Below are 57,358 nucleotides of genomic sequence, written 5' to 3'. Positions count from 1 at the left end.
AGCGCATACATTTCCGTATTTAGAAGTGAACAATGCCTCAGCCACCGTTGAGCACGAAGCGACCACCTCGAAAATCGGTGAAGACCAGTTGTTTTACTGCAATCAGCGCGGCATCCCAACCGAGCAGGCCGTGGCCCTCATCATCAACGGTTACGCCAAAGAAGTGCTGAACCAACTGCCCATGGAGTTCGCCGTTGAAGCACAGAAACTACTGGCAATCAGCTTAGAGGGAAGCGTTGGGTAATGGACTGTCAAGATTCTGATTATATTGAGCCTCTGCGGAAACGTGGGGGCTTTTTTTGCTATATTTGACTACCCTGGCCGTATCTAATGACTGACGAAGAACGTAAAGACTTACTGGAATTAAAGGCATTTTTGAAAAAATCAATTCCGCACACTGAGCAACAACTAATTGATTAGCCGTCCGATGGCTCCAATGAGAATTACCTGTTCCTGGTCGGGAAAGCCATCATGTACCGCGAAACATGGAAACAAATCAACCAACAACTCGAAACAGACGAGAACTCATGAACGACCCCAAAGACGTAGTTGCATTCTACCTGCAACGCATTAAGAATGCCAGCCACCCCGTTGAAAAGCGCCTTATAAAAGGTGATTTATTTTTATATTATCACCGGTTGACGGATGCTGAATGTGAAGCCGTTCGACTACAAATGCAGCCTTTGCTGGACGAGAAGCGTATAGAAATGGAGGAAAAAGACCCGATGCTGAAACGGGCGGGCGAACTGCTCCGTCGGCTGGAAGCAAAGTCATCGGTGATATCTTTATAAGCAGGGAAAATTGAGAACCATAGAAACGATGAAACGAGACTGGGAAGAATTAACAGCCACATCGTATTACGAAACGCTGGAAGCTATTCGGGAAGCCGTTGACCAAAACGACCTGGCGAATGCCCGTGCGGGTATTCACACCCTATTAGATACCATGTCGCAGCAGCTCAGGAGTGCGTCGTTCAGTCAATTGGTTCGTCTAATGAAACACATAATAAAATGGCAACTCCAACCCGAACGGCGGTCGGTGAGTTGGGTAACGTCGATTGCCGACGCACGCGAAGAAATCGAAGCCATTCAGTCTACTAAACCAAGCTTAAATCGGAGTTATTTTGAGTCAATCTGGGACAAAGCTTTTGAAAAAGCCACCCGACAGGCTGAGAATGAAACTGGTATCTCTGCTACAATCGCTGCACTAAGTTGGGAAACCGTTTTTGACGATGAATACCGGGTTCCGGCGGTGGGGTAAGTTTATACTCATGAAACGTTTTGAATACCGAATTTTAGACGGCGCTGCCGGAGGTTTCTGGGGTGGCAAAATCGACGCGCAGGAATTAACTGACAAACTGAATGAACTTGGGCGCGAGGGCTGGGAAATTGCATCAACCGTTGACCTGAATCGCTACGAAGGCGGTACGAAAGGATTATTAGTTCTGATGAAGCGGGAGGTAGGTTAAGCCATCTGTAATTTCTAAACCGCCCTTGCAATCCAGCGCGAATCTTCGTAAATTAGCCAGATTCTAAACGGCGATAATGAACTTCAAATTAACCTCAGAATTTCAGCCCACCGGCGACCAGCCGAAGGCCATCGAGCAATTAGTTAAGGGCGTAAATGAAGGCGAACCGGCACAGGTATTGCTGGGCGTGACGGGCAGCGGCAAGACATTTACAGTAGCCAACCTCATTGCCCAAACCAACCGCCCAACGCTTGTGCTGAGCCACAACAAAACGCTGGCAGCCCAGCTATACGGCGAATTCAAGCAGTTTTTCCCCGAAAACGCGGTCGAATATTTCATTAGCTATTACGACTACTACCAGCCCGAAGCCTTCATCGCGACCACGAACACCTACATCGAAAAAGACCTCGCTATCAATGAGGAAATCGACAAACTACGGCTATCGGCAACGTCGGCCCTGATGAGCGGTCGGCGCGACGTGATTGTGGTGGCCTCAGTGTCGTGCATTTACGGCATGGGTAACCCCGAAGAGTTTAAACGGAATGTGGTCAGGATTGGGGTGGGCGAAAAAATGAGTCGAAACCAGTTTCTGCACCAGTTAGTCGGGATTCTGTATAGCCGGACAGAGGGCGAATTTCAACGGGGTAACTTCCGCGTCAAAGGCGATACGGTGGACCTCTACGTCGCCTACGCCGACTTTGCCTATCGGGTTATTTTCTTCGGCGACGAAATTGAAACCATTCGGCGCATCGACCCATCGACCGGCCGGAAAATGTCGGACGAGCAAATCGTGACTATCTTCCCGGCTAATCTGTTCGTGACGGGCCGCGACACGCTCAACAGTGCCATCTATCAAATTCAGGACGACATGGTGGCGCAGGTTCGCTATTTTGAGTCGGAACTTCGGGAGATTGAAGCGACCCGTATTCGCGAGCGAACCGAATTCGACCTCGAAATGATGCGCGAACTGGGCTACTGTTCGGGTATCGAGAACTATTCGCGCTATTTCGACAAGCGTCTGCCGGGTCAGCGGCCCTTCTGTCTGCTCGATTATTTCCCCGATGACTATTTGATGGTGATTGACGAAAGCCACGCCACCATTCCTCAAATTCGGGCGATGTGGGGCGGTGACCGCTCACGCAAAACCGCACTGGTAGACTATGGTTTCCGGCTACCGTCGGCCATGGACAATCGACCCCTCACGTTCCAGGAATTTGAAGATATGGCGAGTCAGACGATTTATGTATCGGCTACCCCATCGGACTACGAACTGCGTAAGAGCGAGGGTGTTGTGGTGGAACAACTGATCCGGCCAACGGGTTTGCTCGACCCCGAAATTGACGTTCGGCCAAGCCTGAACCAGATTGATGACCTGCTGGAGTCGATTGATAGCCGCATCAAAAACCACGAGCGGGTACTGGTAACGACCCTGACCAAACGCATGGCCGAAGAACTGACCAAATACCTCGACCGGGTAGGCATTAAAACCCGCTACATTCACTCCGAAGTAAAAACTCTCGATCGGGTTGAAATTCTGCGCGATTTACGGCTTGGCAACTTCGATGTGCTCGTGGGCGTCAACCTGTTGCGGGAAGGGCTTGACCTGCCCGAAGTGTCGCTGGTAGCGATTATGGATGCCGATAAAGAAGGATTCCTGCGGGACATTCGCTCGCTGATTCAGACCATTGGCCGGGCCGCCCGGAACGTGAACGGCAAGGTGATTATGTATGCCGATAGAATCACGGGGTCCATGCAGAAAGCCATCGACGAGACCAACCGTCGCCGGGCGGTTCAGTTGGAATACAACACCGATAACGGCATTACACCGACAACGGTATTGAAATCCCGCGAAGCCATCATGGGTCAAACCAAAGTTGCCGACTCGAAGGTGAAGCATTTTTATGTGGAGCCGGAAGAAATCCGCATTGCTGCCGACCCCGTGGTGCGCTACATGGGCAAAGGCGACCTGGAGAAAATGATCAACGAAACCCAATCGAAAATGGAACGCGCGGCCAAAGACCTCGACTTTCTGGAAGCGGCCCGCCTGCGCGATGAGTTGTTTCAACTGCGGGATAAGCTGAAGAAGGAAGCAGTGTAGGCGTTAAAGAAGCGAAACCGCATAAATATTTGTGTAGTTTTGCTTGTTTTTACTACAGAAATAGTATAAATTTGTAATGGTCAGGGAGAGATCCCAGGCCCCTCCTTGAGGTGATGCGGTTTGGCCGTGTCACCTCATTGTATTTTATCCTCAATTGTCCCGTCCCGAATATCAGTTGGTGTAAATCGGTGTATTTTCTCTTTCAAAAGTAGCCATACATCAATCACATTCTCCGCCCGGTGAATCTGTAGTTTTAGCCCTCTGATTAATTCACCTTTTGTGATGGTGCTCATTACATGGATCAAAATGTGGTTGGCCTGTTTTTTTAGCATTTCGGACTTCACGTTCAATCGCTGATGCAGTGGGTGTGTAGTTGTGCTTGAACTCGACCACAATATCCTGCTCGATAAAATAAGCATCTGGATTTTTAGTGTGTGGTGTGTTGTCAATCGGTAGAAGACGTACCTTAAAACCCTGCTTAGCCAGAACAATTGCCGTTTCTATATTCTTGGCGGCTTCATGAGATGCATGGGTGATATGCATTTCAACATAACCGCCAGAGGGTTCTGTTTCATGCTTGCGAAAGTCTGGGTAGATAAGCGGGCATTCAATACTGGGTAAGTCTTTCAACGTGTAGCAAATTTCGACCAGCAAGTTACAAAACGTAGCCGTTATGCATTCACACCTTCATCGAAAAACAGGGGCATTATAACCAGCGATAGAAGCATTTTCATGACTTATTTCTCAAAAATCTGGAAGAATTTGGACAGTGTACTATACGTCCTGATCGACTTTGTCGTGCTGTTGCGGGCATCGTCGAGCACGACTTTTCCGCTTTCGTCGGTTACGTACTCGTACAGCGTTCCCTCATGGGCGTGAACCCGGTATTTTCGGAGGAAAATCCAGCACCCAATCCCAATCAGGAACAGCATCCCCGGTAACAGCAAAATATACACGTTGTCGTTAAGTTGGCGCTGGTAGCTGCTCGTTAGGTAAACCGTATTGGCGGCAGGACTATACAGAATTGGCGTGGGTTGACCTTCGTTTACGGCGGCAAACTCCTCAACGGAGATGCCGCCCGTTTGCCTACGCACTACGGGCTTGCCCAACTGGTCAGTGAACCAGAAATCGAGGCTATTGGCCGTCTTTTTCAGCACTCGTGCTGAGATGGTAATGCCCTGTTGCTGAATGGCTTTCAGGTCGCGGTAGTCGGTATACCACCAATAACAAACGCTGACACCCGTGAAGAAACAGAGGGAGAACAGGCGAAACCCCAGCGTATTGTATTTTCGCAGAACGAAGTAATAATAAGCCAGCAGAAAAGTGCCGACACAAAGCGACTGAAGGGCTGTCATGGTGATTGAGAGAGGAAAAGTTCGGATGCAGGCTGGCCATCAGGGTAGTGGATTTCCCGTAAAATCATGGCTGACAAGTTGCCGGAATTGCTCAATACCGTCGGTTGTTTTTAGCCGGTTGTTGGCCGCAAAAAGCCACTGAACGTTCGGGCAGCCGCGTAATGTTTTCAAATCTGAAATCTGATTACCAGACACATCGAGCCGATTAAGTTTGGTCGACTGTAGGTCGCTCAAATTCGATAGACCGCAGTTTTTCAGGTACAGATCGCCCAGGCCGGGTAGTCGTGAAAACAGCGTCAGATGCGGAATAGGATGCCCCGATAGGTTGAGAGCCGTTACGTGTCCCTTCTGCACACAAATCCGAAAGCCTTTTGCCATATTGGCCGCCGTGGATTCGGCCGCCGTGGATTCGGCGACATGCCAGTGCTCGGTAAAAATTGCGTTCTTCAACTCCAGCCCACTCTCATCCGCGATTTGCGCGACAATGGCTTTTTCGGTGGTGTCAAGCGTTGTAAAGTCGTAATCATACTGCCCCGGTATGGTTTTCGGGCCGAATTCCATCAAAAAAACTGCCGCGTAAATTCCTAAACCGAATGTACAGAACCCTAAGGATACAATAGCGGTGAGTTTATGTTCGCTAAAGCCCTTGAAGGCCCACCAGGTAGCCAGCAGGTATAACAGGCCGCAACCTAAAAACAAAACGATACCGCCCCAATCCGGTATTTTTTTCAGGATTGAATTTGGGTCGGTCAGGCCAAAGGTGAAGCAGTAGCCTAAAACGCCGGTAATAACAAAGGCAAGGAGTAAACTTCGAATAGCCATCTGGGTAAGCATTCGTTTAGGTGAGTCGCCGGGTGTTTAGTTCGACCAGTCTGGAAACTGGGCTTTGAGTTGATCGTCTAATTCGTCGGCCCAGTTCTCCAGGTCGCGGATGCAGGTTGTCAGTTCCTGATAGTCCATGCCCCGAATATCGCGCTCATAGGTAGCATATACTGTTTGAGTATTGGGCGCAATACATAATTTCACGCCCAGCCGCAAGTCGTTGAGTTCGAGCAGGTGACGATAAAAGTGCAGCAGGTTGTTGGCCGGTACGGTAAGCAGTGGTGAGAAAACCCGCAGGTAATCGCGCCGGCCTCCGCTGGGAAAGCTGATCGTCTGAACGAATACCTCAATCGTGGCCGACCCGTTCTTCCAGAGCCAGTTATTAGTTTTGGCCTTGTAGGTGGATTCTTTGGTCAGACCGATGGACTCGACGTAGCATTGAATCAGGGTAGCAACCCGATGAAGTTCCGCATCGTAGGCGGCTTGTACATCGTCGGGTCTGGCGGGGGCAGGGTTTTTGATGGGTTCCATGGCGGTTTCTCTGCGTTTGACTAAGTGGTTTGAACAGGTCAAAACTACTATGGCTACCAGGCATCTATAGACGAACTCTATGCCGGGTGGATTTGGCTTTATAAGTGGTGGGAGTCAGCCTAAAAGTGGTCTGTTGGCACGTTCCCGACTTCGCAGGTAGGCCGCAATTGACCTGGCTTCGCTGGCTTCAGCGGAACTGGTTGCACTTCGTTGACCCAGTTCAATGAGTTCGTCGACTGTATTGCCCGGCGAATTGAGATTAGCGCCAGACTCTACCAGTAATTTAATCAGGTCAAACTCACCCCCAAAGAAGCCTGCGGCATACATTAAGGCTGTATATCCCTGCTCATCCGTCGTATTCACATCGAAGCCCTGCTCAAGGATAAACTTCGCGGAGGCTATATCCAGCCTGCCCATGGCCCTAAACCAGGCTTTTTCCCAGTCGCCGTTTACATCCAGTAGCTGGGGGGGCAGGATTTTCCAAAGTTGCTTATTGACCTCGTTCACCCTTCCTGAATAGGGTTCTGTGCTGGGCGTGACCTGTAGCTGATTGATACTCAGGTCATACAGGTAGGTTAGCCCGTTAGCCTTGTCAGTCCAGAAGAAAGCAGAATTCGGATTAGCCTGTGCGAAATGCGCCAGAAAAACCTCTTCTGTAGGCGCATCCGGGTTGTTTATCAACAGCTCATATCTTTGGAAACTTCCCCAGATTTCTCCTAAAACTCGTGGTGTAAAAACCATACACTTACGCCCCGTAATGCCGCTCAAGGTTCGTGGAACCAGCGAATTCGTCCTTCACCGACAGGTTGTACAGTTTCTTAAAGCGGGCACGGGCGCTCAATACGTCTGGCCGGATCGCGTCGAGGTTTTTTTTCATGGCAAACTTCCCATTCACCTGATCCGCCCATAGTCCGTCGCCGAGGCCCAGGCTATTATTGATGATCAACGTCAGCAGCCCATTGTCGCCCGTAGCCCGGTCCGACAAATCAGCAATTTCCCAGGCAATGGACAAATATATCAGGGCTTTTTTACGATCCTGTTTTAGGTTGAATGAGGGATTGTCCTGGGCATAAACGATGGCTAATTTAACATACGTTATCGGGTCCATATAGGTATTGGCTGCGGTTTCGAGCGCATCTATCGACGCTTTGGCAGCCACTACGTTACCATCGGGCAGCGGTGTTTTCAGGAAGGCATAGTAGGCCGACAGCCCTCGTTTTACGTTCTTCTCCGATGAACTGGCCGCTATTTTCTTCAGGGCTGCAAGGTCTGCGGTTTTAAGCTGTTCACGGGTTGTCAGGTAGTTTTTGAGGTCCAGCGCCGAGTTGGGCGCTGCGAGTGGGGTTGCAAACAGGCTGAACACACTGCTCAGGCCAAGTAGGATTGTTTTCATGAAACGAGAAATTAAAGGTGAATAAATGGACGTAAACGGCTGATGGATTCACTGTGAAAATCGGTGCGCCACAACGCTTGAACACCTTACGCCCGGTTTTCATGGTTGGCAAGCAGGTATTGTCTGATGATCCAGTCTTCGGCAGTTTCCCGATAAACCTGTCCTAAACCCGTCACATAGGCTTTTTCAAAATCAGGTTCGTCTTTCAGAAAAACATCATACCCTGTGCCCTGAAAGAAGCCACATACAAACGGCGATTTCTCCAGAATCGCCTGCCGTTCGGTCTCCGAAAGCTGCTTAATCTGCTTCGCTAACCGGCGGTTTTCAACGTGTTTTCGGAAACACATACGGGGATTGGCTGAGTTGGTTAATTGACAACCCGTTTACCAGCTACTACCAGCCCCACCGCCCCCCGAACTGCCGCCCCCCCAGCTACTGCTGGACGAACTGCTCGACGAGCTTCCCCATGAACTGCTGCCCGATGAAGAATAGGTGGTGGCCGATTGAGTGGCGGTGGAATGGGAAGTTGACGCCTTACGTTGGCGAAGTATGGCAATGGTGTACTGTGTTTCGCTTTGGCGGCCACAGGCCTGGCACGCATACTCATGGCTGCCCCGGCCTTCTCGCTCCGTAGTGGCCTCTTTTATGATTCGGTTATTGGTTAAGGACATCGCTTTTGAGTTGCACTTAGTGCAGTACTGATACACGGTATTACTCAGGTTTTCGTAGCCAATAGCCTGGACGATGTTGTACGTTTCATTGCGCCAAACGTCGTAGTCAACACTAGCTAACCGTTGTTCAATCCTCTGATAATCAGTCAAAAAATCATCTTTACCAGTGCCATCCACTTTGGTAAGCTCAATTCCTTCTGCCGATTTCCGGCTATGGTTTCGGAGCGCGTTTACTGCCTGGTCGTCCTGGGATTTAAGCCACCCAAACGGAATCGGGAATAACAGGACGTTACCCCAGCCGTTGAGCCCGGCGGCTTTCTGGCGAACATACCGCTGTGGTTCCGTCATCGTGCCATAGAGTTTCATAAATGTATTTTTTCGGCGTCGCCGGGCGTCCCACACAACGGTACCTGTATAGGCATACATGACAAGCAGAATTTGCCATCCATGCAGCGACAGTGGTTGCCGAAGCTGGATAACCACAAGGCCCACACATACCGGCATGACGATATACAGCAGAAAAGCCCAGGCCCACCGCCCTTTCGATTGCGAAACTGTTTTCTCAATTTGGCCGGCAATCGGGTTCGATTTTTTAACGAAGAATGTAATTACCCGAAGCACGAACAAACAGGGAATTAATAAGAGAAACAAGACAAAAATGCCATAGTTGTCTAACGGCTGGTTTGCAGTATATTTCGATTCATCGTAGACTTCCTTTGCCGCTTCGGGCTTACTAATCAGACGGGCTATCTCCTCAACGCCGTCAATCATGGCCCCGTCGAAGTTGCCGGTTTTAGCCAGCGGAACCATTTTCTGGGTCTGAATCCGACTGCAAATGGCATCGGGCAGAATGCCTTCGAGGCCATAGCCGGTTTCCATCTCAATGCGATGCTGGTCTTTCACCAACAAAATGAGCAGGCCATTATTTTTCTGGCGGTAACCCAGGCCCCATTTTCTAAACAGAGCCGTGGCAAACTCTTTGGGCACACGTTCGCCAATCGAATTCAGGCAAACGACCGCCACCTGCGCCGTAGTGGAATCTTCCAGCCTGCCCAGCAGCGAGTCAATCTGGCTCACGGCTGCGCTCGACAGAATATGGTCGGGATTGCTGACGTAGTGCGAACTTCGGCTTTGCTTGGGATTAGGGACGGTTTCGGGCGTGTAGGGCTGACCAATAACCGGCGTAATCCAGCCGCTAACGAGCAGGACCAGGACAAGTAGTCGGGTAACGTTCTGACGCATAACCAATCCGTTTTTAGCTGTGGCACGACAGCCCGATGAATGATTTTATTTTTTGGTTCTGCTCTGCCTATAAGCAGCTACCGTAAACGTGGCCGGGTCGGCTCCTGCAATGGTATCATACCCCAAATAGACACGCTGTTTATCTTTGGCATACTCCCCCTCAATGCCCGAAAAGGTGGCCACATCAACCTTCGCTATCGGGGTCCAGAAAATGTCTCTGCCCAGCACTAAGCCCCAGGCACCCTGTTTATCGGCAAAATGAAAGTCCGATACTTTCCGAAAAGTTGCCCCATCGACGCCTTCCATTGGCTTATCCTGGAAATAGACCCATCGGCGGTCGTGGGTCAGATAGTTTCCATTGAACATGGGCACGACAACAAACGTAGCGGGGTCGGCCCCGTCGATGGGCATAACGTCTTTGTAAACCCGATGGCTATCGCGGGCGTAGGCTATGCCCTCAGCCGATACACTCGTAGGGGTCTCGTTCGGGTTTGGAACAAAGGTGAAATTTGGCCCGTCGCTGCTGATTGGCTGATCCCGTGAGTAGCCACTGTTTTTGTCTTTGGAATAACTTCCCGCCAGATATAGAAACGTAGCGGGGTCAGCGTTTGGGATGGCTGTCGTCAGATAGAAAACGTGGCTTTTGTCCTTACCATAATTGTCGTTGATTGCCGTAAACGACTCAGCATCAGCCGCCCCAATGATGGCGCGGGTAGCGGGAAAACCACTATAGAAGACCACGTCACCATGTTCGATTCGGTACCCCTTTCGCGAACTTGCTCCACAACCCGTTACCAGCAGACCGATAAGGGTTAAGCCAATTGAAGCAAACAAAGACCCTGCTTTTCTACCTGTGCGATTCATAAACGGGCGTCGTGAGGGCTTAAAAAAGGATCAGACTAAACAGAATAAGCAACGTAATGATAACCAGGGCAATCCAGTCAAATCTTCGCTCCAGGAACCGTTGTACACCTTCTTTGCTGGCCTTCATCAGGCTCTTTTTGGCAAATTCTCCGCTCCTGCTCATAGCTGCAACTGTTTTGATGAATGAAACTCCAGTAAAGCTATTGTGAACAGTCCTATTGATTTGGGTAGTTTGATAAACGGGGAGTTTGGCCTTAAAAGTGGTAGAACGGACTTGACATGTGGGTAACGCTGAACAGTGTAACATGTCTCCGGGATAGGGCGTAGGCTACACCTTCGTTACTGAGTTTGGGCCACGTATCGATTTAGTCTTCCTACCATGTCGGCTCTTTGGTATTTTTCGGCTAAACTAAGCGCATTGATTCGGCCATCATGAGGAGTTTGATGCACTGTTTTTAGATCAGGTTTTTGGGTTAATAAAAAATCAAAAATCTGATCATTGCTGTTTTTAATGGCCATTTCCAGTCCTGTATACTCGCCGTCGGTAACGGACAGTCGAAATGGAAAACGAAACAAAGTTTCGAGTAGGCGCAGGTTATTATTCTGAGCCGCTACGGTAATTAATCGATTATCAGATGTGTCTATTGCAAAGCCTTTTTTCAGTAATAATTCTATTGATTCCCGCTCGTTTTTTTCCACAAATGTATAGATGGTTTGGCGGCTTTGTTCTGGATCGTTCCGAAGGCCATTTTTGATAAGGTAATCCAGTAAATCAATATTTTTGTATTGCATCAGGTGCTGCGTGATATAACTTACTGTAAAATCAAACTTAGGCCGGTAGTTTCCCACGACAAACTTCACTAATTCTGTTCGATTATACGCTGTCAGCCGCTCAACGGCCCGCGTAGGATTCAGGCCATTGGTAAGCAGTAATTGTAGCATCGCCTGACTTTTAATATTCAGTCGATCTGAATAATAAGCAATACCCTCATTATCGTCAGCCAATGTACGCACGATAGCCAGTTTATCCTGAGCGACTAAACTATCAAGAAGGGAGTTTTCTTCACCGGGCAATTTTTCAAATAAAAGGTCGCTATTTCCATCATATACGTCGTTAAACTCATCTACGGTAGAGGCAGTCATTGCTTTTTTTAATGTTGCTTCTAATTCTTCTTTTTTAGTCTCATCCATGTAATCACTTCCCGCACTGATTAAGGGCAGTATAGCAAAAATACCGGTAATTAACAGGTAAATACTGGTCGTGATTAACTGCGGTTTTTCAAAAGCAAATGGTGTCGAAGAAGGGGTACTAAAAATAAGCTTATTGATACCGGTTAGTGTAAGCATCAGAACGACGACAAGTAAATTGATAATCAATGTAGTGCTATAAAATAGAGTTGAGTTTACCGTATTTCCCAAAGTCACTTTGCCCGATGACCCATTGATGAATGTAGCCATCATAACAAAAATCAGTAAGGCAGCCGCAACAGCCAATATCCAGATTGGGAAATTAAGGTGCAGGACCTTGTTGATTACGCTGAAAAGAACAGCCACTACGACCATAAAAAATACATTGCATGGTACGTAGATGATCAGAAAGAAAATTAAACTCACACTATCCTGCAAGGTACCTGATGAATTGTTCATGTGTGCTTAGTGCTGTAGTACGTTTTTAACCCACTCATACCGATCTGTATACCCGTCTATTGTGTCGGGTAGCCGCCAGCTTACCACGATACCACCCATAGCCGGTTTAAAAATCTGGCAGTCTTTTAAATCAAAAAAGCGCAGATGGCTCTTCCACAGATTCGTATGCGATGTGGCTGACTTGGCAGCGTTGAATTTCTGTTCCAGCCTGGCAACGTCAATGTTTTCATTGAAATAAAATGACCCATCGACTGTAACTGTGGTCGTTTTGCCGCTAAGCGATAAAGTATGGCGGATAGCTAAAATATACGAAATAGTTTCCTGATTAACGACCAGTGTGCTTTTGTAAGGATAGTAGTGGCTTTCTCCATTAACAGGAGCAATAAACAGCTTATCTGCAGGTTGATAATTGACCTGCTTAAATCCATGTTCAGCAAACCAAAGGCTAAGTTTTTCCTCTCTTGCCTTGCGCGATTGTATGATCACTATAAATACGCCAATAATACCCAGGGCAAGGGCTGGCAAGACAAACGTTTCCCGTGGTGGAATATAGCTGATACCAATGCAGATAACGACAACGAGCAGTAGCATCTGGGCGTGCTTCGGGCTGTTTCTGAAGGTGAGATAATAAAATCCGGCGAGTAGAAAACAAGAGGGAATATAAATCATGAAATGCTGTTTTTCAGTCGATCAATATGGAGCAGTTAAGCAAAAATCGTTGACAAAGCAGAGTCTGATTTTGACTGATTACTTGTGCTTGCAACCGACCCTGCAACTGATTCTTCTACCTGAAACTCCGTATAAAACAAATGAAGCCTGGCCCACTAAGTTGCTTAAGTTGACAAACGGGGTGTTTAGACCAAAAAGCGGTCGAACTGACCTGGAATGTGGTTGAGGCCAAAAATTACAAATTCTTCATACCTTGCAGCCTGTCAGCCTAAAATCACTAAGCACTCATGAAACGCACCCTCATCATTATCGGCATCATTGCCGCTGTAGCCCTTGCCGCCTTCTTCGCCTTCTTTAGCTGGACCAAGTCTGGCAGCCCCGAAGCCACGGCTGAGGTTGACCAGAACGGCCTGAAAATCAAAGTCGATTATTGTCAGCCGTATAAGAAAGGACGTAAAATTTTTGGCGGGTTAGTACCCTATGGGCAGGTCTGGCGCACGGGAGCCAATGAAGCCACAGTCATCGACTTCGACCAGAACATCATCGTAGCTGGCCAACCCTTAGACGAAGGCAAGTATTCACTCTGGACGATACCGTCGCAGGGTGGCTGGATTGCTATTTTTAACGGCGAAACCGGTCAATGGGGAACCAACTACGACCAAACTAAAGATGTGTTGCGGGTGCCCATTGCGTCGCGCAAACATAGCCCGATGGCCGAGCAGTTTTATATTAGTTTCAGGCCAGCCACTAACGGTATAGAGATGATGCTGGTGTGGGATGAAACCGAAGCTATCGTGCCCATTCAAAAGCGGCAGTAATGAATCAGTGAAAACTCTCTGCCATAAATTTTAGCGCATCGGGCAGGCTGGCGCGCCAATACGCCCACGTATGGGCGCCATCGCGGACGCGGTACTCGTGCGGAATTTTTCGGTCGAGCAGCGTCAAATGAAGCATGGAATTGCCCACCGTCAGCGCATCGTCGTCGCCACAGTCGAGGTACCAGCGTACCTTCGTCAGATCGCTCTCCGGGGCTGATCGGGCCAGAATAATTGGGCTGTTGCGTTTCCAGGTGATGGTAAGCCGTTCTTCGCCTTTGGCCGGGCCGCTAAATACGGGTGCGTAGGCCGTATTGTACCGCTCATCGGGCATGTTCATGAAGGTTTCGTCGGTTCGGACAGCCGCACTCAGGGCCGCGCAGGCACCGAATAGGTCGGGGTGGTGCATGGCCAGTACCAATGACCCAAAGCCTCCCATCGACAAGCCCGAAACAGCCCGAAATTCGCGCTGAGGCCGGGTGCGAAACGTGGAGTCGATGTAGGGGATAAATTCCTGCACGAACATGTCTTCATAGCGTACTTTACGCTGATAATCATTGACGTAAAAGGAACGACCTCCGTCGGGCATCACAATAATCATGGGTGGTAATTCGCCCGATTTAATGCCCGTATCAGCAAGGCGGTCGGCCTCGCCAAACTGCACCCAGCTCGTTTCGTCATCGCCGTAGCCATGCAGCAGATACACCACCGGATAGCGCCGGTTCGAGATGTAATAATCGGGTGGCAGGTAAATGGAAAACTTAATGCCCCGGTTCAGCACCGAACTATTCATCAGCATACTTTCCAGCAGGCGAGCCTGGGGAGCCGATACAACCGGCACAGGGCCGTTATTTTGAGGTGTCGTTAGCTGAGAACGCCGACGCGATTGCGCCGGAGCCGTAAGCGCCAGGGCAACGAATCCGATACAAATCAATAAACTACGTACAGACATTAGGGTATAAGCAGGTGAAAGGTGATTAAATTAGGGCGAAATATGCAGCTTACGATGAATCGGGATAAGCCCTGATTGTTAGGTTGCAAAACAACATAATCTCCGATTCTTCGCCTGTTTCCTTAACTAAACGAATTTGCAATGCACAAACGCTTTATTCTGATCCTGTTTTTAACAGTTTTTAGTAGACAGACTGCTCAGGCCCAAACCTTGCCCTATTGGGAAGACCCGCAGCAAATTAGCCAGAATACCGAGAAGCCCCACGCTACGCTGATACCCTTTGCTGCTGAACAGCAGGCGCTGAACACGACCGACTGGCGCACATCACCCTACGTTAAACTGCTGAACGGCTCGTGGAAATTTCGCTGGCTGAAGCACCCCAGCCAGATACCCGGCGATTTTTTCCAGCCCACGCTCAACGACCAATCCTGGGATGACCTGCCCGTGCCCTCCAACTGGCAGGTTGTTGGGGCACGTGAAGGCCGCGCCTACGACCGGCCTATTTTCACCAACATCAAACACCCGTTTCCGGCAACGCCCCCGCGCATCACCGCCGACACCAACGCCGTAGGGCTGTATCGGCTGCGCTTTACGGTCCCAGCCGGTTTTCAGGACCGCAATATTTTCCTGCATTTCGCGGGTGTGCAATCGACCTGCCGGGTATTCCTGAACGGCCAACTGATTGGCTATCATGAAGATGGCATGACACCAGCCGAATTTTTGATCACCGATAAACTTAAACCGAACGATAATCTGCTGGCCGTAGAAGTCATTAACTGGTCGGATGGGAGTTACCTCGAAGACCAGGACTTCTGGCGAATTTCGGGTATTTTTCGGGATGTATTTCTCATAGCTACCCCGAAAACCTACCTCCGCGATTTGGCCGTTGTTACTGACTTAGACGACCAATACCGCGATGCTACCCTGAAACTGACGGCCAACGTCCGCAATTTGGCGCCATCGGCCACGCAAGTTCCTTACCGACTTCGGGCTACGCTCTATGACCCTAAAAAAACCGTTATTTTCTCCGAAACCATCAACTCCGCAAACGCCACCGATACGGGCCAGGAGGTACTGTTTCGGCTGAACAAAGAAGTGAAAGCGCCCGCCCTGTGGAGCGCCGAATCGCCCGCACTGTATATCCTTACGGTTCAACTTATTGGAACCGATGGGCAGCCAACCGAAGCTGTCAGCCAGCGCGTGGGCTTCCGGGAAATGACGCGCACCGACGGGCAACTCCTGCTGAACGGCAAACCCGTGACCTACAAAGGGGTTAACCGCCACGAATTTGACCCCAACACGGGGCGGGTTATCAGCCGCGAGTCCATGATTCAGGACATCAAGCTGATGAAGCAGTACAACATCAACGCCGTCCGAACGTCGCACTACCCCAACGTAACCGACTGGTATGACCTTTGCGATGAATATGGCCTTTATGTGGTTGACGAAGCCAATATCGAAAGTCATTATTTATGGTCTCAGGGCCAGACCCCAGCCGCCAAACCCGAATGGCGCGATGCCTTTGTAGCGCGGGGCCGGGCTATGGTCGAACGCGATAAAAATCACCCGTCTATCGTTATCTGGTCGTTGGGTAACGAAACCGACATGGGTCAGAATTTCCGGGACATGGCCGACATCATCCGGCTTATTGACCCCACACGGCCCATTCATTATGAAGGACGGAACAACTACCAGACTGACTTCCAATCGGCTAACCAACCCCTGAGTAGTTTCGATATTATTTCGACCATGTACCCTTCGGTAGCGGGCATGGTGGCCCTGATGGAAAAAGACCCCAGCCGACCCGTCATCGTCTGCGAATATGCCCATTCGATGGGCAATGGCGTTGGCAACCTGAAAGATTACTGGGCTGCTATCGACAAATACCCACGCATGCAGGGCGGTTTCATCTGGGACTGGGTGGACCAGGGCTTGCGGCTTAAAAACAAAGCTGGAAAAGAATTTACCGACCATATCAACTACATCGACGGGGCCAACGCAGGCGACGGCCTGGTTAACCCCGACCGCACGCCCCAGCCCGAAATTAACGAGGTAAAGTTGGTGTATCAATACGTGAAACTGGCCACTCCCACCCCACTGACGGCTGGGCAACCTATTAAAGTTAACCTCCGCAATACCTACGATTTTCAATCCCTTGAACCCTTTCGGCTGGAGTGGCAGCTCCTCCGAAAGGGCGAAGTCGTGCAGCGGGGTGGTGAAAACAATTTAGTGGCAAAACCCGGACAGACGCAGGTGCTTACGCTGCCCGTCCGACTGAACGACGCTATTGATACCCGCCAAATCGACGGGAATGCGCGCCCTTCGACATCCGCCCTGGCGGAACGAAACGCGCTATCGGGCGAGTATTTCCTGAACGTGAGCATTCGGCTTAAACAGGAAACGAGTTGGGCACCCGCCGGGCATGAGGTTGCGTCGGGGCAGTTTCCTGTCAAAACCGATTCGACCACGCAGGTGGTACTGGGCATGAACCGCATTCCGGCGGTAAAAGTGACCGGTACAACCATTCGCGGACGGGACTTTGCCGTTGTGTTCGATAAAGCCACCGGCACGCTGATCCAATGGACGTTCAGAGGGAAAAATCTGCTGAAAGAGCGCCTGCAGCCGAGTTTCTGGCGGGTGCCGACCGATAACGACGAGGGTGGTGGAAATCAGTCGTTTGCGGCTCGCTGGCGACAAGCCGGATTGGACACCCTGAAGCCCCGCCCGGTTGCCTTCAAAATAGAGCCGAGGCCCCAGATGGTGCGGGTTAGCTGCACCAACGAACTGGTTGGCAATGGCGGCAGCATTCTCCAGCAAACCGATTATGTGGTGTACGGAACCGGCGATGTGCTAATCACGACGACCTACACACCCACGGGCACACTGCCCCCGCTGGCCCGCGTGGGAATGCAGTTTCAGTTACCTGCCACAACCACAAACCTAAGCTGGTATGGTCGTGGCCCCTTCGAGAGTTATGCCGACCGGAAAGACGCGGCTTTTGTTGGTTTGTACGAACGTAAACTTACCGACCAGTTTTTTCCGTACATCATGGCGCAGGAAAACGGCAACAAAACCGATGTTCGCTGGGCCAGACTAACCGACGAGTCGGGGATGGGGCTTCTGATTATGAGTGATATGAGTACGGGTGCCCTGATCAACATCAACGCCCGCGACTATACTGACGCGGCTCTGCTGAAAGCCAAACACCCCGACACGCAGGAATTAGAGCGTGGCAACGTAACGGTTGTCAACGTCGATATGGCGCAAATGGGACTCGGTGGCGACGATAGCTGGACACCCCGCGTTCATGCGGAATATCAGCTCCCGGCCTCCAAACCATACACGTATTCGTTCCGAATGCGCCCGGTCGATGGCCGTACCAGCGTGGCCGAAGTGGCCGCATTGTCGTTTCCCCACTGATTTTCAGCGAAAACGCATAACAAAACCTCAGTCTTCCTTACTCTTAGGCTCTTTGTTCCATGAATTAGAGGAGCGGAATGAAGTAATGAAATGGCTGGAAGAGTATTTGAAGCAACAACGCATACTTGATAGTCTCCGCGACGAGGTCCCAGAAGACGAGTGAAAACCGGAGGCTTCGGTCCCATAAATTCTTACATGTATGACAACCAATAAACTGAATTTAGATGAAGAATTAGCCGATATTCAGCGACAATCGAACGAGAATTTAAAATTAATTAAAGGGCGTAGCTTTGAGGTTGATTTGTCAGAATGGCTAACCATCGCCCGATATGCCAAAAAATATACTATAGATTCGCATGTGATTACAAACTGGATTAGGCGTTGCATTATTCCTAACGACTGTGTTATGGAATTTCCAGAATTAAATCATATTCGTTTGATTAAAGACCAGCTATATAAATGAATAATAGGTGTCACTGCTGTTGTGATACTCTTGAACGCCCGGTTTCAATGAAGCCGGGCGTTTTGTTAGTTCAGTAAAAAAGTCGTAAAAATCTTTATTACCTCAGCTCTCCCTCGAAAAAGCCGCGTTTATGAAAAAAGAAAGGGATTTTATCAAATTTAGCGGTCACCATAACGGAAGCCGATGCAAAATCCCCTATTTTCGGCCCTATACTAATCCATTCTTTAAATACACCCAGGTTATATGGCCAAACTGATTATCGTGGACGACGAAAAACCGATTCGGGCCGCTCTACGCGATATTTTAGAATATGAAGGCTACGAAGTTGACGAAGCAAAAGACGGCGAAGAAGGGCTGGACATGATTATGCGGACAAGCTACGATGTGGCTTTATGCGACATCAGGATGCCTAAAATGAATGGCCTGGAGTTGTTACAGAAAGTTAGCGAAGCTGAAAAAAGTACACAGGTCGTGATGATTTCGGCTTACGGAAACGTCGAAAATGCAGTTGAAGCAACCAAGCGTGGCGCCTTCGATTTCATTACCAAACCACCCGACCTGAACCGGCTCCTGATTACCGTTCGCAATGCCATTGAACGGGCCAAGCTGGTTGCCGAAACCAAAACCCTCAAAAAACGTATCTACAAACTGAACGAGATTGTCGGAGAATCGGAGCCGATTAAGAAAGTTAAAGATACAATTAACCGCGTAGCCGCTACTGAAGCACGGGTCCTGGTAACAGGCGCCAATGGGTCGGGCAAAGAGATGGTAGCTAAGCAGATTCATGAGAAAGGCAGCCGTGCCAACCAGTTGCTGGTGGAGGTTAACTGTGCGGCCATTCCAAGCGAACTTATTGAAAGTGAATTGTTTGGCCACGAAAAGGGAGCCTTCACCGGAGCGGCAGCCCGGCGCATAGGTAAGTTCGAGCAGGCCGACGGGGGCACGTTGTTTCTCGACGAAATTGGCGACATGAGCTTGTCGGCTCAGGCAAAAGTGCTGCGGGCCTTGCAGGAAAATAAAATTACCCGCGTGGGGGGCGACAAAGAAATCAAGGTCAACGTGCGCGTGATTGCGGCTACCAACAAAGACCTGAAACAGGAGATCATAAACGGCAACTTCCGCGAAGACTTATTCCACCGCCTGAGTGTTATCGTGATTAACGTGCCGCCGTTGACAGAACGCCGGGTCGATATTCCGCTGCTGACCGACAAGTTTCTGCACGATATTGCCACTGAATACGGCGCTCCCGTAAAGGAACTTGCGCCCGAAGCATTAGCCCATCTGCAATCGCTGCCCTGGTCGGGTAACGTGCGCGAACTACGAAACGTCATCGAACGGTTAGTGATAATGTGTGGCGACGAGATTTCGCTGGAGGACGTGAAGTTGTATGCGTAACTTAATGATTGACTGAGTGACTGATGGAATGATTGAATAGCTGACGCATACACCCTATTCAATCATTCCATCAGTCACTCAGTCAACCATTAAATTGCATCCCCGAACGTCGGAATTGTCGAACCGGCCAATGACGCGGAAGTCGCCCGAAGTACCTTCGTACTGGCCCAAATCCTGGGTTTCGATGAACGCACAGGAGTCTAAATTACCCAAATCCACCACGTTGATGCCGCCTGTACGGCGCTCGTCCGGGCGGTTTGGGTCATTCGGGTAGAGTAAAAACGGGTCGTTGATGTCGCGCAGATACACCCGCAGGGTTGAACTGGGCCGAAACACACCCCCACCCGGCGAATAAGCCTGCGAGAGCAATTCGGTCATGCCATACTCTGAATGCACCGACTGAACGCCAAGTTGCTTGGTCAGCAATTTATGCACCTCTTCGCGCAGCAACTCTTTCCGGCGGCCTTTCATACCGCCTGTTTCCATCACCACGAAGTTCGACCCGGCCTGCCGCGCATAGTGCCGTAGAAACGACAAATCCTGCCCCGATTCGACCCAGTCGAGTAGTCCAAACGTAACGCCAATGAGCAGGATTTGCTTCCCGTCGGCCTGTTGCGTAAGTTGCCGGAGCCGTTCGGTTAATTCGGTATGGTTATGCAGAAAAAATCCTCCCGTGGATTCGGCCGCCGTGGATTCGGCCGATTGATTTAAGCCGGTTTGCGCTATAAATCGCTGAACCATATACACCAGCGAGGAGTTATTTCGTTCAAGATAAGACGGCAGTAAGGCCAGTATATGGACGTTGCTGAGTGGGCCGTAGGCTCGTTCGAAAATCCCGGTACTGATGGTCTCATAAAGAGCCGGGTCGGGTACAACATGGCGGCTCGTCTGAGGACCGGTCGTGCCACTGCTGGCAAACGTGAGTACCTGATTTGGAGCAAGCTGACCAGGGCTTTCAACACCCGTCAGTAGTGTGTGATGTTTGAAGAACCCGATGGGCATGAACGGTATCTGTCGCAGGTCAGCGAGTTGTTCAGGCCGGCTATGAAGGTGACTCAGATAGGCCGCGTAGACCGGATTATAAACGGCCTGATACCGAAAAACGGCTAAGGCTACCGACTCAAATAGTTCCCGGTTTGGTCGTTGGGAGGCCAGCGTTAGAATTTTCTGCCGCAGTAGTTGCCGATGAGGAATTACGGCGGGCGAAAGTGTTAATGAAAAAGACAACGTAACGAAAGCGTTTATTGAATAACGAGTACAACAGTATGCAACGGCAACAAATTCAATCGTATTTTTTTGTATTTGGGGTAGCCCTTACCCTATCGGCCTGTTTCACCGAACCAGACTACCCCGATACACCGTCCATTGAGTTTAATGGTCTGTTTCGCTATACGATTGAAGCTACTAAGGGCGTAGGTAAAGGTAAGCGCGACTCGGTCGTGCTGACCGTTAAATTTAAGGATGGTGATGGTAATCTTGGGAACAATATTCCCATTTCTAAAGCCGATTCAGCGCGATATGCGTCGAATGGGGGGTGGGGTAACTATGAGATCAGGACCTTTCGGCTCATCAATAAGCAATACGTTGAGTTACCTGCCCAGGTCAATAAGTTTCTGCTTTTCCCGGATTTGACCGAAAACAAACCCAAAGGCGCTATTGAAGGTTCCCTTGATTTCTTTCAGACCTTTCCCTATGGCAGTGCGTATCAGTTTTATCCCACTAAATTTCAGATACGTATTCGGGATCGCGCCTTGAACACAAGCAATGTCGTCGAAAGCGATACCATCAATTTACCGTTTCCAAAAGAACGTTGAGAAATTATCGTGGTGTCGGCGGGGCCGCCCGTGCAGTTCTCAAACCCGACGCCACTGTAAAAAATACCCTCAACCTCCTGAAGCGGGCTTTGCTCACTTATAGACAAAGCCCCCTTCAGGAGGTTGAGGGTATTTTTGGTTGATTCTAAAAAGCATACGTCAGCCACCGTTCAGCACAATCCGAAAGGTTGTTCCTTTTCCAACTTCGGAACTTTTGACGTAGAGCTTCCCATTATGGTACTCTTCAACAATGCGCTTGGCCAGCGTTAAGCCTAAGCCCCAGCCGCGTTTTTTGGTGCTGAACCCCGGCGAAAATACCTTCTGCATGTTGGCTTTAGAAATGCCTTTACCCGTATCGGTAATGTCGATAGCAACGCCCTGATGCGGCAACGGCATGAGATTGAGCCGTAGTTCGCCCACGCCTTTCATGGCATCGACAGCGTTCTTACAGATGTTTTCAATGACCCACTCAAACAGCAGTTTATTAATCTTAACCTGTTGATTTGATGGCAGTTGGCTATCAACACTCATCGTCACCTTTGTTGAAATCCGCCGGGCGAGATAGTCCGTAAACTGCCGGACAACATCGTTTAAATTCTCCTCTTTCAGGGTTGGCACCGAGCCAATACTCGAAAAACGGGCCGTAATGGTCTCCAGCCGCTGCACATCTTTCTCGATTTCGTCGGTTATGGATTCGTCATATTGGGCCGGGTCGGAGCGCATGTATTCGACCCACGCCATCAGCGACGACATCGGCGTACCTAACTGATGGGCGGTTTCTTTGGCTAAGCCCACCCACACACGGTTCTGCTCGGCCCGGCGCGAGGAACTAAACGCCAGATAGGCCAGTACGCCCAATGCCGTTAAAATAGCCAGCAGGACATAGGGAAAATAGGTTAACTGGCGCAGTAGATTCGAGTTTGTATAATAGACAAGGCCCTGCTCGCCCTTGCCTAAATCAACCACAAGTGGCGGATGTTTTTTACGCATTTCTACGATTTTATGCCGCAGAAACTGTTGCTTTTCAACATCTGTATAGTCTACTGGCACATCGATGTTTCGTACACCCGCCAGTTCGTTATTGGGATCGACATAGATAGCCGGTATGCTTTTATTAGCCTCCAGAATCTCATCTGTAACGAATGTTAAATCCCCGGAATCCGCACCAGTACCGAATAAATAGCCGATACTTTTTGCGTACAGCTCCACGTAATGCTCCTCCCGGGCTTCGAGTTTGGTAATCAGGCGGTTTGTGTAGAGCAACGACCCCGTCCCTACTAACAGTAGATTCAGGGCCACAATAATCTTCAGAACGTTGTTCTGACTATAAATATCAAATGATTTCAGCATCGTGTCGTACCACTTTAGAAAGCCAGTCTTTGCCAGACCACTCCTTGCTTATAAAGCGGATTTCGTGGTGTTACCAATTCGATTGGTTGTTTCAACTAAATGAATAACGCATTTCGACCGATAAAACGCCTGTCTGGTGGCCCGAAAACTACGTTTCACTGAACAAAAAAGAACGCTTGTCATGCATCGGTTGTTTCTTTGTAAATAGGATTGAGTAAAGAACTAAGGTAGCTATTTAGACAATTTCTAAATAGCGAAATCAGCAGCACAGGCGTATCCATGTCCGGTAATAATGCCGTAATTTTGTAAAGGCCAGGAGTCAATCCAGGCAATTTAGGATAATGTTAGACACCTTCAAAGCAATTAGTTTATCCCACAAAACAGCGCCACTTCGGGTGCGGGAGTTAATTGCACTTAACGAAGACGAAGCCAAGCAGTTGATGTTGCGGCTTCGGGATTTTTTCGGGCTAACCGATTTGCTCGTTATCTCAACCTGCAATCGCACCGAAGTCTATTACGCTTTTGACCAAGACCTTAACAGCGAGATTGCCCGGCTGCTGCTCATTGAAAAAGGCCAGACTGATACAGAGAACTATTTGCCTTATTTCCAGTTTTTCGATACCCACGACACAGCGGTCCGGCACCTGTTCGAAGTGAGTATTGGTCTGCACTCGCAGGTGGTGGGTGATATGCAGATTCCGAATCAGGTGAAGCAGTCGTACCAGTGGTCGGCGGATTTAGACATGGCCGGGCCATTTTTACACCGGCTGATGCACACCATTTTTTTCACCAACAAACGGGTCGCTCAGGAAACGCCCTTCCGCGATGGAGCCGCTTCGGTTTCCTACGCGGCTGTCGAACTAATCGACGAGTTGGTTGGCGAGCGTCAGAATCCAAACGTGCTGGTTATTGGGTTAGGCGAGATTGGCACCGACGTTTGCAAAAATCTTGAAGCCAGAAAATTAACGAATATCACCCTCTGCAACCGAACGCAATCGAAAGCCGATACCCTGGCCAGTCAATACGGTTTCCGGGTGGCCGACATGGCAAACCTGACCAACGAAATCCGCCGGGCCGACGTTGTTATCTCATCGGTGTTGCGGGATGAGCCGCTTATCACGCCCGAACTGTTGCAGGATGTTACCGTGCTGACGTTCAAATATTTTATCGATTTATCGGTGCCGCGTTCTGTCGATGCCGCCGTTGAGCAAATTCCGGGTATTTTGGTGTACAACATCGATCATATCCGTAGCCGCGCCGACGAGGCTCTGAATCAGCGGCTGTCGGCCATTCCCCAGGTCGAAGCGATTATCACGCAGGCGGTAGCCGAGTTTGGCGACTGGTCGAAGGAGATGGTCGTGTCGCCAACGATTAATAAACTGAAAAATGCGCTGGAGCAGATTCGGCGCGATGAGATTGCCCGCCATATGAAACACCTCACTCCCGATGAGTCGGACAAAGTGGACAAAATCACGCGGGGTATCATGCAGAAAATCATTAAACTTCCTGTTCTGCAACTCAAAGCCGCCTGCAAACGGGGCGAAGCCGAAACGCTTATCGACGTGCTTAATGACTTGTTCGATTTAGAAAAGCAATCGGTTGAGGAGCAAAAACATTCGTATTGATTTCGACTATTTTTCTTTTACAAGAACTCCCTGATCATCAATGGCTGGGGAGTTTTTTATGTTTGTAAGGTGACTGGAACGCCAGCCACCTTACAATTAACCAACTGCCTTATGAATACCCTGATGCGCCTGTTTTTCCTTGCCGTGCTGGTGGCAGGCCTAATTTCCATTTGGGAACTAATTCGCGGCAGCGACGCCATGAGCCCGTTTCGCCGGAACGACACCACACAGAGTATTGTCCTAAAGGAAATTACAACACTTGGCAAACTGGAATTGGTGAAATACACCTTCAAGGATATTGTCGAGCATGAGCAGGTAAACACCTTCCTGCCCAACGCCAATGCCATTTTGATTGTGGAAGGTGAAGCTACCGGTTGCATCGACCTCACCCAAATCAAACAAGCCGATATTAGATCCACCGGCGATTCCATTACCGTACAGCTCCCAAAACCTGAACTCTGCACCTGGAAAATCAATCATGACAGGTCGCGAGTGTACGATACCCGGTTTTCATTTCTGAACGAAGCACAATTAGTGAGCGACGCCTACCGAAAGGCTGAAAACCAGGTGCGGCAATCGGCGTTGAACGGCGGTATTCTGAGCCAAACCCGCAAAAACGCCAGTCAGATGCTGCGCCCGTTGCTGGAGCGAATTTCGGGAAAGAAAATCGGGTTGGTGTTTCAGGATTGATAGAACGCAGATTTTTATGATGGTTATGATTCTAAATGATCATAACCATCATAAAAATCTGCGTTCTATCAATCCTACGCGAAATAATACATAATCCAGACCATCGCACTGGTCAATAAACCAGCATAAAAAATGTCGGACTGATAGAAAGGAATGGCTTCTTTTTCGCGTTTCCAATACCACCCGAATAGGCCAATCGTAAGCAGCGAGGCCGGAAACGAAGCTATCTGGGGCGTGAGAATATGCAAGAGAACCAGCCCGATAAGGGGCAATTGAATGGCTGAAAAACGAAGGAGCGCATCACCGCTTCCATTAATAGAAACCGTTAAGTCGTGGGTGTTTACCGGCCCATTTCGTTGATTGAAATACCGGCTAAGCACCACAATCAGGCCCGACCCAATCAGGAAAATCAGGAATACCCGGTAAAGGAAATTCAGTGTTGATCCGAACGTATCGCGTATCCAGGTCGAGTTAGCGAGCACGTTGTCGTACATAAAATCACAGCCAAAGCCAATCAGGGGCGAACTTATCAGCACAATAACGGCGGCCGTCGGGTTGGTTTTTTGCCAGAGTACGCCCCAGAAAAACACGACCACCAAACCCGGTTTCAGGTAGGAGGTCTGATTGGCTAAAATCAGAAAGAAGTTTTCGGACGATTTTGGGTCGAAGGTGGTGTAGGCTAACCCGGTGGCGATGGCGCACATGACAAAAACCCCCATCTGCCCGAACCGCACCGTTTGCTTATCCGATGCATCAGGTTTCAGGTATTTGCGAAAAACGTCATACGCCAGCATGGTCGAAACAGAGTTCATCATCGAATAAATGGCCGAAAAAATCGCGCACATCAGACCCGCCAGAATCAGGCCGACAAACCCATAGCCCACTGGCACAACGGTTTTCAGCAACGTCAGAAACGTATCGTCGGGTTTGACAACGCCCTCACCAAAACGGCTTCTAAACAGATAAAACGCGGCAGAACCGGCTCCAATGGAGAAAAACGGGATAATCAATTTCAAAAAACCAGCCGCCAGCGACCCTATTTTGGCGTCGCGCTCAGTTTGGGCCGCCAGCACCCGCTGCACCTGGTATTGGTTGGTGGTCCAGTAAAAAAAGTTAAGAATCGTCAGGCCTGTAAAAATACCCAGCCAGGGGAGTTTGGGGTGATTAGCGGGCAAATACAGGTGCATCTTATTGGCGTCGGCATGGTCTAATTTGAGTAGCCCCGAAAGCCCGCCAATTTCGGGTTGCATGTAGGTGAGCGTACCCATCAGCAATACCGAAATAATCATGACGACAGTCAGGATATTATCAGCAATCACCACCGATTCCATACCGCCAAACACCGTGAACACGATGGTAACTGTAGCAATAACCAGAATACCCTGTAAATAGGTGGGTTGCCAGTTTGTGCCTTCAAAGAGAATCCCCAGTGTCCGGCTGCCGATATAGAAACCGCCGATGAGCTGAATCATAATGAAGGCAATCATCAGCACAGTATAAACCAGCCGGGTGTTGGCATTATAACGGTTTTCGAGGAACTGCGACAGGGTAAAAAACTGCCGTTTTCGATAGATGGGAATGAAAATATAGACCAGCACCAGTATGGCCGGAACTGCCCAAACCTCGTAATGGCTTTGGGCAAAGCCGATGGAATAGCCAATACCCATCATGCCGATGATTTGCTGGGCATGAATATTGGTACCGAAAATAGACCCCGCGACCGAATACCATTTCAGGGAGTGCCCCGCCATAAAATACTCTTCCGAGCTTTTCTTTTTAAAGCTGGAATACAGACTGGCTATCACTAAAAACAGCAGCAGCAGAACAACCACGACCAGGTCAACGGTACTTAGGGATTGGAGCATCAGGAAGGAACAGCTTTTGGGCTTCTGTCAGGAAATGGATTGCCGCCGATTCGTAACTCACCGGTGGTCAACGGAGTAACCGGCGTTGTGGCGGGTGTACGGCCCTGCTCGACGGATAATTTTATGTTCGGCAAATGGGGCAATACATGCTTGCCAAACAATTCGCATTCCTCGATAAGCGGATAACCCGACAAAATAAAGGCCCGAATTCCCATGTCCATGTACCGGTTCAGCTTTTCAATAATCTGTGAGGGCGTACCCACCAACGCGCCCCCGCAACCCGACCGGGCGCGGCCAATGCCCGTCCAAAGCATCGGTTCGATGAAATCGTCGGGGTCGGCGTTTTTGCGAAGTTCGTCCTGCCGCAGCACCCCCGCCGACTGTGAATCCTGCGTCCGGCTTTTCAATTGGGCACCCACCTCGGCATCGAATTTCGACATGAGTGTTTTGGTGTAGGCTTTCGCTTCTTCTTCGGTTTCGCGCACGATGACATGAATACGCAGGCCAAAGTCGATGGTGCGGCCGTGCTGCGCGGCCCGGTGGCTCAGGTCCTGCATGGTGGCGAAAATGGCCTCTTCGGGTTCGGGCCACATCAGAAATACGTCGCAGTATTTGGCGCAGACTTCTTTGGAACCGGGCGAAATACCACCAAAATATAAGAGCGGTCCGCCGTTCTGCTGGTACGGTTTCACGGGGTCGGCGTTCATACTGATTTTGCCGTATACGTCGCCCTCAAACTCGATGCGGTCCTGAGTCCAGGCCTGTTTCAGAATCTCGATGACTTCCTCACAGCGTTTGTAGCGGAATTCGTGGTCTTCTTTCAGCCCCGGCAGGTCGGAGTTGATGATGTTGATGGTAAGCCGACCTTCCAGCAAATGGTCGAGGGTGGCAAGATGCCGGGCCAGCATCGGCGGGTGAATTTCGCCGGTACGAATAGCCGCCAGCATGGAAATGTTCTTCACCTGCGGAGCCATCGCTGCCGCAAACGGAATCACTTCCTGCCCAACTAAGTAAGATGTTGGCAGGAGAATATTCTCGAAGCCGAGCCGGTCGGCAGTTTTCATAATGTCGGCACAGTGCACGTAGTTGCTGCGCCGGTCGGGGTCAAGGGTTCCCAGAAACATCGTGTCTCCTCCGCACAAATCGTCGAACCAGGCGACTTCGCAAACACGTTTTTGGGTTCGGATAGGGATAGACTGAATGGGGTCGGTGAGCATAAAAACAAAGTTTGCCGTTTACAGAAGACTGTAAACCATTTTAATCTAATTTGTACCATTGGGTGTTTTTCAGGGATGCCCGCCGAAGTTGAACGTGGGCTGCTGTCTGCGGGCCATAATGTGTTGAAAGGTAATCGAGCACGACTTTTTCTGATTCGCCCAAATCCCAGAGTTTATGGTATTTCTGCATCCAGCGAATGCGCTCCTGCCAGCCTTCCCGTGTGAAGCGGTGCTGCAAAATGAGTTTCGAGGAATGACAGGCCAGGCAGTGCGATTTCACCATCATCAGGTTCGTGTCGTTTATCAGCCCAGTCTCCGAGTCAATTTTTATGGTATCCGCAACAATCACCGGCTGAGTTGAAACCGTTAGTGACCCAACGACTGAAGTCATTCGGAAACTGGTTATGCTGACGAACAGGAGTCCGATAAGAAAAATAACTTTACTTATTCTCATGGCTTCGATTTAGATAGACCTATAAGCCGGGCCGACGTTTCGGTTTCAAAAACCTTATAGGTCTGACAGACTACACCATTGCTTTCACAGCAATTCGGTGGCAGGCATTGTTCAGATAGCCACCGGGGTTCCACTGCGGAATAACCATCGGCTGGGCCGTGCCGCTACTATCGGTAGCCCGCACCCATACTTCATAATAACCCGGCTGCGGAAACAGAACATCCGCCGACCAGTGCTGCCAGGCCAATCGGTTTTTGGGCTTTTCTAATTTGCTCTTTTGCCACGTAGCGCCGTAATCAATGGAGGTTTGCACCTCGGCAACGGCCCGGTCGCCCGCCCACGCATGGCCCCGCAACGCGAGACTTTTCTTAACGTCGAACATCGCCCCCGACTTTGGATACGTAATCAGCGACTTCACCGGCATCGACTCGATAATGCGAAAATTTTCGGGCGTTTCAGCAAGTTTTTCGCCGGGTTCTACAGGCCGAATCGGCATCTTATAGCTATGCCCTTCCATTTTGGCGCCGTCGTGAATCTTGTTCCGCACGGCTACGGTATGCAGCCACTTGCCCGACACCGACGCAGGCCAGCCGCCAATAACCAGCCGAAGCGGATAGCCGTGAATCAGCGGGATGTCTTTTCCGTTGACAGCCCAGGCAAGCAGGGTTTCGTCTTCGAGGGCCTTTTTCATCGGCACCCCACGCGAGATGGCTACTTTGGTTGTGTCCTGACTCAGGTGCGGGTCTTTACCGTAATAGCCAATATATACCGCATCGTCTTTCAGACCCACATCAGCCAGAATATCCTTCAGTCGAACGCCCGTCCATTCGGCGCAGCTAACCGCGCCCTGATCCCACGGATTGCCTGTTGTCTGCGGCTCAAACCCCGACCGGCCATTACCCCCGCATTCCAGCACCAACTGGTACGTATGATTAGCGAAGCGTTTTTTGAGGTCAGCAAGGCTATACGTTTTCGGCGCTTTCACCGACTCGCCATTGATGGTAAGGGTCCATTTGGCCAGGTCGATGGGTTCGGCGGGTACCAGCCCGTTGTTGCGGATAAACATCTTCTCAACGGGCGTGACAGCGTCGTCTAACAGGTGAATCGGCGATTCGACATTCCAGGGTTTGTCGCCGAGTATTTTCATATCGGGGCTTTTGCCCTTGAGCGGGTCGTAATCGGCCGCCAGGCCCAGCGGTACGTAATGCCGGGGTATGTTGCGGGCGAAAACAACGTCTGCCCCAACGAAGGCGGTCAGCGTAGCCAACGCACTTTTCTGAAGAAACCCCCGCCGGTCGTGCATGATATTATTCATTCTACTTTATATCGCTCAGGAATCGAGTGCAAGTTTCTACCATTTTCGTCCATTTTCACCCTTTATTGACATCTACTCTTGATTGCGTTTGCAATTATATCGTTTCTTTGCAGCAATTCCTACAATATTGGTAGACTATAAGTACTGGTAGTCTATCTAATACCGGGAGTACAAACCAATCGTAAACAAACAGTTGCATTCCATGAACAAACGCTCGTTACTATCCGAATTATCCTCTTATTCGTTGGAATTATTTTACTTTTAGAATCGGATGCCCGCTGTAATGATACATTATTTTAGAACGTAAACTTTGACCATCATTTTATGAAAACGATTTTACACCCATTTTTTTTACTCCTATTATTCATCAGCAGTTTTAATGCCCAGGCGCAAACGGTCCTGTCCGGCACCGTAACCGATGAAGCAACCAAAAATCCGATTCCGGGGGTGAACCTGATTATCAGAGGCACAGCGGTTGGCACAGTTTCCAACCGCGATGGAAAATACACCCTCCAAACTTCAGTTAAACCCCCATTCACCGTCGTAGCCTCCTTTGTTGGCTATAGTCGGCAGGAAATAACCATCACGGGCGAATCGGGCGGGGCGGTAAATTTCTCGCTGAAAGAAGCATCGGTGATGGCTGACGAAGTGGTTGTGTCGGCCAGTCGGGTGGCAGAAAGTATTACCAAAGCGGCTGTAACCGTTGAAAAACTGGGCCTGCGGCAGTTGCAGCAAACGGCGGCTGCTACGCCTTTCGATGCGCTCCAGAACCTCAAAGGCGTCGATTTACTTACCCAAAGCCTAACGTTTAAATCGGTCAATGTGCGGGGCTTTGGGGCCAACAACAACAATCGATTCCTGCAACTAACCGATGGCATGGACAACCGTTCGCCGGGGCTTGGGTTTGGTTTTGGCAACGTGGTGGGCGTGTCGGACCTGGATATTGAAAGCATCGAACTGCTGCCGGGGGCCTCATCGGCACTCTACGGTCCCGATGCGCTTCAGGGCTTACAACTCACTACGTCCAAAAACCCGTTTCAGTATCAGGGTCTAAGTGTTCAGTTGAAAGCGGGCGTCAATAATGTGGGAAAAACGGGTTTTGGCCTGAAAGGGTACAGCGACGTGGCTATCCGCTACGCTAAACAATTGGGCAATCGGTTTGCGTTTAAAGTAAATTTCCAGACCCTGAACGGCACCGATTTCATCGCCGATAATTACGACGACCGCTCCCACCGCGACCGGGCGGCCTTCACCGTCAACCAGAACGACCGCACCGTGGCGTTGGGTTACGTGCCCAATAATAACCCGGCAACGAACCTGCAGTATGATGGCGTCAACATTTACGGCGATGATTTCAACAATGGTGGAGCGTTCGATTATACAGCCACGAACACGACTAATGCGGCATTAGTGGGCAAGCGGGTTACCCGCACGGGCTACAAAGAAATTGACCTGCTGGCCAACGATGGAAAGGCATTCAGTACCCGCGCCAACGTATCGCTGTTTTATAAACTAACCGACAAGGTTCAGGCATCAATTGGCTGGTATTATGGCAACGGCAATTTCATTCGCACGGCGGGTTTTCGGGAGTATTTTCCCGATTACAAACGCAACCAGTTTCGGGTAGAAGTGCGGGGTGATGAATTTTTTGTTCGGGCCTACTCAACCTCGCAGACGGCTGAAGGCTACAACCTGGGCAACCTGGCCCGTCGGCTGCTGCAAATTGCCAAACCCACCGGAACCTGGGCTTCCGACTTCGCCAAAGCCTATACGGGCGATAATATTCTGGCGTCTAAACAGGCCGCCGACGCGGGTATTTTTACCCCCGGTAGCAGTGATTTCAACCGGTATCGCGACGAGTTGATAAACACACCCAATAATATCGCCATTCCCAGCGCGGCTACGGTAGCCAATGCGGCCGGGCAAAACGGCGTGCGGCTGTTAGATAATTCGTCGATGTATCATGCTGAGGGGATGTATAATTTCAAGCGGTTTCTGCCGGGTTTCCTCGACGTGATTACCGGGGCCAGTTTCCGGCGCTACAGTATGCTGACGAAAGGCACTATTTTCCCAACCAAGCGCGACGGCAGCGAGTTTATGTTTAACGAATACGGCTGGTATTTACAGGGTATTGCTACGTTGAAAATCAGCGATTTGATGACATTTAAACCGACTGTAGCGGTTCGGTACGACAAGAATCAGTTTTTCAAAGGTGGATTCACGCCCCGTGTGTCGGGTGTGCTGAGCGTGGGTGACCACAACTTCCGGGCTTCGTGGCAATCGGCTTTCCGAAACCCATCGCCCAACCAGTTGCTTTCCGATGGAAAAACGGGTGAAGTTGGCGGTTCGCAGGTAGCTGTAGAAGCCGCTGATTTGTTCAACAATCCGGCTTATACACCCGCTTCGGTAAGTGCTTTCCAGAAATCGGGCAACGCATCGGATTTGGTTAAATACACGCCAGACCCGGCAGCATTCGGCACCGAGAAAATCAGCACCTGGGAAATCGGCTACAAGACGCTGGTAGCGAACCGCCTGTTTGTCGATGCGTTTTACTTTCACAGCAAATACACCGATTTTATTGCGGCTCAAAATTATTTGCAGCCGACTACGGGCAACGCAAACGACCTGAAAAACACCAGCACGACGCGCACGTACCAAATCAATTTCAACAACACCAATGAGATTTTTGTAAACGGCTGGGGGGTAGGACTTGAGTATGGGTTGGGCAAGGGCTTTACCCTGAGCGGCAATTTTGCCCATCAGGTGGGCCTGATAACGCGCCGGGACAATTTTGGAGTTGTTCAGAAAGATGCCTTCGGGCAGGAAATTATCAAGCGCAAAATGAGCGACCCCGAAGTAGCCTTTGCCGGACGTAACTTTTTCATCTCGCCCGAAAACCGCTACAACATCAGCCTCGCTAATCCCCGCATTGGCGGCACGAACATTGGCTTCAACGTGACCTACCGCTGGACGGATAAAATGTGGGTCGAGCAGGGCACAACGGCGGGCGACATTCTGCTGCCCTCCTGGAATACGGTCGATGCCCAGGTATCGCTGAAATTACCCGCCCTGAAATCGATGGTCAAACTGGGTGGGGCAAACATTTTCAACCAGTATTACGCGCAGGGTTATGGCCTGGCCCGCATTGGTGGCCTGTACTATGTCAGCCTGACGTTTGATGATTTGTTGCGGTAATAGGAGATGAGCAAAGGGCGGGACTTTGTGCCTGCCCTTTTTGTTACATTTGACGAAACAACTCCGTGAAGCCATGTTAATGACTATCGAAGCTACCTACGAAAACGGCCACATCATCTGGCAGGAACAACCGCCTGTTCAAACCAAGCGAAAGGTGCTGGTCACGTTTTTGGAGGAAACAAAGGAACAATCAACAAGTCACCCCGGCAATGTGATTCGGTTCGGTTCACTGAAGGGCCAAATTGACATCGGCAGCGACTTCAACGACCCTTTAGACGATTTAAAAGAATACATGTAAACTTTTCCATGAATATATTAGTAGACACGGAAGTACTTATCTGGATACAAACCCAAAAAGTTAAAATCCCTCCGTTTGCGGAGCAGTACCTGCTTAATCCTCAGGTATCGAAATAGATAAGTGAGTTAAGTTTTTTTGAAATTGCTATCAAACGTAAAGTGGGGAAGCTGGCAGAGTTTAAACCCACCTTATCAGCTTATATCCATCAGGTACAGGAGGACGGATTTCATCTATTACCAATTTCCAATCAACATATTATTGCCTACGACCGGCTTCCACTTTACGAAGACCATCGGGACTCACGGTCCGACGCTTCGGTTTGACCGGTTGATTCTGGCGACGGCTTTGCATGAAAACTGGCCGGTCATGTCAGCCGATGGCAAGTTTTCGCTCTACAAAGACTTAGTCAACATCATCTGGTAGATTGAATGAATTACAAAGACGCTGTTATTTACCAGATTTACCCGCGTTCCTTTGCCGACAGCAATGGCGATGGCATTGGTGATTTGCCCGGCATTATTTCCAGATTAGATTATCTGGCTGAACTTGGCGTCGATATTCTATGGCTCAGTCCAATCTTCCAGTCGCCGAACGCAGATAATGGCTACGATATTTCAGACTACGAAGCCATTATGCCTGAGTTTGGCACAATGGCGGATTTTGATGCGTTGCTGGCGGGCGTTCATCAGCGGGGAATGCGGCTCATTCTGGACTTGGTGGTCAACCACAGTTCCGACGAGCACCACTGGTTTGCCGAAAGCCGCAAAAGCAACGACAACCCCTATCGCGATTACTACATCTGGAAACCGGCTAACCCGGCAGGTGGGCCACCCAACAACTGGCAATCGTTTTTCTCTGGTCCGGCCTGGGCGTTTGATGAAACGACGGGCGAGTATTATCTCCACCTGTTCGCAAAAAAGCAGCCCGACCTGAACTGGGAGCATCCACCCCTGCGCCAGGCTATTTACAGCATGATGCGGTTCTGGCTCGACAAAGGTGTCGATGGGTTTCGGATGGACGTGATTCCGTTTTTGTCGAAAGACCCTGATTTCCCAGACTACCCCGCCGGGCGCTATGGCGATTTGACTATTCATGCCAACGGCCCGCGTATTCACGAGTTTTTAGAGGAGATGAACCGGGAAGTGCTTAGTCAGTACGCGTGCATAACCATTGGCGAAGGCTTTGGTGTTTCGGCGGAGCAGGCCCATCTGTACGTGGGTCGCGACCGGCACGAACTGGACATGATTTACCATTTCGACCATGCCGTTCCGCGCGAAGAACACCGCTTTGTCGACCCGGCCCCTGAATTCACCCTGCCCGAACTAAAGGCAATTTTTGCCCGATGGAACATGGCGCTGGACGACGAAACGACCGGCGGCTGGCAGAATATTTATTTCGGCAACCACGACAACCCGCGTGTGCTATCGCGTTTTGGCAGTCCAGACCACCGTGGCGACCGGTATCGCATCGGCGCACCGGCCGGAGCGGGACCGTATCATTACGAGTCGGCGACGATGTTGGCGACGGTATTGCTTACTCAGCGCGGCACACCCAACATCTATCAGGGCGACGAAATCGGTATGACCAACTGCCCATTCGATTCGATTGACGAGTATGACGATATTCAGGTAAAAAATGCCTGGCAAGCCTTAGTCGCGTCGGGAAAATACCCGGCTGATGTGTTTCTGAAAAACGCTAACCGCATCGCCCGCGACCACTCCCGAAGTCCCCTGCAATGGAGCAATGCACCGAATGCGGGTTTTACGACCGGGCAGCCCTGGCTGAAAGTGAATGCAAACTACACCACCATCAATGTAAGGCAACAGGATACCGACGCTGGTTCAGTCCTGAATTATTACCGAAACATACTCCGCTGGCGCAAACAAACCCCCGCCCTGCATCAGGGTACTTACCGCGATTTATTGCCCAACCATCCATCCATCTGGGCTTTTGAGCGGTCATTCGATAAAAAGCAGTTTATTACCGTTGCTAATTTTTCAGAACAAGTCATCCTCTTTGCCGATTTGCCAATTAATGGCCTGACTCTTGCTGCGGTAATTTTATCCAACTACCTGATTAATGCCGATTCGCTGCGGCCTTTTGAGGTTCGGGTATATTGCCAGCCTGTTTGAATCTGCATTCCTGTTTCAGACGTATAAATTGCATCGTTGACGGGCGTATTTAACAGTTTTTAACCAATATAGACCCTTTACCAGACGTTTGTCATGTAAAAAATAGTCAATGGCTTATGGATACGACCCCGCCAATCGTCAGGAATGGAGATTTATTGATTGCCGAGCCATTCATGGGCGATACGAACTTCGAGCGCAGTGTGGTGCTGGTTTGCGAACATAACCAGGCCGGTACGTTCGGCTTAGTGCTCAATCAGTTAACCGACATCCACCTGAGCGATGTCATTGAAGAAATTCAGCCCGACCTGCCGCTGTTTGTGGGTGGGCCGGTCCAGCAAAACACGCTGCACTTCATTCATCGCCGGCCCGACCTGATCGATAGTTCGATTCGGATAGAGGCTGGGCTGTATTGGAGTGGTGATTTTGATCAGATTAAACAGGCCGTCAACCTGGGTACGCTAACCGGCCATGATGTTCGGTTTTTTATTGGCTATTCGGGTTGGGGCGAAGGTCAGTTAGCGAATGAGTTGCACCAGAAAGCCTGGATTGTGAGCCGTACCAACGCCGATTTCCTGTTCGATACGCCAACCAATGAGTTTTGGCGGGGGGTTCTTAAGCGGATGGGGGGCGAGTATAAGTCCATTGCTCACTACCCGGTTGACCCACGACTCAATTGACTATTGCCCTGGTTGTGAAGTTGGTTTCTGGAACGCCAGCCCGGTCAAAGCCGACTTCACGAGAACAGTAACGGCCGCTTCTTAACTTTTTTTAACCAATTTTGCAGGAGAAAAAACGTTATCGGAAGGTTAACTTCCTGTCAACAGTCCTGTATGCACACGAATCGATTACTACTTTTTATTTTTTTATTCACATCGCCCTTCGTTTTGCAGGCGCAAAGCGATAAGCCTATTGGTGGTCATTTTGGCGTGAAAGTGGGCGCATCGTTCACGCAATTAACCATTTCGGGGGTCACTACCAATATTCCGAAGCGGGCTTTGGCCCCGCATTTGGGCATTATGTACCGCTATCGGTATAATCGATTTGTGCTCCAGCCCGAAGCTCTGCTTTCTATTAAAGGCGGTACGTTTCAGCAGGAACAAACGGGCGGTAGCCGAACCACAACGGGCGTTACCTACTACTATGCCAGCCTGCCGCTGCTGGTTGGCTACATTCCAACCGAGGGTCTGACGCTGCAGGCCGGTCCCGAATTCAGTTACGCGCTGAATGCGGGCGATCCCGGGGGTCCCGGCAGCAAGAGCGACCTGGGCGTGGCGGCTGGTGTTCATTACGATTTTTTGGACATGCTCAATAAATTCAGTTTGCATGTTCGCTACGTTTATGGCTTCACGAACGTGTCGCCCGAACCATCGGCGTCTTACTACAACCGAAACCTTCAGGTGTCGGTTGTATACAACCTATTCCCCAAAAAGAAGAAGTAAGCTTCACGTTCCAGGTGTCAGGGTCCATGTCCCCCGGTAGAACTTGACACCTGAACCTCAAAACGGTAAACGATGCTCTCCGACTTTGGCATTATTCTGCTGTTTATTCTGGCCGCGTTTGCGTTCATCGCCATCGTGCTGTTTGTGGCGCGTTTGCTGCGCCCCCATCGCCCGAACGTCGAGAAAAACAGTACGTATGAATCGGGCGAGGAACCCGTTGGCAATGCCAATGTGCAATTCAATATTCGGTTTTATGTGGTTGCCTTAGTGTTCGTGCTGTTTGATGTTGAACTGGTTTTTTTGTTTCCCTGGGCAACGGTATTTGGGCAGGCTGCCCTTATTCAGGAGACGGGTGGCCTGTGGGGCTGGTTCGCGCTGGCCGAGGTCGCCTTATTCGTTGTTATTCTGGCAGTAGGACTTGGCTATGTATGGGCAAAAGGCTACCTTGACTGGGTGAAGCCGCAGCCTAAACGACCAACTATAGAAACGAAAGTACCCATGCAGCTCTATCAACAGCTAAACGAACGCTACAAACGTTGAGAATACGTTCGTTTCGGGGGTTGCGGCTGGCGCTGTTCGTTAGTGAGTCGGGAGGGTTTATTCCTTTTGCACCAAAAACAAGTTTAATTCGGCAATTGGAGCCGTTTAGCCTGGGCTATCAACAGGAAGTGCTGAACCGGTTGCCTGGTAAACATTGACCCTGTTTACCCTTCCAAAACTAGTTTCCTGGCGCGTCATGCCGAACCGACGGGGCCGCGCACGTGCGGTTCGGCATGACGCGCCACTTCCTGAAACCACGCCCATATAGAAAGTTTAAAACAGCTTCGTTATTGATTTCAACCGTAAGCCAGTAAATACCGCGTTGTGTTTCGTTTTATCTGACTACCGTATGACCTCTTCCTCAACAACCGATAAATCTGGCGAAGCGAGCGTCGTTCTGATGCACTCCGAAGAACTGCTGAACTGGTCGCGCGAGAAATCGATGTGGCCCCTGAGTTTCGGCCTTGCCTGCTGCGCCATCGAAATGATGCAGGCCTTTGCGGCTAACTATGACCTCGAACGGTTCGGCATTTTTCCGCGCCCATCGCCCCGACAGTCCGACATTATGATCGTGTCGGGCACGGTAACCTACAAAATGGCCGACCGCATTCGGCGGCTCTATGAGCAGATGGCCGAACCGCGCTATGTTATTTCGATGGGGTCCTGCTCGAACTGTGGCGGCCCTTACTGGCAACACGGGTATCATGTAGTAAAGGGCGTCGACCGTATTATTCCGGTAGACGTGTACGTTCCCGGCTGCCCACCCCGCCCCGAAGCCCTGATTGATGGTTTTCTAAAATTGCAGGAAAAAATCCGGACTGAGCATCCGTTTACTAAACAGAGCGAACGAGTGAACGAGTGAAAGACCTGCCGGATGGCACTTCGCTCGTTCACTCATTCGGTCGTTCACTCGTCTACTCGTTCGCTCATGAACCCACTCCTTCTCTCGCTCCGGCAAACGCTTCGCTCAGGGTGGTTGCTGTGGCTGCTCTACAGCATCACGCTCGTGCTGGGATTGCTGGTAACGTTGCCATTCTACAATATGCTCAAGGTTGAGCATCAGAACTCACTGGCTTTTCTGAACCTGCTGAATGGGTTCGATTACACCGTTTTTTCGGATTTCATGCACCGCAGCAAACGGGTCGTTGCTCCGCTTATGAGCGTTGGCCGGTGGCTGGGAATTCTGTATGTGTTTCTGAGTATCTTTCTGGCGGGTGGTATTTTGCTGCGCTTCTCACAACCCAACACCCGCTTTGGCGCAGGCCTGTTTTTGCAGGGATGTACCCATTATTTTGGGCGGTTTCTGCGGCTGTTTGGGGTCACGCTGCTCTTCGTACTGGTTGGCGCCGGGCTTTGGCTGGTTTTTGGCTCATTAGTAGGTATTGCCTTTAGCGATACCTTCACTGAGCGTGGTCTGTTCTGGATTGGGCTGGTTTTCTTCGGGCTGTTTGTGCTCACAGCCACGCTCCTGCTCTGCATTGGTGATTACGCCAAAGTGCTGATGTTCAGAGAGGACGAACACAATGCCTTCCGGTCTTTCGGGATGGCCGGGCGATTGGTGCTGGGAACTGTCCATCGAACGTATGGGCTGTACTGGAGCCTGATTTTGATTGGAACAGGCTTGTTCGGTATTTATTTTCTGCTCGATGAAATTATCGTAATGAGCAACTGGCCGACGATTTTGCTGATGCTCGTTATCCAGCAGGCGTTGGTTTTTGCCCGCATTGGCCTGAAAGTCTGGTCGCTGGGAACGGCCTATACGGTTTATGGGGCGTTGTCTAAGCCTGCGCCGGTTTTGCGCCCCATATCGGTAGCCAGCCTAACCCCTGACCCGGATGAAGAGACCCCACTAAGCCCCATTGAGTCGTAGAACATCTGCCAACTGAGCAGGTGACATCGGTTTCACTGAATGCCCCATTTAACCAGAATCATTACGGATAAGGTGGTATAGGCTGCCAGAACTACGTAGGTTCGGGGATTGAAAAAAGCAGGAAACAAGCCTACCAGTACATACCCGATGAATGGCCAGGGGTGGATAAGGTATCGTTCGAAGAAGGGATGATTTCCGCCAACAAACGCCTGAGAAACAAGAAAGAAGAACACAAAAGCAACTGAAAACTGCATGCCCTTATCCGCAAAATTCTTCCGGCGAATAAGGTCGGTTATACCCCGTATCACAAGGCCCATGGTTAAAAAACTCAGGCTGTAAACCAGAAACAGGCCCAGACTTAGTGCCCAATCGCCCCCCGACTTCATCCAGATCAGTGTATGTTCAATTGGGCCACTGTATACGTCGTCAACGGACGACGAATCATGAAGCAGGTTAACCCCAGGTCCAGCCAGAATCAGTGCAGCAACCAACGCGGTACTCCCTATCCGTAAAAACGCCTTAGACCTCCAGGCTACGTTAACCAGCACAACCGGAGCAATGTACACCCCGGTTATCACCAGCGCCGATAGGGGGCGGAGTGCATTGAAACTAACCCCCGACCGAAGTTTTGACCACTGCTCAAATAGCGGGGGAGTCAATCCTCCCCAAAGAACGATTAAGCCAGCCAGGGGCAGCAGACTTAGGCCGATGAACAGATAAGGTACTACACGCCTAATCGTAACGTCTTTAAATCCGTACTTCACATACCGTTGCCAGTCGGACAGGAACAGCATGACAAATACACTGGGTAACAGCGAAATATAATAGAAACGGGCTATCGTGGCGAAGCCTAACAACAGGCAGGCCAGAAAAAAAGCAGCCAGGTTTTGACATCGTGAAATCAGAAGGAGCAAAAGACCCGCAAACAAAAAGAGCAGCGCCGGGCCTTCTGTCATCACCGTAGAGACGCTTAAAAAAAAATAAGGACTAACCAGCATAAACCAACTGACGGCCAGGACTTTACGCTGCAAGGCCGCTGAAATGGTCTTCATGTGCCAATAGGCAGCCCCGGCCAGCAGCATCAGCGCCCCGCAGGTAATGAGCCGAAGCCCGACGTAGTTCAGACTGGGGAACAACCACATCCAGAACGCAAACCAAAGATGACTGGCAACACCGGTAGGTGGCACGTGGCGGTACAGGGTCGTTGCGTTCACGCCTGTGCTGGCAAAGGGTCGGCTGGCTGCCAGATGAAAATCCTCATCCATAACGCCATACTGAACCAGTACAGCGAGCAGGCTGGCAAGCAGTAAATAAAAAACGCAAAGGAACAAAAAGTACTGACGGTAGGTCTTGTTGCCATCTGCTATGGCCGGCAAGTCGGATGCGCGCAGGTGAGCCGTAGTTGATTTCATTAAACGATAGAAAATTTGGGTTGCCCGCCATAAAGAGCCTGTCTGAAACAGGCCAATCAACGTTAGGTTAAGCCTGGGCGACTGGCTAAACCAGGACAAAATTAAGGGTAATTTAGTAGTTCCTGCATCGTAAGCTTTATAAGCCGGGAAAACACACAACGGTTCTTTGCGCCACACGTGCCTCAAAAACCTTAGTGAACGACACAAATCGCGTTTTCTCCTAATCTTCTTTGGTCATTTCGTATTATTGCAAAATCATTCTCCTTCTTTAACCACCGTTTGTTGCCGCATGGCTGTTCCAACTGTTTCCTCCACTCGTCAGTCGCAGAATCCAGGGTTGTTTAGTCTGCCCGTTATTGTTGCTGCGTTAGGCTATTTTGTTGACATTTACGATTTATTGCTCTTCGGCATCGTTCGCGTGCCGAGCCTCAAGGACCTCGGCCTTACCCCCGACCAGATTTCGACTGTAGGCGCCAACATCCTGAACTGGCAGATGGGTGGCCTGTTGCTGGGCGGAATAGTGTGGGGTGTTCTGGGCGATAAAAAAGGGCGGCTATCGGTGCTTTTCGGCTCCATCATCACCTATTCGATTGCCAACGTTGCCTGTGGGTTCGTGAAGAACGTTACGTTCATGGACCCGACTGTTTATTACGCCCTGATGCGGTTCATTGCGGGCATTGGGCTGGCGGGCGAGTTGGGCGCAGGCATCACGCTCGTGAGCGAAGTTCTCCCCAAAGAGAAACGGGCAATTGGTACCTCGCTGGTAGCAGGCATTGGGCTTTTCGGAGCTGTTGTGGCTTATTTCACCGTTAAACTGTTCGATTGGCAAATGGCTTTCTTTATGGGGGGCGGCTTAGGCTTCGGGCTGCTCCTGTTGCGGGTGGGCGTGGTTGAATCGGGCATGTTCAAAAATATCTCCGCCGATAAGCACGTCAATCGGGGTGATTTTCTATCCTTCTTCACCAACGCCGAACGCTTCAGCCGCTATATCAAATGCATTGGTATCGGCCTGCCGACCTGGTTTGTCATTGGCATTCTGGCTACGTTCAGCAACGAGTTTGGCAAAGCCCTGGGCCTTGCCGAAGAAATTCAGCCGGGGCTGGCCATCATGTGGTGTTATGTTGGACTGGCCGTGGGCGACCTGGCCAGTGGCTTCATCAGTCAGGCGATGGAATCCCGTAAGAAAGCGGTGGCCCTGCTCATGGCAATTGCCCTCGCGTTTGGGCTGGTTTATCTGTATTTCGGGATTAAAAGCGCAACAGCGTTGTATGGCCTCTGCTTAGCGATGGGGGTTGGCATCGGTTATTGGGCCATGTTTGTGACCATCGGCGCCGAGCAATTTGGCACCAATCTCCGCGCTACGGCTGCCACCACCATTCCCAACATGGTGCGCGGCACGGTTATTCTGATGACAAACCTGTATGCCTATCTAAAACCGTCACTGAATATCATCAATGCCGGAGCCGCCGTGGGCCTGATTTGTTTTGTACTCGGCTTCTACTCCATCCTGACCGTGCCCGAAACACATGGCAAGGATTTAGATTATCTGGAAGAATAGTACCCCCGTTTAGGAGTTAATCTTTAAGGATTTAGGCATGACGCGCCAGAAGTCATTCTAATAATCCTAAACAGCTTTCTGATTATGCCTTTTGTTTCTAAGAAAACTCATACTAAATTATTTTCGGCCAAAGAGAAGCTTGACGAAAGGTTTGAGGATGTCATAAAGGTAGTTAGAGCACTACAAGCTCTGAACATTAATCGCTCGTTGAAAAGCAGAATGCTCAAAGAGGCACTTTGGCACATCACATACTATTCAGGCGATTTCTTAGGTAGATATAGGTCATCTGAAGTGATTAACCAACTTGGCGTTCCCATTCAGAGAGAACATGTTTTTGAATTAAGCAAACTGGTAGAAAGACTTCTAAACAATGAAATTATTGAGACAGAGGAAATAATTAGTCATACTACTCATTGTATAGTTTCTAAAATTGAACATGATAAGCTAACTGCCTATAGCAAGCAAAATCCTCATGTACACGGTTGGGATAGATATACAAATGCAGGAATAATTGTGCATGATATGCTGACAGGTGATTTGCTTTTCAAATAAAGAAGCATGATTCAAAGCCCATTAGTTTCCCGCGTATCGTTCCGGCCCCTGTTTGCCTTGCCGGTTATTGTGTCGGCGCTGGGCTTTTTTGTGGACGTGTATGACATGCTTATTTTCAGCATCGTGCGGGTACCCAGCCTGCAATCGCTGGGTCTGTCGGAAACTGACGTATCAACAGCAGGCACCTTTATTCTAAACTGCCAGCAGGCCGGGCTGGTGCTGGGCGGATTTCTGTGGGGTGTGCTGGGCGACAAACGCGGGCGCATGGCGGTGTTGTTTGGCAGTATCATCACCTATTCACTCACCAACATTGCCTGCGGATTCGTGCAGGATGTGAACACCTACGCTTTGCTGCGATTTGTGGCCGGGGTAGGGCTATCAGGCGAAATTGGGGCCGCCATCGTACTCGTCTCCGAAATTCTGCCGAAAGAAATCCGAAGTTACGGCTCGTCGATGGTGGCAGGCATTGGCTACCTCGGTGCGGGCGTAGCGTACCTCACCGTCGAATATTTTAACTGGCGAACGGCATTCTGGGTGGGCGGTGGCATGGGGCTGGCACTGTTGCTGCTGCGGGTCAGTGTGTTTGAATCGGGCCTGTTCAGCCGAATGCAGACGGAGCATAAAGGGGTCAGCCGGGGTAACTTTCTACAGTTTTTCAGTAGCTGGCCGCAAGCCATCAAATACCTGCGCTGCGTGTCGGTGGGCATTCCGACCTGGTTCGTGGTGGGCATTCTGGCTACGTTTGCCAACGAGTTCGGACAGGCGCTGGGTATTGCCGAAATTGTGAAGCCAGGTCGCTGTGTGATGATGATCTATGTAGGTCTGGCCGGGGGCGATTTGCTCAGTGGCCCCCTGAGCCACTGGCTGCGCTCCCGCCTGAAAGCCATTACCGGCTTGTTGCTGTTTAGTGCGCTGCTAAGCAGCGTTTATCTCTTCGGCGGCATTCATACGGCCAGTGGGCTGTACACCATCTGCCTGCTGGCGGGTTTCTGCACGGGGTATGTTGCCATGTACCTCACAATGGTGGCCGAACTCTACGGCACCAACCTTCGCAATACGGCTACAACGTCGGTGCCAAGCGTAGTGCGGGGTACCCTCATCCCGATGACGCTGTTATTCCAGGCGTTGAAGCCTTCGGTGGGCGCTTTAGTGGCCGCTGGCCTGCTGGGTGCCGTTGTGTATGGGTTGTCGTTTTGGTCGCTCAGCCGCATGGACGAGACGTTTGGCAAGGAGCTGGACTTCGTAGAATGACAACTAACCGCTCATCAGTAAGTTAAACCGCTGTTCAGGAACGTCCGCGTTCGGTTTGGTCAACAGCATCATTGGGGTGATAGCTAAAGGTTCTATTTTAATCCTTGTTCACTCAATGAAAACGTCCATCAAACTACTCGCTGGTGCCCTTCTGGCCCTCTCCGTAACGGTATCATCACCTGCTCTTGCCGATGACGATCACTCGCAGACCAAAGTGTTCGCGTTCACTATGTTTCCGGCGCTCGATCCCACCAAACTCTGGCTCTGCTTAGAGAAATACCAGCCTGATGAGAAAATCCGGCTTGAACTCGTCAATGAAAAAGGTGATTGTTTATTTACTGAAACACTCCCCAAAAAAGCCAGTAAACGCAATGCGTATCGCCAGCAATTCGACATGAGTCAGCTTGGCGATGGCATCTACACGTTTCGTGTCTATGCGGGTAGCCAGAAAGAAGAGCGCACCTTTAAACTGGCAACACCTATCGTCGAATCACCGACACCGGCGCGGGTAATTGCCATAAAATAAAACCACCTTCTTCCCTTGATTTCACCCGGCACGGAGTTCGCTTCGTGCCTTTTCTTTTTAATGGCATTAAATTGGCGAAACATTGTTTTTTAAAGAGCCACAGGGATATTTTAATGAAATTATCGCTTTTCTTTACGGAGTAATTTCAAACACTATTTTCCTAATCGCCCGATGAACCAACTTAACCAAACCGATTACATTATTTTTCTTCTGTATTTCATTGGTGTCTCGTCCTATGGGTACTGGATTTACAAACAAAAGCAGAAAACCAAACTCGATACGAAAGACTTCTTTCTGGCCGAAGGTTCGCTGACCTGGTGGGCCATTGGTGCATCCATGATTGCCTCAAATATTTCGGCGGAGCAGTTCATTGGTATGTCGGGCAATGGCTTCACGTTTGGGGTAGCCGTGGCGGTATATGAGTGGTTTGCCGCCCTGGCGCTCATTATTGTGGCTGTCTGGTTCATGCCCATCTACCTCAAAAACCACATTTATACCATGCCGCAGTTTTTGAAAACGCGGTATAACGAAACGGTCAGCCTGATTATGGCCATCTTCTGGCTGTTTCTGTATGTATTCGTCAACCTGACCTCTATTCTGTTCCTGGGTGCTCTGGCAATCAGTACCTTAGTAGGGCCTGCCTCATTTCACCCCATTGTTATCGGCCTCAGCGTTTTTGCCATTATTATTACCCTGGGTGGAATGAAAGTTATTGGCTATACGGATGTTATTCAGGTGGCCGTACTCATCATTGGCGGGCTGGTCACCACCTACATTGCGCTCACCTTAGTTAGCCAGAAATTTGGTCTTGGCAACGATGTTATCGCTGGCTTCTCAGCGATGATGACCGATGCCGATGACCATTTCCACATGATTTTTGAAAAGCCCGGCCCCAATACCTCGCAGGTCGATATTAACAAATACCTGACCCTGCCAGGCATAGCAATGTATTTTGCCGGTATCTGGATTGTGAACCTGAACTACTGGGGTTGCAACCAATACATCACCCAGCGTGCACTGGGGGCCGACCTGAAAACCGCCCGGACCGGTATTCTTTTTGCCGCCCTGCTCAAGATCTTCATGCCGCTCATTGTAATGCTGCCCGGTATTGCGGCTTACGTGCTCTATAAAAACGGCAGTCTCCAGAGCGAAATGGCGCCGGGGGGTAAACTCCTCGCCGATAATGCCTATTCAGCCATTTTAACCTTCCTGCCCAATGGCCTGAAGGGGTTGTCGATGGCCGCCCTGACGGCCGCTATTGTGGCGTCGCTGGCCGGAAAAGCCAACTCCATTTCAACAATTTTCACGCTTGATATCTACCATAAATACATTAAAAAAGACGCCACGCAAACCCAATTGGTGTGGGTAGGCCGCATCACTATTTTCTTAGCCATGCTGCTGTCCATCGCCCTGACCTGGCAGGACGCGCTGGGCATTGGCCGCGAAGGTGGTTTTACGTTTATTCAGAAATATACGGGTTATCTAAGTCCCGGCATTTTTGCTGTGTTTATTCTGGGTTTCTTCTGGAAGCGTACCACGGGCGCGGCTGCAGTGGCAGGGATACTGGGCGGTTTTGGCTTAGCTGTTCTCTTCAATAACTACGCCCCCGGTTTATTTGGCCACGAAACCCTACTCTATACGGCCTACCCCAACGGAAACGGTGGTTACGAAATTCCATTCCTGATTTGCATGGGCTGGTCGTTTGTCTTTACCGTGTTGCTGATGGCCGTCATGAGCCTGGTAGGGCCAGCCATTAACCCCAAAGCGTTTGCTATTGATGCCAGCATGTTCCGTTTACAGCCAGCGGCAACAGCCCTGACCGTCATTATTCTGTTACTGATCACCGTCCTGTATGTTCGGCTCTGGTAGAAACCAGGTCAATTGAAAACGCCGGAAGAACGACTGCACACGCAACTTTCTCTTCCGGCGTTTTTTGCGTTATTGGCACCAATTCATTTACCTTCCCTTTATGTCCCCCACTTCCCCATCGTCAATTTCCCTCCGCCCTCTTTTTGCCTTGCCGGTCATTGTGGCTGCGCTGGGCTATTTTGTGGACGTATATGACCTGCTGCTGTTCAACATTGTCCGGGTACCCAGTTTAAAAGACCTCGGCCTCTCCGAAGCCGACATTTCGCTGGTGGGTGGCCGAATTCTAAATTTCCAGCAGGCTGGCTTATTGCTGGGGGGAATTCTCTGGGGAATTCTGGGCGATAAACGCGGACGGCTGTCGGTGCTGTTCGGCAGTATCATTACCTACTCCTTAGCCAACCTGGCCTGTGGTTTCGTGCAGGACCCGCAACTTTATGCCGGGTTGCGGTTTGTGGCGGGGCTGGGCCTGGCGGGCGAACTGGGCGCGGGTATCACGCTCGTGAGCGAAATTTTACCACCCCAGTTGCGGGGCTACGGGTCATCGTTGGTGGCCAGTGTAGGGCTACTGGGCGCTGTAGTTGCCTACTTCACCGTTACCCTGTTCGACTGGCGCACGACCTATTTTATTGGGGGTGGCCTGGGCCTGGGCCTGCTGCTGCTGCGGGTGAGCGTGCTGGAATCGGGCATGTTCAAACGTGTGCAGGAAACCGGTGTCAGGCGGGGAGATTTCTGGGCGTTGTTTCGAGGCCGGGAGCAAATCCTGCGCTATCTCCGGTGCATGGGCATTGCCATTCCAACGTATTTAGTGATTGGCATTCTGGCCACGTTTGGGAATGAGTTTGGCAAAGCCATCGGCATCGCTGAACCCATCCAGCCGGGCCGATGTGTGATGTTTACGTATGTCGGCACCGTTATAGGCGATTTGTTCAGCGGGATTCTCAGCCAGCAACTGCGGTCGCGCCGGAAAGCCATCGGCCTGATGATGAGCCTGACGCTTATCCTCGTCGCTGTTTATCTGTTCGGCGGCATTACGTCGGCCAGTACATTCTACGCCCTGTGTCTGGCTTTAGGTTTTGGTATCGGCTACATCGCCATGTTTCTAACTATCACGGCTGAGAGTTTCGGCACCAACCTCCGCGCGACGGCCACCACCTCCGTTGCCAACAATGTTCGGGCCACTACGCTGCTCACCATCCCGGCATTTCAGGCCATGAAGTCGACATTGGGAGTCATTGAAGCAGCGACCATTGTCGCGCTCATTTGCTTCGCGCTCGGCTTCTGGTCGCTGGCGACTATGGAAGAGACGTTTGGGAAAGAGTTAGATTATAGTGAGTGAGTTTAGGGGTTTGTAGTGGAGTCACTGATTTGGCAGTCGGGTTAACAGCCACAGTACGTATACACTAGATTTTGTGCTATGATTTCTATACGAAGGAGTTCACCTACCGATGTTATGTTTAGTTCGCTCATTGCCGAATTGGATCAGGACTTACTAAAGCGGTATGGGCCTAAACAAAGTCAATATGATGTTCATAACAAAGGATTGGAGGGAGCGAGTGTTGTCGTTGCCTTCAATCGGGATGAACCGGTGGGGTGTGCTTGCTTCAAAGTTGTTGAGCCACCCAATGTGGTTGAAATAAAACGAATGTATGTTCAGCCATCCTCCAGACAACTTGGAGTTGCTCAACAACTTTTAGCCGAATTAGAACGGTGGGCTAAAGAAACAGGCCACTCAAAAGCAATCTTACAGACGGCGATTAAACAACCGGAAGCGATTGCGCTCTACCAAAAGTGTGGGTACCAATCGATTGATTGTTATGGCGCTTATCTGGGAGATACAGATAGCGTATGCATGAAGAAAGAACTTTGAACGGTGGTACAATTTCGAGCCTAAGTTCTCCCAATAAAGAAGTCTACTTCGCCCTTTGTTAAATACCATACTGAGGAACGAAGCGGCCTTGGCGGTCCATGGCGAACCGTTTGGGCGTAATACCATAGTGCTTCTCGAATAAGCGGCTGAAGTGGCTCAGATTGCTGAACCCTAACCGGTGGCCCGTTTCGGAAACGGAATAGCCTGCCTGCGTCAATAAATAGCCCGCTTCGTCCATTCTGGCTTTCTGGAAGTAGTCGTAAATGCTATCTCCAAAGACCTGCCTGTAGAGGTCTGTCAGCTTGGAAATGCTCATACCTGCTATTCTGGCCAATTCAGGCAACCGAGGGGTAACACTCAAGTCCGCCACAACCGCTGCTCTGACCCGCGCCAACTGGTCGGCATCCACCCGATGAACGGGGCGGTGTTTTAGCGTTTCCCGCGCCAGTAACCGGTCGAATAACCAGCAAATCAGTTCCTGCACCTGAATCCAGATTTTGAGTTCACCTAATTCCAGTTGGGTGTTTACCGCAGCGAGCGTTTTCAGGATTTTCTGTGCATCGGCATGTAGGGTTTCATAGAACAGAAATCCTTGCTGGCCAACCAGAATTTGCGCCACCACACCGTTCATGTTGTTGATCCGGAGTAGGTTGCGCAGGCCGGAACGGGTCATGCTGAGTACGGTAAAAAAAATGGCGCGTTCAGGGGGGAAGCGAAGCTCAGCGTTAATATCCGGCGAGGTGATGCGAACCGTATAGGCCGCTCGTCGGTCGGTTGGCGCAACGTCGTCAGGGCCAGATTGCCCCTCAGGCCCGGTGTGTAGTTGAAACAGTATATTCACCCGGTCCGCCGTGTTGTCGGCAGCCGTCCGTCTTAGGATCAATTCCTGGGTCAGCACATACTGATGAATCAGCAGTGAGAAATTCGGTACCAGCCGGATGCGCCTAATCGACCCGATTCCCAACGAGGGGGGTAAGGTGAGCGTGTTGTCGTGCAGGTTCGCACCAGCCCGTTGGGCGAAGGCGGCTAAAAAGTCAAACTCTTCACTGGGCGCGAAGTCAAAAATCATAAAACATATTGGCTAAACAAACGCTAAAAGACAAACTGCCGACTGGCATACTTTGGCTGATCGGACTATTTTTAACTCTATTCAGGCTATTTTATCTTTACTGATAGAATGACCTTTGTTCTGTTCAATCGGCAGAGCGAGAATCGTTACGCGGTTGAACGCTTCACGCAACGGGTTACCCAGTACCCATAGTAAATATGAAAAACTCCATAGTAGTAGTCGGTGCAACCGGCAATCTGGGCGGACGAATTGTTACGGCCCTGCTGAACAGAGGAGCCGATGTGCGGGCCCTGGTTCGGCCCACCAGCGACCCGGCTAAAACCGACGAACTCAACCAGAAAGGCGTCACGATTATCAAGTCTGAGATGACCGATGTTCAGGAGCTGTCTCCTCTTTTTGCCGGTGCTGCTGTCGTCATATCGGCGGTGCAGGGTCTGCGCGAGGTGATTGTAGACACGCAGTCAATCGTGCTGGATGCGGCCGTGGCGGCTGGCGTGCCCCGCTTTATGCCGTCGGACTTTGCCAGTGACTTCACCAAACTCAGGGCGGGCGACAACCGCAATTTCGATCTGCGCCGGGAGTTCAGGACATACCTGGACAACGCCCCCATTCAGGCCACCTCAATACTGAACGGAGCCTTTGCCGACCTGCTAAGCTACGACATGCCTCTGCTGAATTTTAAAACCAGGCAAGTGGGCTACTGGGATGATGCCAACTGGAGCATTGATTTCACCACGATGGACAACACGGCCGCCTTTACCGCAGCCGCAGCCCTCGACCCAACGACGCCCCGCTTCCTTCGCACGGCCAGTTTCCAGATCAGTCCTACTGAACTGGCTGCCGTGGCTCAGCAAGTTACTGGAACTCCCTTTGAAGTAACTCGGCTCGGTAGTCGGGCTGAACTGTTGGCTTACATCAAGCGCGAACGGGCGGCTCACCCCGAGGGCGAACAGCAACTCTATTCGAGCTGGCAACAGAGCCAGTACCTCTACAGCATGTTCAGTGTTCAGAACGATCCATTAGACAACGCTCGTTACCCGGATTTGACCTGGACCACTGCCCATGAGGTGCTGGCCTCACGGCGGTAAACCCTGTTCAACAGAAAAAACAGGGTTAATCCCTATCTATCATTATGCTAAGCAAACCATTTGAACTCAATTATCAACAAGGCCAGCCTTATTGGATGGTCGATATCCTCTGGGTGGTGCTGGCCGAACGGGCTACCACCAACGGAACGTTTTCGCTGATGTGGCAATTATGTCCCGAAGGGTCTGGCCCTGGGCCTCATTACCATGATCAGGATGAAGGTTTTTTTGTCAACGAAGGGCAGATAACTTACGTTGCGGGTGGTGAGCAATTCGTGGCTAAACAAGGCTCTTTCGTCTGGATTCCCCGGAGTACGATTCACAGCTTCCGGGTTGACAGTAAGACGGCCACGTTGCTCAACTTCTACACGCCGGCTGGTTTCGAGCAGATTATTATGGCCGGGGGCCTGCCCGCCGAAGCCCTTACTCTACCTCCGGAAGGATTGGGTATGGCTATAAACCAGTCTCAGATGATGGCACTTTTTGAGAAAATAGGTATGCATGTCGTCCAGGATCCGGATGTGCTACGAGCCGCTTAGGAACATGACCTACTGAGTGTGTACCGCAGGGGACATAGGGTAACTATACAGCCAGTCTGGCGTGTGTCGGTTGTGTCGAGGCCTGGACCACTAACGTGGCCACCAAATTAGTCTGCGTGATCCGATTCGTAGTCATCAGGGTCTCTATGGCTCTCGAAGCGTCAACTGACCCATTTACCGCAGCGGTTGTTTAAAACAGGTCAGCAGGATGTAAACTAACGCATAGGCTTCGGGTTCATCAAACCCACAAGAGTCAGTTCATCGGGCACGGGTATTTTTTGCCTGTTGATCCCTATCAGGCCTGCCAGCGCCAACCCGTTCCGGGCAAACCCGATTGCTTCCACGGCTTGTGGTGCCGTTGTTCACGCCTGTTTTGACGCTGGCCATACTGAATTGCTGGTACCCCGATCCTGTACCTCGCGACCGGATGATTTTTTTGCTGAGACACAGGAGAGGCAACCCACCTGACCCGGCCCGTCTCTACAAAGCCGCCATTTTCCCAAACCAGGGCCGTTCCTGCTCTAACTGCCCCGCCAGCCGGAACAACGTTGCTTCGTCGCCGAGTTTAGCCGCGAACATCACGCCGATGGGCAATCCCTCAGAAGACCAATGCAGCGGCACCGACATTGAGGGCTGGCCGGTCATGTTCGTAATGACCGTGAAGGAGATGTAGGCCAGCGACCGTTCGGCCAGTTCGTCAATTAGTTTACTGCCTTTCAAGTATTTCAACCCGCCAACGGAATCTACCAATTTAAGTAATCGCTGCTCGGAGGCCTTATTCTGAAACGTCCCGATGGGGATGGGCGGGCGCGGTAAGGTGGGGGTCAGGAACACATCATACGTTTCATGAAGCTGACCCATTGCGCGATTAAGCGTATTCCACCGGCGTTTCTGATAAGCCACATCGCCCGCCGAGAAACCTTCGGACAGTCGGGCCTGCGCCCAGGTATTCAACTCGACGTCAGTGCGCCGAACGGGGCGGCCCAGGTGATCGCCCAGCTCCCGAAGTACGCCCGCCGTTTCGCTCAATACATTCAGAAAAAAGGCTTCGGTGACGATTGTTTTCTCGTATGGCAAGGGAACTTCTTCAACCGTATGCCCTACCCGTTCGAGCAGGCTGGCGGTTTCCTGAACGGCTTTAATACATTCGGGATCAACGGGTTGGGCGGACATGAGCGCCTGCGTCGAGAAGGCAATCCGCAGCTTACCCGGCTCCCGGTCCACTTCGTTCCGAAACGGGCGTTCGGGTGGCGCTATACCATACGGGTCACCCGCCAGCGGCCGATATGTCGGACCACCGGCAATAACATCGAGCAGACCCGCACTATCGCGAACGCTGCGCGTGAGGGCATGACCAATCACCGCCCCATTCCATAACTCGCCAAAGCGCGGGCCAAGCGTGACACGCCCCCGCGAGGGTTTCAGCCCGAACAGGCCACAGCACGAGGCCGGAATCCGGATAGAGCCGCCCCCATCCGTAGCGGTTGCTGCCGGAACAATTCCAGCCGCCACCGCCACCGCCGACCCACCACTCGACCCGCCCGGCGAGTGCGTTGGTTTCCACGGATTTCGGGCCGGGCCGTAAAGCGTCGATTCCGTGTAGGGCGTCAGGCCAAACTCGGGCGTGTTGGTTTTACCGAAGAAAACGAATCCAGCCCTTTTCAGGCGTTTGATTACCTCGCTGTCCGTCTCCGAGATATAGTGCTGATACCCTCTGGATCCCGATTTCATGGGCGTTCCGGCCCACTCATATTCCAGGTCTTTCAGCAAAAACGGTACGCCCCGAAATGGACCACCTTCCGGCACCTGTTTCGCCATAGCGCGGCCTTTGTCATACAGGGGTGTGACGATGGCGTTCAGTTGCGGATTAACGGCTTCGGCGCGTGCAATAGCCGTTTCGAGCAGTTCATCGGGCGTAACCTCACCCGTGCGAACCAGTTCGGCTAAGGCTGTTGCATCGTGTTTTACGTATTCGTCGAACGACAGCGTTTGAGAACGGGAAGTTTGCATAAACAGGGTTGGGCCGGGCCGCCGGTGCATGAGGGAAGATTTACGTTACTGCTTCGCCGTAGCGACGCCGATTTTTGAATCAGCCGTGCCATAATACAAAAACCACTTACCCCGAAACGGCACCATACCTTCCAGGAAAACAACCTGATTTACCTGTCCCTGAATTTCGTAGGGCTGGTCGGGCTTGATAAAGTAGGTTTCAGAACGGTCGATGAGTTTGGTCGGATCCTGGGCATCGAACAGGAGTTGGCCACCGGCGTAGGCATCTTTAGGCAGGGTCTCGTCCCCGTTTTTGGCGTCGTTCATGCCGTTATAAATCAGCAGGATACCCTTTTTGGTAAGCATGGCAAACGGACCGGGCTCAATCAGTCGGGAATCGTGCTTCCCCTTGCGCGACTCAGCCGCAACGGTAGGCGTACTCCCGGCACTGGCAGAGCCACTGGTTTCGAGGGGCGACCAATGCAGCAGGTCATCGGAAGTAGCAAGGCGAAGTTGGGGTTGGTCGCCCCAATACATCCAGAATTTACCGTTTATTTTTTGCGCCACAAACCGATCACCCACGCGTTTACAGACAATAGCCCCCGATTTTGACCAGCTATTTCGGTATTTTCCATTGTCGAAATCACCAAACGCCAATCCCTGCTTCTGCCAGTCCGTCATATTTCGGGAGGTAGCCATACAAAGCCGGGCCTTGTCGCCGTCGTAGGCGGTGTAGGTCATCACGTACACGCCATTGGGACTTTCCACCACGCGCGGGTCTTCGCAGCCTCCTTCCCATTCGTAGGTTTTCATGGCATCGTTGTTGGGGTAAAAAACGGGTTTAGGCAGCCGTTTGAAGTGAATTCCATCGTTGCTGATTGCCAGCCCCAGCCGCGACGTTCCGCCCACACGCCGGACGGTATCTTCGGCCCGATACAACATATACACCTGGTTATTACGAACCACCGTTGTCGGGTTATACACATCTTTCTCTTCCCAGCGAATCGTTTGTTTCCGAACCGGGCAGTCGAAGGTCGTGCTGGCATCCGCATTCAGAATCGGATTCTGCCCATTCAGTTTCTGAAACGGCCCCAGCATCCAGGGTTTTTCGGGGTGGGTCTGGGCCAGCAGGCTGGTGGGCAACAGGAGAAATAACAGGAGCGAATGCTTCATTGGTTACTCGATTGATAAAACTCTGTTCACGGACATACACGTCCGTGTGAATCCGTCTTTATTTTGCTACTACGTTTTTCCCTAATTTCTGGTCCGGCACGAGTTCGTCATGGCCTTCGTGTGGCGGGTCGGTTAGTTTACCGCCAAACCACCTTGCGCGCTGCTGCCGGCTTAACTGCCCATCAAGGCGGGCGTCGTCTAATTCCAGCAGCCGGATACCGCCGGGCTGATCCGTCGTTACGGATGGTTCTTCGTGAATAATCTGCAAACCTACCCAGGCTAAGTACTCATTGAGTTTTGTCTCGAGCGGTTGATTGCCAAAAATACACAAGTCGTAATACCAATCCAGCGATTCGCCCGCAATAGTTTCGGTTACATGCCGATAATCGGCCAGCGTATAGCCCACGAACGGCTTGCCAAACCGTTGCCACATGGTTCGCATGACGTCATCTAACGAACGGGTGTGGTCGGTCAGCCGGCGAATGTGCAGATCCAGGATCAAGGCAACAATTGCCCCTTTATGATAAACGGATACTTTGCGGTCGGGCACGCCCTTATCGTAGCCGTCGAGCCACAAATCCCACGACGATTCGGTGAGCGACTGAACGGCCCGCCCGTTGTTCTCGAAATGCCGTTTGAACAGCACCTGCAATTCTTTCAGGTAGGCCTCGTCGGTAAATACACCCGATTGCCGCAGCATCAAATCGCCGTAATAGGTCGTCACACCCTCGGCCACGAAGCAGGTCGAGAAGTAATTTTCCTGCGTGAAATCGTAGGGAAGTAACTCGACAGGCCGAATGCGGATGATGTTCCAGGCATGAAATAACTCGTGCGACGACACCCCCAGCAAATCCTGATACAACCCCTCGCCTTCGTCGTTGGGGCCAAGTACCAGCACCGTCGAATTGCGGTGTTCCACGCCATGATAATAGGGTACCGGCAAAATGAGCGTCAGGAAGTGATAGTCCCGTTCGGGAAAGTCGCCGTAGATCTCGATTTGTTTTTGCGAAAACCGGCTGAAGTCACGCACGATTCGTTCGGCATCGAAGGTGGGGTCGCCATCAGTTCGGCGGCCACCCTGAATCCAGACGTGAAACAGTGTTTTGCCCAGTTGATAGTGAACATGCTGCAGAACGGGCGCGGCTACAACCGGGCAATCGACTAAGTCATAAAAATCGGTTGCCCGCAGAATTTTTGCGCCAATTTTCTCCAGTCCACAGGCTATTGTCCAGCCATCAGGAATGCCCAGTTCCAGGGTGCAGGGTTCTGAAATTCGCCCGTCGGCATATAGGCATACGTTAACCGGGTTGACATACAGCAGCGTATCGCTCACGAAACTGCTGCCTGCATTAAGCTGGTTTGGTGTGGGCAACAGGGCGTAATAGTTGTAGCGGGCGGTTAGTTCGGTGCCGCCATTGGTTTGCACCCGCCAGCGGTCTTTGGTAATTTTCCGAAACGGCAACGGTTGTCCTGCTCCATCGACTACCTCGAATCGCTGAATATTTTTGGCAAATTGCTGCAGCTCATACCGACCCGGTCGCCAGGCGGGTAACTGCAACTCAACCTCTGGCGTGGTAATGTGGGTGAGCCGGGCTTCAACAGCGATATAATGCGGGGAAATTAACGGTCCGGCGTTCCGGTCGGCAGACAGGCGATACTCCATAACTTAAAAACAATGTAATTGACACAAACGTAACGGCAAATTCGACAAAACGATTTTATAAACCACGACTTGGTAAACTGCCGACATTCGTCTATCTTTGCGGACTCATTCGGAAAATAAGAGTTTTTAGGCAAGATATATCATGAAAAGAACGTTTCAACCATCGAATCGTAAACGGAAAAATAAACACGGTTTCCGGGAGCGGATGTCCTCTGCCAATGGCCGTCAGGTTCTGGCCCGCCGTCGTGCCAAAGGCCGTCATAAACTGACCGTTTCGGACGAGAAAAAAGGCGAACGGTTTAAAGTATAATTAGTTGATTGGTTAATTAGTTAATCCGTAGCTAACGCGACTCATTGACTAATCAACCGATCAACTAATCAACTGTTATGCTGCTAACCTTCACGAAATCGGAGCGTCTTTGCAGCAAAAAAATACTCACCGAATTATTTAAGAAAGGTAGTGCGACCGGGCCGCGTCAGGCCGTCAGGACGTTCTACCTTTTTCCATTTCGGGTACTCTATCTTCCCACTCCCGACAGTAATCCTGGTTCCGAAAGCAACGTTTCGCTGCCTGCCATCGTCATTACCGTACCCAAGCGAGCCTTTAAACGGGCTGTCGACCGTAACTTAATTCGCAGACGGGTGCGGGAGGCTTATCGGCTTAATAAGTCTTTATTTGGGTCAGAACAGGCGCCACCCGCCTATATTGCCTTTCTTTATACCGCCAAACAGATAATTTCGTTTGAAGAGATAGAAAAAGGTATGAAATTAGCTATAGGAAAATGTATGATGAAAAATGTATAATGAAAAAGCTCCAGGCAACTCTTCATTATACATTATACATTTTTCATTATACATGCTTCAATAAAACGCTATGCGCTTCACGAAACGTTTTACGCTCTTAGCCTCGTCGGCCCTCATTGCGGGTGGCATTGGGTTCTTTTCGTTTAAAAACGATGACCGTTTTTTCGAAATCGCCCGGAACCTCGACATCTATGCTACCCTGTTCAAAGAGCTGAATCTATATTACGTAGATGAGGTGAATCCGAACCGCATGGTTAAAACCAGCATCGACGCCATGCTGAAGGCGCTCGACCCCTACACAAATTTCTTCGCGGAGGACGAAATCGAGGATTACATGACCATGACCACCGGACGGTACAACGGTATCGGTGCGCTCATTGGCCAACGGCAAA

General features: G+C 50.7%; 58 protein-coding genes (2 of these 58 cut by a window edge). 34 read left to right on the top strand and 24 right to left on the bottom strand.

From position 1 onward, the window contains the following. The 5 genes from sufB to uvrB form a co-directional block, all read left to right on the top strand. Positions 1-244 carry the 3' portion of a Fe-S cluster assembly protein SufB gene (gene sufB / locus ACYVI1_RS16020; protein WP_460911634.1) on the top strand. It extends 1,244 nt beyond the left edge of the window, so only the last 244 of its 1,488 coding nucleotides appear in the window; its start codon lies off the left edge, out of view; it ends in the stop codon at positions 242-244. Positions 245-527: 283 nt separating this feature from the next. Beyond that, complete coding sequence (locus ACYVI1_RS16015) at positions 528-791, top strand: hypothetical protein (RefSeq protein ID WP_460911633.1); 264 nt, start codon at positions 528-530, stop codon at positions 789-791. A 28-nt stretch (positions 792-819) separates the two neighbouring features. Next, entirely contained in the window at positions 820-1,260 is a 441-nt protein-coding gene (locus tag ACYVI1_RS16010; RefSeq protein ID WP_460911632.1) for a DUF29 family protein, read from the top strand. 10 nt (positions 1,261-1,270) lie between these two features. After that, the gene (locus ACYVI1_RS16005; protein ID WP_460911631.1) at positions 1,271-1,468 is read left to right on the top strand and encodes a DUF4177 domain-containing protein; all 198 of its coding nucleotides are present in this window, start codon (positions 1,271-1,273) and stop codon (positions 1,466-1,468) included. A gap of 76 nt (positions 1,469-1,544) precedes the next feature. Beyond that, positions 1,545-3,566, top strand: coding sequence for an excinuclease ABC subunit UvrB (gene uvrB / locus ACYVI1_RS16000; protein WP_460911630.1), 2,022 nt, complete (start codon positions 1,545-1,547; stop codon positions 3,564-3,566). Positions 3,567-3,836: 270 nt separating this feature from the next. On the opposite strand, the gene ACYVI1_RS15995 is transcribed toward uvrB, so the two are convergent. The 12 genes from ACYVI1_RS15995 to ACYVI1_RS15940 all read right to left on the bottom strand — a co-directional run bounded on the left by ACYVI1_RS15995 (position 3,837) and on the right by ACYVI1_RS15940 (position 12,760). Then, complete coding sequence (locus ACYVI1_RS15995) at positions 3,837-4,196, bottom strand: hypothetical protein (RefSeq protein ID WP_460911629.1); 360 nt, start codon at positions 4,194-4,196, stop codon at positions 3,837-3,839. A 107-nt stretch (positions 4,197-4,303) separates the two neighbouring features. Further along, positions 4,304-4,921, bottom strand: a complete 618-nt coding sequence (locus ACYVI1_RS15990; RefSeq protein ID WP_460911628.1) for a hypothetical protein — start codon at positions 4,919-4,921, stop codon at positions 4,304-4,306. Between the two features lie 39 nt (positions 4,922-4,960). Then, positions 4,961-5,743 carry a leucine-rich repeat domain-containing protein gene (locus ACYVI1_RS15985; protein ID WP_460911627.1) on the bottom strand — a complete coding sequence of 261 codons (783 nt, stop codon included), beginning with the start codon at positions 5,741-5,743 and terminating at the stop codon, positions 4,961-4,963. A gap of 36 nt (positions 5,744-5,779) precedes the next feature. Beyond that, a complete protein-coding gene (locus ACYVI1_RS15980) occupies positions 5,780-6,274 on the bottom strand; it encodes a hypothetical protein (RefSeq protein WP_460911626.1) in 495 nt (164 codons plus the stop codon). 114 nt (positions 6,275-6,388) lie between these two features. Then, a complete protein-coding gene (locus ACYVI1_RS15975; RefSeq protein ID WP_460911625.1) occupies positions 6,389-6,955 on the bottom strand; it encodes an ankyrin repeat domain-containing protein in 567 nt (188 codons plus the stop codon). Positions 6,956-7,019: 64 nt separating this feature from the next. Further along, entirely contained in the window at positions 7,020-7,667 is a 648-nt protein-coding gene (locus ACYVI1_RS15970) for a hypothetical protein (protein ID WP_460911624.1), read from the bottom strand. Between the two features lie 86 nt (positions 7,668-7,753). After that, positions 7,754-8,014, bottom strand: coding sequence for a hypothetical protein (locus tag ACYVI1_RS15965; protein ID WP_460911623.1), 261 nt, complete (start codon positions 8,012-8,014; stop codon positions 7,754-7,756). 36 nt (positions 8,015-8,050) lie between these two features. After that, a complete protein-coding gene (locus tag ACYVI1_RS15960; RefSeq protein WP_460911622.1) occupies positions 8,051-9,580 on the bottom strand; it encodes a TPM domain-containing protein in 1,530 nt (509 codons plus the stop codon). Between the two features lie 45 nt (positions 9,581-9,625). Further along, positions 9,626-10,444 (bottom strand): DKNYY domain-containing protein, encoded by an 819-nt coding sequence (locus ACYVI1_RS15955; RefSeq protein WP_460911621.1) that lies wholly within the window; start codon positions 10,442-10,444, stop codon positions 9,626-9,628. Positions 10,445-10,463: 19 nt separating this feature from the next. Next, on the bottom strand, positions 10,464-10,607 hold the full coding sequence (locus ACYVI1_RS15950; RefSeq protein ID WP_460911620.1) for a hypothetical protein: 144 nt from the start codon (positions 10,605-10,607) through the stop codon (positions 10,464-10,466). 176 nt (positions 10,608-10,783) lie between these two features. After that, complete coding sequence (locus tag ACYVI1_RS15945) at positions 10,784-12,091, bottom strand: hypothetical protein (protein WP_460911619.1); 1,308 nt, start codon at positions 12,089-12,091, stop codon at positions 10,784-10,786. Positions 12,092-12,097: 6 nt separating this feature from the next. Continuing rightward, on the bottom strand, positions 12,098-12,760 hold the full coding sequence (locus tag ACYVI1_RS15940; protein ID WP_460911618.1) for a hypothetical protein: 663 nt from the start codon (positions 12,758-12,760) through the stop codon (positions 12,098-12,100). A gap of 287 nt (positions 12,761-13,047) precedes the next feature. Between ACYVI1_RS15940 and ACYVI1_RS15935 the strand changes: the two genes are divergently transcribed. Further along, positions 13,048-13,578, top strand: coding sequence for a DUF2911 domain-containing protein (locus ACYVI1_RS15935; RefSeq protein WP_460911617.1), 531 nt, complete (start codon positions 13,048-13,050; stop codon positions 13,576-13,578). A 4-nt stretch (positions 13,579-13,582) separates the two neighbouring features. Here the strand turns inward: ACYVI1_RS15935 and ACYVI1_RS15930 are convergent, their stop codons facing one another. Then, positions 13,583-14,527, bottom strand: a complete 945-nt coding sequence (locus tag ACYVI1_RS15930; protein WP_460911616.1) for an alpha/beta hydrolase — start codon at positions 14,525-14,527, stop codon at positions 13,583-13,585. Positions 14,528-14,668: 141 nt separating this feature from the next. Here ACYVI1_RS15930 and lacZ point away from each other — a divergent pair, with 141 nt between their 5' ends. The 3 genes from lacZ (at position 14,669) to ACYVI1_RS15915 (ending at position 19,805) form a co-directional block, all read left to right on the top strand. Further along, positions 14,669-17,947, top strand: a complete 3,279-nt coding sequence (gene lacZ / locus ACYVI1_RS15925; RefSeq protein WP_460911615.1) for a beta-galactosidase, LacZ type — start codon at positions 14,669-14,671, stop codon at positions 17,945-17,947. 199 nt (positions 17,948-18,146) lie between these two features. Further along, positions 18,147-18,410 carry a hypothetical protein gene (locus ACYVI1_RS15920; RefSeq protein WP_460911614.1) on the top strand — a complete coding sequence of 88 codons (264 nt, stop codon included), beginning with the start codon at positions 18,147-18,149 and terminating at the stop codon, positions 18,408-18,410. Between the two features lie 243 nt (positions 18,411-18,653). Then, positions 18,654-19,805: a sigma-54-dependent transcriptional regulator gene (locus tag ACYVI1_RS15915; RefSeq protein WP_460911613.1), complete on the top strand. Its 1,152-nt coding sequence runs from the start codon at positions 18,654-18,656 to the stop codon at positions 19,803-19,805. A gap of 78 nt (positions 19,806-19,883) precedes the next feature. On the opposite strand, the gene ACYVI1_RS15910 is transcribed toward ACYVI1_RS15915, so the two are convergent. Beyond that, a complete protein-coding gene (locus ACYVI1_RS15910) occupies positions 19,884-21,032 on the bottom strand; it encodes an acyl transferase (RefSeq protein ID WP_460911612.1) in 1,149 nt (382 codons plus the stop codon). A gap of 38 nt (positions 21,033-21,070) precedes the next feature. Between ACYVI1_RS15910 and ACYVI1_RS15905 the strand changes: the two genes are divergently transcribed. Then, entirely contained in the window at positions 21,071-21,619 is a 549-nt protein-coding gene (locus ACYVI1_RS15905; RefSeq protein ID WP_460911611.1) for a hypothetical protein, read from the top strand. Positions 21,620-21,778: 159 nt separating this feature from the next. Here ACYVI1_RS15905 and ACYVI1_RS15900 read toward each other — a convergent pair whose 3' ends face one another. Then, entirely contained in the window at positions 21,779-22,969 is a 1,191-nt protein-coding gene (locus tag ACYVI1_RS15900; protein ID WP_460911610.1) for a sensor histidine kinase, read from the bottom strand. Between the two features lie 341 nt (positions 22,970-23,310). Here ACYVI1_RS15900 and hemA point away from each other — a divergent pair, with 341 nt between their 5' ends. Both hemA and ACYVI1_RS15890 read left to right on the top strand, forming a co-directional pair. Continuing rightward, positions 23,311-24,594 carry a glutamyl-tRNA reductase gene (hemA, locus tag ACYVI1_RS15895; RefSeq protein ID WP_460911608.1) on the top strand — a complete coding sequence of 428 codons (1,284 nt, stop codon included), beginning with the start codon at positions 23,311-23,313 and terminating at the stop codon, positions 24,592-24,594. 111 nt (positions 24,595-24,705) lie between these two features. After that, a complete protein-coding gene (locus ACYVI1_RS15890; protein WP_460911607.1) occupies positions 24,706-25,284 on the top strand; it encodes a DUF4230 domain-containing protein in 579 nt (192 codons plus the stop codon). Positions 25,285-25,358: 74 nt separating this feature from the next. Here the strand turns inward: ACYVI1_RS15890 and ACYVI1_RS15885 are convergent, their stop codons facing one another. The 4 genes from ACYVI1_RS15885 to ACYVI1_RS15870 all read right to left on the bottom strand — a co-directional run bounded on the left by ACYVI1_RS15885 (position 25,359) and on the right by ACYVI1_RS15870 (position 30,135). After that, entirely contained in the window at positions 25,359-27,149 is a 1,791-nt protein-coding gene (locus ACYVI1_RS15885) for a sodium:solute symporter family transporter (protein ID WP_460911606.1), read from the bottom strand. Next, on the bottom strand, positions 27,149-28,366 hold the full coding sequence (locus tag ACYVI1_RS15880) for an LLM class flavin-dependent oxidoreductase (RefSeq protein WP_460911605.1): 1,218 nt from the start codon (positions 28,364-28,366) through the stop codon (positions 27,149-27,151). Before ACYVI1_RS15880 ends, ACYVI1_RS15885 begins: the two co-directional genes overlap by 1 nt. 40 nt (positions 28,367-28,406) lie before the next feature. After that, positions 28,407-28,757: a hypothetical protein gene (locus ACYVI1_RS15875; RefSeq protein WP_460911604.1), complete on the bottom strand. Its 351-nt coding sequence runs from the start codon at positions 28,755-28,757 to the stop codon at positions 28,407-28,409. A gap of 133 nt (positions 28,758-28,890) precedes the next feature. Further along, on the bottom strand, positions 28,891-30,135 hold the full coding sequence (locus ACYVI1_RS15870; protein ID WP_460911603.1) for a sulfite oxidase: 1,245 nt from the start codon (positions 30,133-30,135) through the stop codon (positions 28,891-28,893). A gap of 324 nt (positions 30,136-30,459) precedes the next feature. On the opposite strand from ACYVI1_RS15870, the gene ACYVI1_RS15865 reads away from it, so the two are divergent. From ACYVI1_RS15865 to ACYVI1_RS15820, 10 genes are all read left to right on the top strand, one after another. Next, entirely contained in the window at positions 30,460-33,330 is a 2,871-nt protein-coding gene (locus tag ACYVI1_RS15865) for a carboxypeptidase-like regulatory domain-containing protein (protein ID WP_460911601.1), read from the top strand. Between the two features lie 49 nt (positions 33,331-33,379). After that, positions 33,380-33,628, top strand: a complete 249-nt coding sequence (locus ACYVI1_RS15860) for a hypothetical protein (protein ID WP_460911599.1) — start codon at positions 33,380-33,382, stop codon at positions 33,626-33,628. Between the two features lie 258 nt (positions 33,629-33,886). Then, the gene (locus ACYVI1_RS15855; RefSeq protein ID WP_460911598.1) at positions 33,887-34,051 is read left to right on the top strand and encodes a hypothetical protein; all 165 of its coding nucleotides are present in this window, start codon (positions 33,887-33,889) and stop codon (positions 34,049-34,051) included. A gap of 5 nt (positions 34,052-34,056) precedes the next feature. Further along, a complete protein-coding gene (locus ACYVI1_RS15850; RefSeq protein ID WP_460911597.1) occupies positions 34,057-35,760 on the top strand; it encodes a glycoside hydrolase family 13 protein in 1,704 nt (567 codons plus the stop codon). Between the two features lie 116 nt (positions 35,761-35,876). Next, on the top strand, positions 35,877-36,437 hold the full coding sequence (locus tag ACYVI1_RS15845; protein ID WP_460911596.1) for a YqgE/AlgH family protein: 561 nt from the start codon (positions 35,877-35,879) through the stop codon (positions 36,435-36,437). A 153-nt stretch (positions 36,438-36,590) separates the two neighbouring features. After that, positions 36,591-37,199 (top strand): porin family protein, encoded by a 609-nt coding sequence (locus tag ACYVI1_RS15840; RefSeq protein WP_460911595.1) that lies wholly within the window; start codon positions 36,591-36,593, stop codon positions 37,197-37,199. A gap of 72 nt (positions 37,200-37,271) precedes the next feature. Further along, positions 37,272-37,739, top strand: coding sequence for an NADH-quinone oxidoreductase subunit A (locus tag ACYVI1_RS15835; protein WP_460911594.1), 468 nt, complete (start codon positions 37,272-37,274; stop codon positions 37,737-37,739). Then, positions 37,736-37,897: a hypothetical protein gene (locus ACYVI1_RS15830; RefSeq protein WP_460911593.1), complete on the top strand. Its 162-nt coding sequence runs from the start codon at positions 37,736-37,738 to the stop codon at positions 37,895-37,897. The genes ACYVI1_RS15835 and ACYVI1_RS15830 overlap by 4 nt, the downstream gene beginning before the upstream one ends. Before the next feature lie 191 nt (positions 37,898-38,088). Then, on the top strand, positions 38,089-38,601 hold the full coding sequence (locus ACYVI1_RS15825) for an NADH-quinone oxidoreductase subunit B (RefSeq protein ID WP_460911592.1): 513 nt from the start codon (positions 38,089-38,091) through the stop codon (positions 38,599-38,601). Between the two features lie 66 nt (positions 38,602-38,667). Continuing rightward, a complete protein-coding gene (locus tag ACYVI1_RS15820; protein ID WP_460911591.1) occupies positions 38,668-39,609 on the top strand; it encodes a hypothetical protein in 942 nt (313 codons plus the stop codon). Positions 39,610-39,641: 32 nt separating this feature from the next. Here ACYVI1_RS15820 and ACYVI1_RS15815 read toward each other — a convergent pair whose 3' ends face one another. Then, positions 39,642-41,021, bottom strand: a complete 1,380-nt coding sequence (locus ACYVI1_RS15815; protein ID WP_460911590.1) for a hypothetical protein — start codon at positions 41,019-41,021, stop codon at positions 39,642-39,644. Between the two features lie 289 nt (positions 41,022-41,310). Here ACYVI1_RS15815 and ACYVI1_RS15810 point away from each other — a divergent pair, with 289 nt between their 5' ends. The 7 genes from ACYVI1_RS15810 (at position 41,311) to ACYVI1_RS15780 (ending at position 48,644) form a co-directional block, all read left to right on the top strand. Next, a complete protein-coding gene (locus tag ACYVI1_RS15810) occupies positions 41,311-42,579 on the top strand; it encodes an MFS transporter (protein WP_460911589.1) in 1,269 nt (422 codons plus the stop codon). Positions 42,580-42,663: 84 nt separating this feature from the next. Continuing rightward, complete coding sequence (locus ACYVI1_RS15805; protein WP_460911588.1) at positions 42,664-43,131, top strand: hypothetical protein; 468 nt, start codon at positions 42,664-42,666, stop codon at positions 43,129-43,131. A 6-nt stretch (positions 43,132-43,137) separates the two neighbouring features. Beyond that, positions 43,138-44,382 carry an MFS transporter gene (locus ACYVI1_RS15800; protein WP_460911587.1) on the top strand — a complete coding sequence of 415 codons (1,245 nt, stop codon included), beginning with the start codon at positions 43,138-43,140 and terminating at the stop codon, positions 44,380-44,382. Between the two features lie 115 nt (positions 44,383-44,497). Beyond that, positions 44,498-44,908, top strand: coding sequence for a hypothetical protein (locus tag ACYVI1_RS15795; protein ID WP_460911586.1), 411 nt, complete (start codon positions 44,498-44,500; stop codon positions 44,906-44,908). A gap of 171 nt (positions 44,909-45,079) precedes the next feature. Then, on the top strand, positions 45,080-46,777 hold the full coding sequence (locus ACYVI1_RS15790; protein ID WP_460911584.1) for a sodium:solute symporter family transporter: 1,698 nt from the start codon (positions 45,080-45,082) through the stop codon (positions 46,775-46,777). A gap of 100 nt (positions 46,778-46,877) precedes the next feature. Next, entirely contained in the window at positions 46,878-48,113 is a 1,236-nt protein-coding gene (locus ACYVI1_RS15785; RefSeq protein ID WP_460911583.1) for an MFS transporter, read from the top strand. Positions 48,114-48,227: 114 nt separating this feature from the next. After that, positions 48,228-48,644: a GNAT family N-acetyltransferase gene (locus ACYVI1_RS15780; RefSeq protein WP_460911582.1), complete on the top strand. Its 417-nt coding sequence runs from the start codon at positions 48,228-48,230 to the stop codon at positions 48,642-48,644. A 58-nt stretch (positions 48,645-48,702) separates the two neighbouring features. Here ACYVI1_RS15780 and ACYVI1_RS15775 read toward each other — a convergent pair whose 3' ends face one another. Continuing rightward, positions 48,703-49,713, bottom strand: coding sequence for a helix-turn-helix domain-containing protein (locus tag ACYVI1_RS15775; RefSeq protein WP_460911581.1), 1,011 nt, complete (start codon positions 49,711-49,713; stop codon positions 48,703-48,705). Between the two features lie 197 nt (positions 49,714-49,910). Between ACYVI1_RS15775 and ACYVI1_RS15770 the strand changes: the two genes are divergently transcribed. Both ACYVI1_RS15770 and ACYVI1_RS15765 read left to right on the top strand, forming a co-directional pair. Further along, the gene (locus tag ACYVI1_RS15770) at positions 49,911-50,801 is read left to right on the top strand and encodes an NmrA family NAD(P)-binding protein (protein WP_460911580.1); all 891 of its coding nucleotides are present in this window, start codon (positions 49,911-49,913) and stop codon (positions 50,799-50,801) included. Between the two features lie 44 nt (positions 50,802-50,845). Next, positions 50,846-51,337: a cupin domain-containing protein gene (locus ACYVI1_RS15765; protein ID WP_460911578.1), complete on the top strand. Its 492-nt coding sequence runs from the start codon at positions 50,846-50,848 to the stop codon at positions 51,335-51,337. A gap of 480 nt (positions 51,338-51,817) precedes the next feature. Here ACYVI1_RS15765 and ACYVI1_RS15760 read toward each other — a convergent pair whose 3' ends face one another. The 3 genes from ACYVI1_RS15760 to ACYVI1_RS15750 are packed head-to-tail and all read right to left on the bottom strand — an operon-like array spanning position 51,818 to position 56,162. Beyond that, the gene (locus ACYVI1_RS15760) at positions 51,818-53,347 is read right to left on the bottom strand and encodes an amidase (protein WP_460911577.1); all 1,530 of its coding nucleotides are present in this window, start codon (positions 53,345-53,347) and stop codon (positions 51,818-51,820) included. Between the two features lie 45 nt (positions 53,348-53,392). Then, entirely contained in the window at positions 53,393-54,499 is a 1,107-nt protein-coding gene (locus ACYVI1_RS15755) for a glycoside hydrolase family 130 protein (RefSeq protein ID WP_460911576.1), read from the bottom strand. A gap of 58 nt (positions 54,500-54,557) precedes the next feature. After that, the gene (locus tag ACYVI1_RS15750) at positions 54,558-56,162 is read right to left on the bottom strand and encodes a M61 family metallopeptidase (protein WP_460911575.1); all 1,605 of its coding nucleotides are present in this window, start codon (positions 56,160-56,162) and stop codon (positions 54,558-54,560) included. 142 nt (positions 56,163-56,304) lie between these two features. Here ACYVI1_RS15750 and rpmH point away from each other — a divergent pair, with 142 nt between their 5' ends. The 3 genes from rpmH to ACYVI1_RS15735 all read left to right on the top strand — a co-directional run. After that, positions 56,305-56,472 (top strand): 50S ribosomal protein L34, encoded by a 168-nt coding sequence (rpmH, locus tag ACYVI1_RS15745; RefSeq protein WP_460911574.1) that lies wholly within the window; start codon positions 56,305-56,307, stop codon positions 56,470-56,472. 77 nt (positions 56,473-56,549) lie between these two features. Next, positions 56,550-56,966, top strand: a complete 417-nt coding sequence (locus tag ACYVI1_RS15740) for a ribonuclease P protein component (protein ID WP_460911573.1) — start codon at positions 56,550-56,552, stop codon at positions 56,964-56,966. A gap of 70 nt (positions 56,967-57,036) precedes the next feature. After that, positions 57,037-57,358, top strand: the 5' portion of a protein-coding gene (locus ACYVI1_RS15735; protein WP_460911571.1) for a S41 family peptidase. Its footprint extends 1,337 nt past the window's final position; the window shows 322 of its 1,659 coding nt (coding positions 1-322); it begins with the start codon at positions 57,037-57,039; its stop codon lies off the right edge, out of view.

The organism is Spirosoma areae, assembly GCF_054781775.1.
This window is presented reverse-complemented; position numbering and strand designations above follow the sequence as displayed.

What these genes read in the sequence shown, in the direction of transcription:
- ACYVI1_RS15905 (WP_460911611.1), top strand. Translation starts at nt 21,071, where the DNA reads ATGCAACGGCAACAAATTCAATCGTATTTTTTTGTATTTGGGGTAGCC.
- ACYVI1_RS15945 (WP_460911619.1), bottom strand. Translation starts at nt 12,091, where the DNA reads ATGAACAATTCATCAGGTACCTTGCAGGATAGTGTGAGTTTAATTTTC.
- ACYVI1_RS15875 (WP_460911604.1), bottom strand. Translation starts at nt 28,757, where the DNA reads ATGACTTCAGTCGTTGGGTCACTAACGGTTTCAACTCAGCCGGTGATT.
- ACYVI1_RS15765 (WP_460911578.1), top strand. Translation starts at nt 50,846, where the DNA reads ATGCTAAGCAAACCATTTGAACTCAATTATCAACAAGGCCAGCCTTAT.
- ACYVI1_RS15935 (WP_460911617.1), top strand. Translation starts at nt 13,048, where the DNA reads ATGAAACGCACCCTCATCATTATCGGCATCATTGCCGCTGTAGCCCTT.
- ACYVI1_RS15970 (WP_460911624.1), bottom strand. Translation starts at nt 7,667, where the DNA reads ATGAAAACAATCCTACTTGGCCTGAGCAGTGTGTTCAGCCTGTTTGCA.
- ACYVI1_RS15940 (WP_460911618.1), bottom strand. Translation starts at nt 12,760, where the DNA reads ATGATTTATATTCCCTCTTGTTTTCTACTCGCCGGATTTTATTATCTC.
- ACYVI1_RS15835 (WP_460911594.1), top strand. Translation starts at nt 37,272, where the DNA reads ATGCTCTCCGACTTTGGCATTATTCTGCTGTTTATTCTGGCCGCGTTT.
- ACYVI1_RS15760 (WP_460911577.1), bottom strand. Translation starts at nt 53,347, where the DNA reads ATGCAAACTTCCCGTTCTCAAACGCTGTCGTTCGACGAATACGTAAAA.
- ACYVI1_RS15920 (WP_460911614.1), top strand. Translation starts at nt 18,147, where the DNA reads ATGACAACCAATAAACTGAATTTAGATGAAGAATTAGCCGATATTCAG.
- ACYVI1_RS15795 (WP_460911586.1), top strand. Translation starts at nt 44,498, where the DNA reads ATGAAAACGTCCATCAAACTACTCGCTGGTGCCCTTCTGGCCCTCTCC.
- ACYVI1_RS15990 (WP_460911628.1), bottom strand. Translation starts at nt 4,921, where the DNA reads ATGACAGCCCTTCAGTCGCTTTGTGTCGGCACTTTTCTGCTGGCTTAT.
- ACYVI1_RS15775 (WP_460911581.1), bottom strand. Translation starts at nt 49,713, where the DNA reads ATGATTTTTGACTTCGCGCCCAGTGAAGAGTTTGACTTTTTAGCCGCC.
- ACYVI1_RS15985 (WP_460911627.1), bottom strand. Translation starts at nt 5,743, where the DNA reads ATGGCTATTCGAAGTTTACTCCTTGCCTTTGTTATTACCGGCGTTTTA.
- ACYVI1_RS15800 (WP_460911587.1), top strand. Translation starts at nt 43,138, where the DNA reads ATGATTCAAAGCCCATTAGTTTCCCGCGTATCGTTCCGGCCCCTGTTT.
- ACYVI1_RS15965 (WP_460911623.1), bottom strand. Translation starts at nt 8,014, where the DNA reads ATGTGTTTCCGAAAACACGTTGAAAACCGCCGGTTAGCGAAGCAGATT.
- ACYVI1_RS15960 (WP_460911622.1), bottom strand. Translation starts at nt 9,580, where the DNA reads ATGCGTCAGAACGTTACCCGACTACTTGTCCTGGTCCTGCTCGTTAGC.
- ACYVI1_RS15815 (WP_460911590.1), bottom strand. Translation starts at nt 41,021, where the DNA reads ATGAAATCAACTACGGCTCACCTGCGCGCATCCGACTTGCCGGCCATA.
- ACYVI1_RS15840 (WP_460911595.1), top strand. Translation starts at nt 36,591, where the DNA reads ATGCACACGAATCGATTACTACTTTTTATTTTTTTATTCACATCGCCC.
- ACYVI1_RS15770 (WP_460911580.1), top strand. Translation starts at nt 49,911, where the DNA reads ATGAAAAACTCCATAGTAGTAGTCGGTGCAACCGGCAATCTGGGCGGA.
- ACYVI1_RS15980 (WP_460911626.1), bottom strand. Translation starts at nt 6,274, where the DNA reads ATGGAACCCATCAAAAACCCTGCCCCCGCCAGACCCGACGATGTACAA.
- ACYVI1_RS15825 (WP_460911592.1), top strand. Translation starts at nt 38,089, where the DNA reads ATGACCTCTTCCTCAACAACCGATAAATCTGGCGAAGCGAGCGTCGTT.
- ACYVI1_RS15790 (WP_460911584.1), top strand. Translation starts at nt 45,080, where the DNA reads ATGAACCAACTTAACCAAACCGATTACATTATTTTTCTTCTGTATTTC.
- ACYVI1_RS15820 (WP_460911591.1), top strand. Translation starts at nt 38,668, where the DNA reads ATGAACCCACTCCTTCTCTCGCTCCGGCAAACGCTTCGCTCAGGGTGG.
- ACYVI1_RS15845 (WP_460911596.1), top strand. Translation starts at nt 35,877, where the DNA reads ATGGATACGACCCCGCCAATCGTCAGGAATGGAGATTTATTGATTGCC.
- ACYVI1_RS16015 (WP_460911633.1), top strand. Translation starts at nt 528, where the DNA reads ATGAACGACCCCAAAGACGTAGTTGCATTCTACCTGCAACGCATTAAG.
- ACYVI1_RS15880 (WP_460911605.1), bottom strand. Translation starts at nt 28,366, where the DNA reads ATGCTCACCGACCCCATTCAGTCTATCCCTATCCGAACCCAAAAACGT.
- ACYVI1_RS15805 (WP_460911588.1), top strand. Translation starts at nt 42,664, where the DNA reads ATGCCTTTTGTTTCTAAGAAAACTCATACTAAATTATTTTCGGCCAAA.
- ACYVI1_RS15755 (WP_460911576.1), bottom strand. Translation starts at nt 54,499, where the DNA reads ATGAAGCATTCGCTCCTGTTATTTCTCCTGTTGCCCACCAGCCTGCTG.
- ACYVI1_RS15900 (WP_460911610.1), bottom strand. Translation starts at nt 22,969, where the DNA reads ATGCTGAAATCATTTGATATTTATAGTCAGAACAACGTTCTGAAGATT.
- ACYVI1_RS15865 (WP_460911601.1), top strand. Translation starts at nt 30,460, where the DNA reads ATGAAAACGATTTTACACCCATTTTTTTTACTCCTATTATTCATCAGC.
- ACYVI1_RS16005 (WP_460911631.1), top strand. Translation starts at nt 1,271, where the DNA reads ATGAAACGTTTTGAATACCGAATTTTAGACGGCGCTGCCGGAGGTTTC.
- ACYVI1_RS15955 (WP_460911621.1), bottom strand. Translation starts at nt 10,444, where the DNA reads ATGAATCGCACAGGTAGAAAAGCAGGGTCTTTGTTTGCTTCAATTGGC.
- lacZ (WP_460911615.1), top strand. Translation starts at nt 14,669, where the DNA reads ATGCACAAACGCTTTATTCTGATCCTGTTTTTAACAGTTTTTAGTAGA.
- uvrB (WP_460911630.1), top strand. Translation starts at nt 1,545, where the DNA reads ATGAACTTCAAATTAACCTCAGAATTTCAGCCCACCGGCGACCAGCCG.
- ACYVI1_RS15780 (WP_460911582.1), top strand. Translation starts at nt 48,228, where the DNA reads ATGTTTAGTTCGCTCATTGCCGAATTGGATCAGGACTTACTAAAGCGG.
- ACYVI1_RS15870 (WP_460911603.1), bottom strand. Translation starts at nt 30,135, where the DNA reads ATGAATAATATCATGCACGACCGGCGGGGGTTTCTTCAGAAAAGTGCG.
- rpmH (WP_460911574.1), top strand. Translation starts at nt 56,305, where the DNA reads ATGAAAAGAACGTTTCAACCATCGAATCGTAAACGGAAAAATAAACAC.
- ACYVI1_RS15885 (WP_460911606.1), bottom strand. Translation starts at nt 27,149, where the DNA reads ATGCTCCAATCCCTAAGTACCGTTGACCTGGTCGTGGTTGTTCTGCTG.
- ACYVI1_RS15890 (WP_460911607.1), top strand. Translation starts at nt 24,706, where the DNA reads ATGAATACCCTGATGCGCCTGTTTTTCCTTGCCGTGCTGGTGGCAGGC.
- ACYVI1_RS15750 (WP_460911575.1), bottom strand. Translation starts at nt 56,162, where the DNA reads ATGGAGTATCGCCTGTCTGCCGACCGGAACGCCGGACCGTTAATTTCC.
- ACYVI1_RS16010 (WP_460911632.1), top strand. Translation starts at nt 820, where the DNA reads ATGAAACGAGACTGGGAAGAATTAACAGCCACATCGTATTACGAAACG.
- ACYVI1_RS15915 (WP_460911613.1), top strand. Translation starts at nt 18,654, where the DNA reads ATGGCCAAACTGATTATCGTGGACGACGAAAAACCGATTCGGGCCGCT.
- ACYVI1_RS15785 (WP_460911583.1), top strand. Translation starts at nt 46,878, where the DNA reads ATGTCCCCCACTTCCCCATCGTCAATTTCCCTCCGCCCTCTTTTTGCC.
- ACYVI1_RS15950 (WP_460911620.1), bottom strand. Translation starts at nt 10,607, where the DNA reads ATGAGCAGGAGCGGAGAATTTGCCAAAAAGAGCCTGATGAAGGCCAGC.
- ACYVI1_RS15850 (WP_460911597.1), top strand. Translation starts at nt 34,057, where the DNA reads ATGAATTACAAAGACGCTGTTATTTACCAGATTTACCCGCGTTCCTTT.
- hemA (WP_460911608.1), top strand. Translation starts at nt 23,311, where the DNA reads ATGTTAGACACCTTCAAAGCAATTAGTTTATCCCACAAAACAGCGCCA.
- ACYVI1_RS15930 (WP_460911616.1), bottom strand. Translation starts at nt 14,527, where the DNA reads ATGTCTGTACGTAGTTTATTGATTTGTATCGGATTCGTTGCCCTGGCG.
- ACYVI1_RS15740 (WP_460911573.1), top strand. Translation starts at nt 56,550, where the DNA reads ATGCTGCTAACCTTCACGAAATCGGAGCGTCTTTGCAGCAAAAAAATA.
- ACYVI1_RS15810 (WP_460911589.1), top strand. Translation starts at nt 41,311, where the DNA reads ATGGCTGTTCCAACTGTTTCCTCCACTCGTCAGTCGCAGAATCCAGGG.